Source organism: Ruegeria sp. CDSC081 (genome assembly GCF_059610485.1).
This window is the reverse complement of record NZ_JBXWNS010000004.1, coordinates 1-56,662: the sequence shown is the minus strand read 5'-3', so window position 1 is coordinate 56,662 and position 56,662 is coordinate 1. Positions and strand designations below refer to the sequence as shown.

Sequence of the window (56,662 nt, the reverse complement as noted above, 5' to 3'; positions counted from 1 at the left end):
ACTGGGCGCGCCCTATATCGTAACAACTGGTCGTCGCATCCGGGACGAAGGATGGCCGGAAACCGCAGAAAACGTGGCGGTGATGCTGGATGGCGAATGTTCCTTCCAAAACCTGAACATGGAAGAATTGGACATTTGGTGGGGCTCATATGTCGGCATGAAAGAGGAAATCCTGATCAAAGGCCCTTTGGCCGAGGTTGCGCAGCAGATTCTAGACCGCCGCGCCCATGCCCGTGCCGACCATGGTTGGATCATGGATATTTATTTGCTGAAAAAGCGCATAATCTGACACAATACGTCGCAAATGATGATTGCACCGCCACAGCTATAGCGGCTAAATGGGGGTGTCTGGTCCTGCCGGAGAAATCCGGATGCTAAGAGGGAATTTGGTGCGACTGCCTCGGTGGTCAACTCCAAAGCCGCCCCCGCGACTGTAAGCGGAGAGCCCCTGTTCAACCAGCCACTCCCGGTTCTCCGGGGGGAAGGCGAACAGAGGCATCGACCCGCAAGCCAGGAGACCTGCCAGGCGCAAAAACGAAACACCGGCCGTCGGGTGCGGCGGCAGAGGAGAATACAAAATGGCAACACAAACGAAAACAGCATCCGCCGCGCGTACAGGCTTTGTTCCGGTCATGTTTGCAGTGGTTCTGGGTCTGGGCCTCATCACGCTGACCGGTCACGTTCAGGCAGCGGCCCTGCATGATGCAGCGCATGACGTGCGTCACGCGACCGGCTTCCCCTGCCACTAAGACCGTGTTCAGTCGTATATTGACCAGCGCGTTGTTCGCTGGTGCTGCAGCGGGGCTGATTGCCGCCTTGCTGCAGTTGGTATTTGTGCAACCAGTATTGTTGCATGCCGAGCTTTATGAATCCGGAGAGCTGGTGCATTTCGGGGGCGAGACCGTATCGGCTCATCCCGAGCTGCCGCGCATGTTCTCTGAACTGACGCGTGATGCGCTGAGTGTCATCTTTACCATGCTGACCTATACCGGCTATGCGTTGGTGATGGTTGCGCTGATGTCGGTAGCCGAAGGTCAAGGACATCAGATTGATGGCCGGACCGGCGTCCTTTGGGGGTTGGCCGGATTTATCGCCTTCCACCTTGCACCAGGTTTCACCCTGGCGCCTGAAGTGCCGGGTGTCGCAGCAGCCGATGTCTATGCACGTCAGGTCTGGTGGTTCGCAACGGTTGCAGCAGCCCTTGTCGCCATGTGGTTGATCGCCTTTGGAGGTAACCTGATCAGCTATGTGATCGCTGCGGTACTTCTGTTGGTGCCACATCTTATCGGTGCACCCGAGCCCGATGTTTTCACCGGCCCTGTGCCGACTGAAATTGGCGCATTGTTCGCCGCACGAGCTTTTGGAATCGGTCTGGTTGCATGGGTTCTGGTTGGCGCGTTCGCTGGCTATTTCTGGCAGAAAGAAGCGCAACCTTCCGAAGCAACGGCCTGATCGCACTTCGATTGAACGCGCCGGGTGTAAACTTGGCGCGTTTCCCTATGTTTTCAAGGAAATACAATGACCCGTTCACTTGCTCTATTCGTGATCGGTCTGGTCTTTGGCGGCGGTGCAGGATTTGTAATTGCTGCTGCAAATGGCGTCACATTTGATGGCCACGACCATTCTGATCCGTCTATTCACGGAGCCTCACACACTGAGACCATGGCCCACGATCATTCCACGGCCCTGAACCTACCGGCAGGCACAGATGCACCTACACTGGACATCGCTCTGACACAGGATCCTATGTCTGGCTGGAACCTGCATGTCATGCCAAAAAACTTTACCTTCGCACCGCAGAACGCATCGACCGCAGACATGGCGGGCGAAGGGCACGCGCATGTTTACATCAACGGAGAAAAGCTCGCCCGGCTTTACGGCAGTTGGATGCACATTGATCAGTTGCCCAAAGGCGAGGTCGAGGTTTCGGTTTCGCTGAATTCCAACAGCCATAGCCCGCTTTCGGTCGATAACGTGCCGGTTCGTGCTGCGGTTACGGTTCAGGTCGATTAAAGCGCCGGAATACGCGCACGCAAACACATCCGAAGCCGCCCGCAGGGTCGGGCGTCTTCAATCCAGCCCTGCGGGCTGTTCAGGTAAGTACGGCAAGTTTCAGCGATATCCGCAGCATCCGCCGCCACATCGACTCCCGAAAACACATAAGATGCGCGCCCCTGCGCCTGTATAGCTAGGGCCGTGGGTTCCGCGCAGCCGCTGAAACAGGCGTGTTCGCTCACTTCGACCTGATCCGTCAATCCGGCCCTTTTCAGTGCGTCCTGCACAGCCTGCACCTCGGCCGCCCGATCGCGTGCGGTGCCACAGGTTTTGCAGATCATCAGGCGCATCCGATCCAGACCTTTCCCTTCGTCCTGCGCCCGTTTCTGCGGCTTTAAGCGGCGCGGCGCAATCCCGAATGCGCACAAGATTGTGAGTGCGACGTCCCCGCATTTCTGGCAGGATTCCTGCAGACACCTTAAAAGGAGGCCTCTGGATGAAACTGCTTTGGACTGTCTTCGCCCTGCTGGCTCTGCCCGCCTGGGCCGACGAACCGCTCTCGGGATGGGCCGTGTATCCAACAGGCAAAAGCTATGATGAATTGGTCTTGGACACCAAATCGGCGGTTAAGGCAAACGGTCTGATCGTGGTCACGCAGGCCGGCCCCACCAAAGCCGCCGCCGCGCGCGGGATCACAATCCCAGGCAATCTGGTGATCGGCGCCTTCAACAATGACTATGCGGTGCGCGTGCTGGAAACCTCGGTGCGCGCAATGATCGAAGCACCGATCCGGTTTTACGTGACCGAAAACGAGGACGGCACCGCCACCCTGTCCTATAAAACGCCCAGCTTTGTATTCGCGCCCTATATCTATGAGGGCGGAGACCCCCTGAGGGACATTGCCCAGGAATTGGATGACACCTTTCAGATCGTGGCCGAAGCCGCTGTCAAATAGTCACACTGGCGTGATGCGCCTTGCGTCCGGGTCTGTCCTCCGCAATCTGCGTTGAAACAGTTTTCGGAGCTTTACTGATGCAGGACTCGTCGCCCCGCGCTGCGGACATTCTGGCCCAACGGCTTTATGAGGCTGGCTGCCGTCACGCTTTTGGCATGCCAGGTGGCGAGGTGCTGACCCTAGTGGATGCGTTGGAAAAGGCGGGGATAACCTTTCACCTGACCAAACACGAGAACGCGGCCGGCTTTATGGCCGAGGCGGTGCATCACCGCGACGGCGCCCCGGCCATTCTGGTGGCCACGCTCGGCCCAGGCGCGATGAACGGGATCAATGTGGTCGCCAATGCGTTGCAGGACCGGGTGCCAATGATCGTGCTGACCGGCTGTGTCGACGCAGATGAGGCGCTGACATACACCCATCAGGTCATGGATCACGCACGGGTCTATCGCTCGATCACCAAAGGGACGTTCATGCTGACCGCCAAAGGCGCGGATATTATCGCAGACAAAGCGGTGTCGCTGGCCAATCAGCCGCGCCCAGGACCGGTGCATATCGACGTGCCGATTTCGGTTGCGGATGCGCCTGTGACCGATGTCAAACGCCGCCGTCTTGTCAAACCTGCCGCCGTCGCGCCCGAGGGGGATTGCGTTGAAAAAGCCCGCCGCTGGGTGGCACAGGCCGAACGGCCCATCGCGATTATCGGCCTGGATGTTCTATATGACGACTCGCGCAATGTGGTGCAGGCGTTCCTTGAACATTTTGGCATTCCTTTTGTGACAACCTACAAGGCCAAGGGCGTGGTTCCCGAGGATCATCCACTGTGCCTTGGCGGCGCGGGCCTGTCGCCGCTTGCTGACACCCATCTGGTGCCGCTGGTTGAACAGGCCGATCTGGTGTTGTGTCTGGGCTATGACCCGATCGAAATGCGCCCAGGCTGGCGCGAGATTTGGGACCCCGAAGAAAAGCGCGTCATCGACATTTCAGCGGTTCCAAACGATCACTACATGCATCAGGCCGGGTTGAACCTGGTGGCTGATACCGGCGCGACCCTCGAGGCCATTGCAAAGGGCAACCCTGCCCGCGCCACCTGGCCCGGCGGCGAGCCCGAACAGGTTCGGGCCGCCCTGGCGCGAGCCTTCCCTACTGATGACGTATGGGGTCCCGCCGCGGTAATTGCGGAAACCCGCGCGGCTCTTCCTGCCGAGACATTGGCTACCGCTGACAGTGGCGCACATCGCATCCTTCTCAGCCAGATGTGGGGATGTTCCGAAGAACGCGGGCTGATCCAGTCTTCGGCGCTCTGCACCATGGGCTGCGCTCTGCCAATGGCCGTCGGGCTGAAACTGGCCGAACCCACGCGCCCGGTCATCAGCTTTTCCGGCGATGCCGGGTTCCTGATGGTCGCCGGAGAACTGTCGACCGTTGCCGAGATGGGTGGTAACCCGATTTTCCTGGTGTTCGTCGACGCCAGCCTTGCCCTGATCGAGTTGAAACAGCGTCAGCGGCAAATGGGGAACGTAGGCGTCGATTTCGACCGCCACGACTTTGCAGCTATTGGCCGGGCCTTCGGCGGGAATGGTCACACGGTGCGCACCCGCGCCGAACTGAGGGATGCTCTGGAAGCGGCAACCAAGTCTGATAGGTTCACCGTAATTGCTGCTGAGATTGATCGCGGAGGATATGATGGCCGGATCTGAAGGACCGCTGAAGGGCGTCAAGGTTCTGGACCTGTCTCGCATTCTGGCCGGACCGACCTGCACACAGTTGCTGGGCGATTTGGGTGCCAGCGTTATCAAGATCGAAAACCCTGCTACTAAAGGGGACGACACGCGCCAGTGGGGCCCACCCTATGTCGCAGATGCCGACGGGTTTCCATCAGATCTTAGTGCCTATTTCATGTCAGCCAACCGCAACAAGAAATCGGTCGCCATCGACATCACCACACCCGAAGGTCAGGCGGAAATTCGGCGGCTGGCCTCGTTTGCGGACATCCTGATCGAGAATTTCAAACCCGGCGGGCTTGCGAAATACGGGCTGGATTACAAATCGCTCTCGCAGGAAATCCCTAGCCTCGTCTATTGTTCGATCTCAGGCTATGGGCAGGATGGGCCTAACGCATCAAAGCCCGGATATGATCTGATGGCGCAGGGCTATGGCGGTGTCATGTCTCTGACCGGCGATCCCCAAGGGGCGCCGATGAAAGTTGGCGTTGGTATCGCTGATGTCATGTGCGGTATGTATGCCTGCGTTGGCATTTTGGCAGCATTGCGCCATCGGGACCAGACCGGAGAGGGACAGCAAATTGATCTGGCTCTGGTCGATTCCCAGATTGCGTGGCTGATCAATGAAGGCGTGAATTATCTGACATCCGGCAATGTGCCACAACGCCGTGGGAATGGTCATCCAAATATCGTTCCATATGACGTTTACGAAACCGCTGATGGCCATGTGATCCTTGCTGTAGGTAATGACAGTCAGTTCCGCCGGTTCTGCGAATTCATCGACCAACCTGATCTGGCGGATGACGTCCGCTTTGCGACGAATCCGGCGCGGCTGGAAAACCGGGATGCGTTGAACGCCCTTTTGCGCCCTGCGGTTCAGTCATATGATACCACAACCGTCATCGCAGAACTTGAGGCACGCAAAGTACCAGTTGGGCCGGTCCAGACCCTGGATCAGGTTTTTGACACCGAGCAGGTCGCGGCGCGGCAAATGCAGATCGCAATGCAGGCCGCCCCAGCCGAGGTAAAACTGATCGGAAACCCGCTGAAATTGTCGCGGACACCGGTAACCTATCGGACGGCTCCGCCACAGTTCGGAGCGGACACTGCAGCAGTCTTGAACGCTAAGAACCCATTTGAAGATTGAAACACAATGCCTTACTAGGCGGCATATTGCTGAAACATGCCGTTGAATCGGCGGATTTTTTCACGTTTTCCACACACAGCTTTTCACCAATTCGAGAGCAGGGCCGATACTGATACGACCCCGCCTGACTCTCTGCTAAATCGAATAAAGTAATAAATCGCAAATGGATTGGATCCCGCGCATGAAACAAGATGTTTTCGGACAGATGAACACTCTTTGCCATTCGGCCAGTGTCGAGGCGTGGAATGGTGTTCTGCTTGGTTTCATGGCGCATTCAGCTGTCACACCCCAGCATCTGGGCAAAGTGCTAGAGCTTGAGCCCGATTTCGCGCTTGGTCACGCCATCAAAGGTCTGTTCCTGGTCTTGCTGGGCCGGCGCGAGATGATGCGAGTTGCAGCGGAAGCGTTGAATGCTGCCAACACCGCTATGGATCGCCAACCGGTAACTGAGCGCGAGCGGCTTTATGTCGACGCGTTGGCCCTTTACCTGTCCGACCTGCCCTCACATGCAATCCAGAAGTTTGAAGAAATTCTGCGCCTACACCCACAGGACTCGCTGGCGATGAAACTCAGCCACGCAACACGGTTTGTCTTGGGAGATGCCGCTGGTATGCGACGGTCGATCGAACGTGTCCTGCCCGCTTATGAACCCGACCACGCCGGTCGCGGATATCTTCTGGGGTGCCATTCCTTCGCGCTTGAGGAAACCGGGGCCTATGAAAAAGCCGAAATCGCCGGACGTCAGGCCCTGTGGATGGTGTCGGATGATGCCTGGGGCCTGCACGCAGTGGCCCATGTGCACGAGATGACCGGCAATGCGCAGCAAGGTCTTGATTGGCTGGCCGGACGCGAGGATGCCTGGGCGCATTGCAACAACTTTCGCTATCATGTCTGGTGGCACAAGGCGCTGATGCATCTGGACCTGGGCCAGGTCGATCAGGTTATGGAACTGTATGACCAGTATGTCCGGCAGGACAAAACCGACGATTACCGAGACATATCGAATGCCACGTCGCTTTTGTCCCGGCTCGAGCTTGAGGGCGTCAAAGTTGGAAACCGCTGGGAGGAACTGGCCGACCTCAGCGCCGCCCGGACCGAAGATGGCTGCCTGATCTTCGCCGATCTTCACTATCTGCTGGCCCTGACCGGCGACAACCGGACCGAAGCGACCGGCAAAATGCTGCAGCGCATCCAGAAAGATGCCCAGCGCAATCAGGGCGACACTCCGATCCGGATGTCGGATCCCGGTATTGCCGCAGCCAAAGGGCTTGAAGCTTTTGGCGACGGCCTTTACGGCGAAGCATTTGATTTCCTGTCGAATGCACGGGACGGAATGCAACTGGCCGGTGGTAGCCACGCCCAACGTGATGTATTCGAGCGCATCACTATTGATTCCGGCCTGCGTGCCGGCCGTTTGGATGCTGTCGAGCGCATTCTAGACGACCGCCGTGCCAAGCGGGCCGGGGGTGAGGACAATTATGCTATGGCGCGCCGCGCATTGATCGATGCGGCCCGCGATAACCAAGACGCACAAAGCGTTCCGGCAGAATAACAAAACAAAAAGACTGAAGAAGGACAGAACTCGTATGGCGACTCTATCGCCCGCTTCTGATTTTGCACCTGTGGCAGCCACCTCGGCCGCCCCTGTTAGTACGCGCGACCCGCGTCTGGATTTCTATCGCGGAATTGCGATGTTCATCATCCTGATTGCGCATATTCCCAACGACCCCTGGGCCAAGTGGATCCCTGCCCGGTTTGGTTTTTCGGATGCAACCGAGATTTTTGTTTTTTGTTCGGGCATGGCCTCGGCAATCGCCTTTGGCGGCGCGTTCCTGCGCAAGGGCTGGTGGATGGGCACTGCGCGGGTATCATACCGGATCTGGCAGGTTTACTGGGCGCATATCGGCCTGTTCTTCTTTGTCGCGATGACGATGGCTGCGCTGAATCAAACAGGCCTGTTTGAGAAGAACTACATCTCGTCCCTGAACCTGCAGCATTTCTTCAATGATCCTGCGCCGCAGATCGTCGGCCTGTTCACCCTGACCTACGTGCCGAATTATTTCGACATTCTACCCATGTATCTGGTGGTACTTGCAATGATGCCGCTGTTCATGGGCCTGTCCCGCATCGGATTCTGGGCGGTTGCAGCCACATCCGTTGCTATCTGGCTCGTGGCGCAGACCGACGTTCTGGACCTGCCTGCCGAGCCCTGGTCGGATCGTCAGTGGTTCTTTAACCCTTTTGGCTGGCAGTTGCTGTTCTTTACAGGCTTTGCATTCATGCGCGGCTGGATCCCGGCCCCTCCGGTGTCAAAAACGTTGATCTGGGCAGCGGCGCTGTTCCTGATCTTTTCAATGCCTTTCGGGTCGTGGAAAGTGTTCACATGGGTGAATGCCGCAGCCCCGGACTTGGCCGATGAAATCCGCAAAGTCTGGCCCATCACGAAGGAATTCCGCGACAAAACCGATTTCGGTCTGTTTCGCTACATACATTTCCTGTCGCTGGCCTATCTGGGCTGGGTCGCTGCTGGCGAGCATGGACACCGCCTGATCGCAACCGGTCAGAGCGCAGGCGCCAAAGCTTGGCAAATCGTGCTAACCCTGGTCACCAAAGTGGGTCAGCAATCACTTGCCGTATTCGTATTTTCCATGGCAGCAGCACGACTTATCGGCGTTGGGCTCGATATGTTTGGGCGGGATTTTGCCACTGTCTTTGTCGCTAATATGATTGGCTTTGCCATGATCATCAGCGTGGCCTATTTGGCCGCGTGGTTTAAGTCACAACCCTGGAAATCAAAGAAATGAAATTCACACGTCGCGCATTTCTGGCCACGACTTCGGCGCTTGCCTTCGCCCCGGCCACCTTTGCCGTGGGCGGAAAGGTCCCGTTTGACCGCAGTGACGTGATCTCGCTGGCCCGCGAGTTGGCCGCAAAGCCCTTTGCCGAGCGCGAGATGGTCCCGCAGGAATGGCAGGACCTGACCTATGAGCAATACCGCTCGATCCGGTTCCGCCTGGATCGCGCGATGTGGTACGAGACCGAGACGCCGTTCAACGTCGATTTCTTCACCCCTGGGCTTTATTTCCCCCGCACGGTTCAGGTGTCGACTGTGGAAGACGGCATGGCCAAACCCGTAGCCTTCGATCTGTCGATGTTTGACAAGTCGACCGAGGTCCCTCAGTTGCCCGTCGACGACACGCTGGGTTTTTCGGGCCTGCGCCTGCGGACTGAAATGCACCGCCCTGGCAAAACGGATGAGTTCTGCGTCTTCCAAGGCGCCAGCTATTTCCGCGCCATCGGCTTGCACGAGGTCTACGGCCTGTCGGCCCGGGGGTTGGCGCTGAAAACCGGCGATCCGGATGGCGAAGAATTTCCCGAATTCATTCGTTTCTGGCTGGAACGTCCCAAGCCCGGTCAGCGCAACATGGTCGTTCACGCCCTGATGGACAGCCCGAGCGTGACAGGGGCCTATCGGTTCAATGTCACGGCAGGCGCGGATTGCGTGATGGAGGTCGAGGCCACTCTGTTCCCGCGTACGGAACTGACCCATGTCGGCATTGCACCCGGCACGTCGATGTTCCTGTTTGACCAGACCAATCACAGCCGTTTCGACGATTTCCGCCCTGCTGTGCATGACAGCGACGGGCTGCTGATCCGCAACGGCGCTGGCGAGGTCCTGTGGCGGCCTCTGGCAAACCCGACCCGCCTGCAGTTCTCGTCCTTTGTCGACATGAACCCGCGCGGGTTTGGCCTGATGCAGCGCAAACGGGCGTTCTCGGATTATGCCGATCTTGAGGCGAGTTACCACAAACGCCCCGGCCTCTGGGTCGAGCCAACTGGCGATTGGGGCAAAGGCGCGGTCACTCTGGTCGAAATTCCGGCCGATCAGGAAATCTACGACAATATCGTCGCCTATTGGCGTCCGATGGAGCCCTATGCGGCCGGAAGCCAGGTGGACCTGTCCTACCGCCTGATCTGGGGTGAAGAACCACAGCGCACCCCGATGCCGCGTGTGATCAACACCGCGATGGGTGACAATACATTTGGCGAGGGCCGTCTGGCTGTGATCGACTTTGAGGCTAGCGAGCTATTCGACGAACCTGAGGCGATGACGATCTTTGTGGACTCGCCCCATGCACCGACCTCGGAAGGCGTCCTACAGCGCAACCCCGATACTGGCGGCCTGCGGTTGGCCTTTTCCTTCGAGCCGGGAGACCGGAACCATGTGGAACTGCGGGCACAGTTGCTGAAAGACAAGCAGCCTGCCTCCGAAGTCTGGCTGTATCGTTGGACATCATGAGCAACGATCTGCATATCATGCCGCCTGAGGCACCCCTGGCAATGCCTGAGCAGAATTTCAGCGCAGGGTTCCGTGACGCTCAGGCGCCCGGCAGTAGGCAGGCATCTGCAGGATTCTGGCGTGCGCTGGCGTTCTCGCCTGCGATGGCGGCTACGCTGGGCATGCTTTGGGTCATGACCGACTGGTTCGGAGCCGAAGGGATCAATCTGATCGAAGCGATTCTGTTGGCTCTGATCTCATTCAACTTTTTCTGGATCTCTTTCACGGTCTGCACCGTGTTGTTGGGTATGATTTCCCTGTCGCGGCAGGAACAGCCCAAACGTCAGGGCCGCCCACAGGCGCTGCGCGTCGCGCTTCTTATGCCGGTCTATAATGAAGTACCCTGGAACGTGCTGGGCAACGCCCGCACGATGCTGGAAGACCTGCGCGCGCGGGATGGTCAGCACCACTATGCGATGTTCATCCTCTCTGACACCCGCGACCCCGAGATCGCGGCACAGGAACAAGCCAGCGTCGAAGCGTTGCGCACCACCCTCGCGCCGGGACTGGAACTGTATTACCGTCGGCGAGAACAGAACACAGACCGCAAGGTCGGAAATATCGCAGATTGGGTCAGCCGTTGGGGTGCGGATTGGGATGCGATGCTCGTGCTGGATGCCGACAGCCTGATGACCGGCCGCGCCATCCTGCGCCTGACGGATTCTCTGGCGCGCGACCCCGGTGCGGGCCTGATCCAGAGTTACCCTCAGTTAATTGGCGCTCAGTCGGTTTTTGCCCGGATGCAGCAATTTGCCAATGGTGTTTATGGTATCGCCTTCGCCGAAGGTCTGGCCCGCTGGTGTGGTCAGGAAGGTAACTATTGGGGCCATAACGCGATCATTCGCACCAAGGCTTTTGCCAACTGCGCGGGGCTGCCAAGACTGCGCGCAATGAATGGTCAGGAAAAACTGATCATGAGCCACGATTTCGTCGAGGCCGGCCTCATGCGTCGCGCCGGATGGGGCGTGCGGTTCCTACCGCGCATCCGAGGATCCTATGAAGAAACCCCACCAACGCTGATCGACCACGCGTTGCGTGACCGGCGCTGGTGTCAGGGCAATTTGCAACACCTGAAGTTGCTGGGCTCAACCGGATTCCGCGCTGTGTCGCGGTTCCACATGTTCCATGGAGCAGTCGGATATCTGATGTCGCCGCTGTGGTTTGCCTTGCTGGTGATGTGGGCGCTGATCGGTCAGGGCGAGGATGCCTCGGTCCTGCACTATTTCAGCCCCGACAATCCGCTGTTCCCGCAATGGCCCGAGATGTCGGAAACCCGCCACGTGCTGATCATTCTGGTCATGTATGCCATGTTGCTGGCCCCCAAGGTACTTGGCGTGCTTGCCCTGCCTCTTAGCGGTGTGCGCTATGCGGATTTCGGTGGCGCAGGTAAATTCATGACCTCATTCATCTCGGAAGTCATCCTGTCGATCCTCTATGCGCCGATCCTTATGGTGCAACAGATGATCGCCGTCTTCCGGACAATTCTTGGTATTCAAAAAGGCTGGTCTCCCCAGGCGCGGGATGGTGGCAGCTATGGACTGCGGACGCTGATCTTATGTCACACGTTGGAAACTATCAGCGGTACAGCCTTGGGCGCCGGCATCCTATCGGGTCTGGTGTCAATCTGGCTGGCTCCGATTGCCATAAGCCTGGCCTTTGCCATCCCGCTTTCCGCACTCAGCGGCGTTTCAACCTCACCGGCGCGGCGCATGGTCGGAATGAAAGAAGATGTTCAGGAACCGGCAATCACCCGGTCCGCCCGTCTCCACAGGGATGAATTGAAGCGCCTGGTCGAAGGTAAAACTGTCATGACTCCTGCCGAGTGATCAACCACCCGGCAGGCCCTCGTACCACTCTATCATCATATCCGACCACCCCTGCGGCACATTGTGACCACCGGGGAAAAGTGCGAATTCCAACATCGCCCCATCGGCGCATCCGGTCCATCTGCGGCGCATGAATTGCCCGGTCGTGGAAAATCCGCTGGGTTTGGTATCGGCGCATTCGTTTGCGACCCGCCAGATTTCCAGACCGGCAAAGATATCGCCCTGATGGAATCGACCACCGCCCAAAAGGCGCCCTTCCAGCGGGACTACATTGTCGGTCCAGCCATGGGTGTGAAACATACGCACCGGGCCATCGCAGGCCTCGGGATGCGGTCGCCAAAACCCACCTGAAACCGGAGCATAGGCCGAAAACGTATCCGGCGCCGCGCAAGCGAGGTAGTAGACCATGAAGGCCCCCGCAGAAAACCCGCCCAACACGACGCGGTCATCATCGACCCCGAACCGGTCCGACGCATCCTGAACCACCTCGCGCAGAAAAGCCGTTTCGTCACGCCCTTCCCAACCCGGGAAGAAATTCCAGCTTTGGCGGCCGTTACGCTCGGACCCCTCCGGTGCCATAACCGCATATCCGCGCGCAAGCAGAGGATCAACCAAGCTGCGGTTCTTCAGCGTTCCGGTCGCAGTCCCGCCATAACCGTGCAGAAACACCACCAGCGGTGGGTTTTCGGTTTCGGGAAGTTCGATATGGTACCCACCCGACGGCGTTTCGCACATGTCTTCCTGATCGACACAGGCGGCCATTCCTGCATTCGCGATCACGGCCATCCCAACCGACAGAAACAAGCTTCGGATCATTCTGCTTTCCCATCATAGTGTTGAACCGGCAGGCCTGCCCGGACCCAGCCCGGCCCTGCTGCTGAGCCTAACATACCCTCGGGCACGTCGATGATATTTTCGAATCCCGCCTCGGACAGCCGGTTGCTCAGCCGGGCCGAGCGCACACCGCGCGCGCAGATCAGGGCGATTGGGGCATCGAGGTCTCCGCCGACAATCTGCAGCAGCGCCTCATCAAAATCATCGCGACGCATGTCTAGGGGATGCGCGCCTTCGCCCACGCCCGAGGCATCCCATTCGCGTGGGGTACGGATGTCCACCAAAAATATATCTCCAAGCCTAGCTCGCTGATGCGCATCCCTGACACTGATCCGACCGCCCGCATAGCTCTGTGGGATCAGGCGGTATTCGCGGATCGCAAAACCGCCCAGAACAGCAGCCGCACCAAACAGCAGAACCTTTCGCCGTGTCCGGTTTGCCCCAGCAGCCACTGTAATCCCTCCTGATCCGATGCGGTCCTATGTATCACAGCAGCTTATCCAGTTCCGCGTCGAAATTAACCTGCCTGTTCAAGTTCGTGTCATCGCCGCTTTACCTGTACCATCCTCTGCCTTGGGGCCCCTGAACAGGCAGAATGGCTTGCAATCGCTGGACACTCCGCGAATTATCCTTACAAAATCAATAGCACTTTTGACCGCCCAGACCGGAGTATCGCAGTTGTCCCTATTCCTCATCGCGGCCCTTCCCTTCCTCGGAGCTGTATTCCCAGCCCTTTTGATCCGGGCTGGACGAAACGCAGCAGCCTCGGCCGCTGGGTTGACCACTTTTCTGGCGCTGATGGGGCTGTTGATTCACATCCCAACCGTGATGCGCGGCGAGGTCGTTACCGCCCGGTTCGACTGGATTCCGGCACTGGGCCTAAACGCCAATTTCATGTTGGACGGCCTTGGGTTTCTGTTCGCGCTGCTGATCCTTGGCATCGGTTTGCTGATCATCCTCTACGCCCGGTTCTACCTGTCGCGCGAAGACCCGATGGGGCAGTTTTACACCTATTTGCTGCTGTTTCAGGGCGCGATGGTGGGAATTGTTCTGTCGGACAATATTCTGCTTTTGCTGATATTCTGGGAACTTACCTCGCTTAGTTCATTCCTTTTGATCGGATATTGGAAACACCTCCCCGAGGGACGACAGGGCGCACGTATGGCGCTGGCTGTGACCGGCTCTGGCGGCTTGGCGATGATTGCGGGGATGCTGATCCTGGGCAATATCGTTGGCTCTTATGACCTAAGCGTCATTCTCCAGAACAAAGAGCTGATCCAGTCTTCACCCTATTACATGCCAGCGCTGATCCTGATTTTGCTGGGGTGTTTCACCAAATCGGCACAGTTCCCCTTCCATTTCTGGCTGCCACACGCGATGGCCGCCCCTACGCCAGTATCAGCCTATCTGCACTCGGCCACGATGGTGAAGGCAGGGTTGTTCCTGATGGCCCGCATGTGGCCCGTTCTGGCGGGTACTGATGCGTGGTTCTACATTGTGGCCACAACCGGCCTGGTAACCATGCTGATCGGGGCCTGCATCGCCCTGTTCAAAGACGATCTCAAGGCGCTGCTGGCGTTTTCGACCGTGTCGCATCTGGGCCTGATAACCATGCTGCTGGGGTTTGGAACCAAGATCGCCGCCGTTGCTGCCATCTTCCACATCATCAACCATGCGACGTTCAAAGCAGCCCTGTTCATGACCGCCGGGATCGTGGATCACGAGGCCGGGACCCGCGACATCAAGCGACTGGGCGGATTGCGCCATTTGATGCCCATCACCTTCACCATCGGGACGATTGCCGCACTTTCCATGGCCGGTCTACCTCCGCTGAACGGGTTTCTGTCCAAGGAGATGATGCTGGAGGAAACGGTCCACACAACCTGGCTGCATTCGCATTATCTTGTGCCCGGACTGGCGCTGCTGGCGGCCTTGTTCTCTGCAGCCTATTCGTTCCGCTTTGTTGGTCACGTGTTCCTTGGTCCAGTACGCGACGATTACCCAACCCATCCACATGACCCGCCGGCCGGGCTTTGGCTTGCACCCGCTTTCCTGGTCGTGCTTGTCGTCCTGATCGGTCTTTATTCCAACGCCATCGTAGGTCCGCTGGTGGCGGTTGTTTCAAGTGCGGTAATCGGGGGCGAGAAACTGCCCTATTATTCGCTGAAACTCTGGCACGGGTTTACGCCTGCCTTGTATATGTCCGCGTTCGCCACACTGGGTGGCCTGGCCTTGCTGGCACAGCATCGGCGTGGTGAGTTCATCTGGAATGCCCTGCCCAGACCCGAGGCGAAAACCATTTTTGACGCAGTAATCGCTGCGCTTACGGCGACCAGCCGCTGGGTCACAGATACTCTGCACAACGGGGTTCTCAGCCGGTATGCGGCCATCCTGATCGTCTTTACGGTTGGGCTGGGATATTATGCATTCGCCACCGGATCTATTGGCGTTGAAACACGCGCGCCCCTACCCGTTCAGATCATTCCGTTCATTGGCTGGATCTGCCTGATCGCCGCGACACTGGCCATCATGTGGTTTCACCGCAACCGGCTGTTATCCTTGGTGCTGATCGGGGTCGTGGGCCTGATCGTCTCGATGGCCTTCAACTATCTGTCCGCACCCGACCTTGCCCTGACACAGATTTCTGTCGAGGTAGTGACGATGATCCTGCTGTTGTTGTCACTTAACTTCCTGCCCACGGACACACCCTGGGACAGCAGCGCGGCGCGGCGTTGGCGGGATGCGGCAATTTCGGTCGTGGCAGGCATAGGATCAGGTGCGTTGATCTACGCGTTGATGCTGCGGGATTTCGGTTTCCCGAGCATTTCCGAATTCCATCTGGCCAACTCGTATAAGGGCGGCGGAGGCACCAATGTGGTCAACGTGATCCTGGTGGATTTCCGTGGCTTTGATACCTTCGGCGAAATCATCGTTCTGGGCATTGCCGCCCTGATCATCTTTGCCCTGACCGAGGCGGTTCTGGAAACCAATGTCCGGGGGTATTTGCTGAACCGTAAACCGCACTGGCCGCAATCGGGTGACTCTCATCCGTTGATGATGGTCGTGGCGACAAGAGTGATGATGCCGATCGCGCTGATGGTCGGGGCCTATATCTTTTTCCGCGGCCATAACCAACCAGGAGGAGGGTTCATCGCCGGTCTGGTCGTCGCCATCGCCTATCTGATGCAATATATGGCCAGCGGCTATACCTGGGCCATCGAACGGCAACGGTTCTATTATCACGGCACAATCGGCTGGGGCGTTCTGATCGCCGCAGCAACTGGAATTGGCGCATGGTTCAATGAACGTCCCTTCCTGACCAGCGATTTCGGATATCTGAACTGGCCGCCGCTGGAAGAGTTCGAATGGGCAACCGCCATGCTGTTCGATACCGGCGTGTTCCTTGCGGTTTTGGGCGCGGTGATGCTGGCACTGGATAGCCTGTCCCGCTTGGCCTGGCAGCCCGGCATGGCGCAGGAATTCCCAATGGATATCAACCCGCTGCGGGACGATCCGCCCGAAGAAGAACAAGAAGAAAAGGAGCAGGTCTGATGGAAGCGCTCGTAGCCTCTGCGGTTGGCGTGATGACCGCCGCCGGGATTTTCCTGATCCTGCGTCGCCGGACTTTTCCAGTCATTCTGGGACTGTCTCTACTGACCTATGCGGTGAACGTCTTTTTGTTTGCCACCGGGCGGCTGGCTTTGGACGCGCCGCCGGTTCTGAACAAATATGAAGAGGTCGCCTATACCGATCCCTTGCCGCAGGCCCTGGTGCTGACCGCCATCGTGATTTCATTCGGGATGACTGCGGTGATCGTGATGATCTCGCTTTCGGCTTACCTGTCGGCCAAGGATGACCACATCGACATGGCCGCTCATGACAATACGGACGCGCCGGGAGAAGACGCATGAACCATTGGATCGTTGCGCCAGTCGTCCTGCCCGCGATTCTGGCTCCGTTCATCATCATGGTCCTACGATACCACCTTGATTTGCAGCGCATATTCTCGGTCGCCGGTGTCGTGGCACTGCTTGGCATCGCCCTGACAATCACCGCACAGGCCGCAGGTGGAGACATTCTGGTCTATGAGTTGGGCAACTGGCCAGCGCCCTTTGGAATCGTGCTGGTGCTGGATCGGTTATCTGCCATGATGGTCTTGCTGACCGCGCTTTTAGCCCTTCCGATAGTGCTTTATTCGATTGCCTCCGGATGGGATGCACGCGGCAAGCACTTTCATCCCTTATTCCACTTTCAGCTTATGGGCGTATGCGGTGCCTTTCTGACAGGTGACGCCTTTAACCTGTTCGTGTTCTTCGAGGTATTGCTGATCGCGTCCTACGGTTTGATGACGCACGGCGGTGGAGCCGTTCGGCTCAAGGCAGGCGTGCAATATGTCGCCTACAACCTTTTGGGCTCAACGCTGTTTTTGTTTGCCCTTGGCACGCTCTATTCAGTGACCGGCACGCTGAACATGGCGGATATGGCTGTACGGATTGCCGAGCTTCCGCTCGAAGACACCGCTCTGATAAGAGTGGGTGCTGCCCTGTTGCTGCTGGTATTCTGCATTAAGGCTGCAGTTCTGCCGCTGCATTTCTGGCTACCGGCCAGCTATGCGAATGCTCCTATGCCAGTTGCCGCGCTGTTTGCGATCATGACAAAGGTCGGGGCGTACTCGATCTTGCGCATGTACACGCTTGGCTTTGGCCCCGAGGTTTTGGTTGCGCATGATCTTGTGATCAACTGGCTGCAACCTGCCGCTTTGGTAACTTTGGCGGTTGGTACAATCGGCATATTGGGCTCACGACACTTCGCGCGCCTTGTGGCTTTTTGCGCCATCGCGTCAATGGGTACCCTGCTGATCGCAATTTCCCTGTTCACCGAAACGGCCACTGCTGCCGCTTTGTTCTATATTTATCATTCGACACTGGCGACGGCACTGTTGTTCCTGATTGCTGATCTGGTGATCGAGCGGCGCGGAGGCGCAATTGCCCCAAAGCACCCAATGGCACAGACCGGACTGATTTCCGCACTGTTCTTTATTGGTGCGATTGCTTTGGCCGGGATGCCGCCCCTTTCCGGGTTCATTGGCAAACTGCTGGTCCTGGACGCCGCGCGAGATGCACCAGACGCAAATACGGTCTGGGCTGTGGTATTGATCGGCTCATTCGTAACCATAGTAGGGTTGGCCCGCGCCGGAACTTTGATCTTTTGGAAAAGCCATGACGCCAGCTTGACCACCGACCAAGCCGATACAACTGACGGCGAGACCGCCTTTCAGGCAGCCCCGGAACCTTCGCCCGGGTTGGCCTTTACGTCGGTATTTGCTTTGATCATCGGTCTGGTCATGCTGACATTGTTTGCCGGGCCTGCAATGAACTACGCTACCAGCACAGCGGAACAGTTGTTTGCACCCGAAAATTACATCTCGGCCGTGTTAGGGGTGGAAGAATGAAAAAACTGCTTCACCGGATATTCCCGCACCCGCATCTGACTTTCCTGCTGACGGTTGTGTGGATTTTGCTGGCAAACACACCATCGCTGAATTCACTGGTGTTTGGCCTTGTGCTGGGGATTATCATCCCCTTCGTCACACAGCCGTACTGGCCAGACCGGCCCGTTCTTCGGAATTGGCCGATGATCACCGAATACATATTGGTGGTTCTATGGGACATTGTTGTCGCCAATATGACAGTTGCCAGGATCATCCTGTTCAAACGGGATTCCGACCGTGAACCGAACTGGGTCTGCATTCCGCTGGAACTGCGCACACCCGAAGCGATTACGGTTCTGGCCGGGACAATCACCATGACCCCCGGCACCGTCAGTTGCGATCTGTCAGCGCAGGGTCACAACTTACTGGTACACTGCCTCGATGCGCCAAACCCGGACGAAGTACGCGATCAAATCAAGCAACGATACGAGCGCAGGCTAAAGGAGATTTTCGAATGATCGAGCTAGCAATCTACTTTGCCTTTGCCTGTTTCGGCGCAGCCATCATGATGTGCCTGTGGCGGATCATTACGGCCGATGGAGTGGGCACCCGGGTTCTGGCGCTGGACACGATGGTGATCAACACAATCGCCCTTATGGTGCTTTACGGGCTATTTCTGGGGACCGAGATTTTCTTCGAGGCCGCCATGATCATCGCAATGCTCGGCTTTGTCTCAACCGTTGCCTACGCGCGCTTTATGCTGCGCGGCAATATCATCGAGTGAGGGCGACATGTCGGTAATTTTTGAGTTTCTGGTCGCCTTCTTCCTGGTTGTTTCAGGCATATTTGGTTTTGTCGGATCGTACGGGATGATCAAGCTAAAGGACCCGATGTCCAGGCTTCACGCCCCCACCAAAGCGACAACGCTTGGGGTGGGTGGCGTTCTGATCGCCTCAATCATCCATTCCGTATTGATCGAACATCACCTGTCTCTGCACGAGCTGCTGATCACGCTGTTTCTGTTCCTGACTGCTCCGATCACGGCCCTGTTTATTGCCAAATGGCATATTCACCGCCATGAAAAGCCCCAGGATCTGCCGGACGCGGGTGAGGACAAAATCTGGGCCACACATGCGGTCGAACAGGTCGAAGACGTTCCTGATCACAGAAACACCTGATACCTATGTATAGACCTCCGCTGCCCCTGACCCGCGATCTGGTTCTTATCGGCGGCGGTCATACGCACGCGCTGGTGTTGCGAAAATGGGGGATGAACCCTCTGCCTGGCGCGCGCCTGACGGTCATCAACCCCGCGCCTTCAGCCCCCTATTCAGGGATGCTGCCCGGTTTCGTTGCCGGTCACTACCGCCGGGATGACCTGGATATTGATCTGGTGCGCTTGGCTCGCTTTGCCGGGGCACGGGTGATATTGGGTGCCGTCGAAGGGTTAGACCCTGACCGGCAAGAGGTACATGTACCCGGCCGACCGCCCGTCGCCTATGATGTAGCCTCGGTTAATGTTGGCATTACATCCGACATGCCGGCCCTGCCTGGATTTTCCGACCATGCGGTCCCCGCAAAACCGTTAGGGTCTTTTGCCGCCAGGTGGGCCGAGTACCAATCTGGCGCAGGCGCCGCCTCGGTTGCCGTGATCGGTGGTGGTGTTGCCGGGGTCGAGTTGATCATGGCGATGGCGCACGCTCTGCGTTCCGCAAACCGCAGCGCCCGATTGACCCTGATCGACAATGCTCGGGCCCTGACCGCGATTGGCGCAAAGGCGGCCTCGATCATTCGCAATGCGATGGCTGACCTTGGCATCGACGTGATCGAACAGGCCGCCATCGTCGAAATTCATGCGGATCACATCCGGTTGGAGGACGGGCGCCAGATTGCGGCTGAATTCGTGACGGGGGCGGCGGGGGCCAAACCCTATGGTTGGATGGCGCAGTCCGGGCTGGATCTTCACGATGGCTATATCACGGTGAATAGCAGGCTGCAGTCCAGCAATCCTTTTGTGTTCGCAGCCGGCGATTGTGCCCATCTGTCAGGAAACCCCAGACCAAAAGCAGGTGTCTATGCCGTCCGAGAAGCCCCGATTCTTTATGACAATCTTCGGGCCTCACTGGGTGTCGGAAAGATGCGCCCCTATCATCCGCAAAAAGATTACCTCAAGCTGATATCGCTGGGTGGGAAATCCGCATTGGCCGAGCGATTGGGAACCTCGCTCAGTGGTCCGTTGATGTGGAAATGGAAGAACCATATCGACCAGAATTTCATGAATAAGTTCCGGAATCTGCCGCAGATGAAAGCAGCAGAGTTGCCCCGCGACCACGCTTTGGGCGTGCCCGAAGTCCTGGGTGAAAAGCCCATGTGCGGTGGGTGCGGCGCAAAGATTGGGCGTCGCGCTTTGCGCAGTGTTCTGTCTGATTTACCGCCCCCCGATCGGCAAGACGTAATACCGCTTTCAGGTGACGATGCAGCTTTGCTTCTCACCGGCGGCGCGCGACAGGTGATGACCTCGGACCATTTGCGCAGCTTTACCAATGATCCGGTTTTGATGACACGGATCACGGCCATTCACGCATTAGGTGATATCTGGGCGATGGGTGCGGCACCGCAGGCCGCCACCGCGACGATTATTCTGCCTCGGATGTCACCCGCGCTGCAACAACGTACCATGTCAGAAATCATGGCCACCGCCAGTGACGTCATCCGCGCAACCGGGGCCGAAATCGTCGGAGGCCACAGTTCGATGGGGGATGAGATGACCATCGGGTTCACTCTGACCGGCCTGTGCGAAAACGACCCGATCATCTTGTCCGGGGCCCGCAAGGGCGACGCTTTGATCCTGACCAAGCCGATTGGCAGCGGCGTGATCATGGCCGCTGAAATGGCCGGTTTGGCCAATGGCATCTGGGTCGCAGAGGCGTTCCGCCACATGGTTCAGCCGCAAGGCGAAGCCGCGCGCATTCTGTTCAGCGCCCATGCGATGACCGATGTGACCGGGTTTGGTCTGGCAGGGCATCTGCAGGGTATTTGCGGTGCCTCGGGCTGCGGTGCGGTAATTGCTCTGGATGCGGTTCCCGTGATGGCCGGGGCTGTGGAGCTCAGTGCAAGCGGTGTTCGGTCCACGATCTTCGAGGACAACCGCGCCATCGCGCCTGAACTCGCCAACGAACCCACGGCTGATCTTCTTTTCGATCCTCAAACCGCCGGAGGGCTATTGGCCGCTGTCCAAGCCGATGACGCGCCAGGCCTGTGTGCAGACCTACGTGCTGCTGGATATCCAGCAGCAATCATCGGCATGATCGACGATACGCCGGGTTTAAAACTTCAGAGCTGATCCAGGACCTGTTCGACCCGCACAGCGACCTCTTTCAGACCGGTACTTGCCAGCGAGGGCACCTGGATCGAGGCTACAATTTCGGCGCTGTGTACGCGCGCCGACTTGGCATAAGCCGGGTCGTAATGCTGTTCCATAAGTGACCGTGTAAGGGCCAACTTGTTATCCCCGTCAATCAGCCCAAACCACCCATCCACCACCTCATGCCCACGGTGAGACCTCAGCGGCGACAGGAGATCTTTCAACCGCTCGGCATCGCTGAGGACATCGTCATATGCCGAGACCAGATATTCCGCGCGCGCTTCTATCGGGGCATCAATCTCAATGCGCACGGCCGCACACATGGCGGACCAAAGCCTCGGCGGCAGGATCAAAGAGCCGATTTTGGACGATTCCGCTTCGACTACGACGGGACGGGTGGGATCAAAACCACAAAGTTCTGCGGCCAGCGCAGATTCGAATGCCTTTTGGCTGGGTTGTCCGCCCGGCATTGCCCCAAGCAACGACCCCCGGTGATTGGCAAGCCCTTCGAGATCCAGAACCTGGACACCACGTTCCTGAAGGTGTGTAAGCAGCTCGGTCTTTGCTGTGCCCGTATACCCATCCAGAAGGACGAATTGAAACGGCAACGGATCGTCATACAGATACCGGCTCACCAAGCGGCGATAAGCCCGATAGCCGCCCTCGACAACCTCGGCCCGCCAGCCAATCTGTTGTAGCATCCAGGTAAACGAACCAGATCTCTGCCCACCGCGCCAGCAATATACAAGGGGTTTCCACCCCCCTTCGTGATGGGACAGGCTGTGTTCAATGTGGTTGGCCGCATTCCTGAAAACCAGAGCCGCCCCCAGCTTGCGGGCCAGAAACGGGCTTTCCTGGACATAGATCGTCCCGACGCGCGCCCGTTCGTCGTTATCCAGAACTGGCAGGTTGATAGACCCGGGCAAATGATCCTCCGCAAATTCAGCCGGGCTGCGCACGTCTATGGTTGTGTCGAACTCATGCGCGTATAACTGCTGAAGGCTGGTGATTTTCAGAACCATGTCAACGATCTAACCCGCGTTGAACCGGATGGAAAGGCACGGTGTCAACCTGCGATGGGATCGACAAGCGTCGGTCCACTGGCCCGATTGGAATTGACGCTCGGATCGACACGATGAAAGCCAAGAATATCTTCCTGCCCCGGAGACAGCAGCCGCGCAGCCCCTTTGCCCACTTCACCCAACCATAAAGGCCAGTTTTCGGGTTCAACAATCAGGGGCATGCGGTGATGAATTCTGCCCAGATTGCGGTTTGCTGGTGTCGTAACGATAGCGCATGTTCCCTTCTGGTCGCCCTCGGGGCCCCAATCTTGCCATACCCCGCCAAAAGCAATCGGGGCCCCGTCTTTTCTGAAAATATACCAGGGCAGCCGGTCTCCGCTCTCGGTTTTGGTCCATTCATAAAACCCGCTGGCAACGATCAGACATCTGCGTTCTCTGCAGGCCGCCCTGAAAGCCGGTTTTTCAGCTAGCGTTTCGGCGCGGGCATTGATCAACAATGGCCCAGCGGTTTTGGACTTGTACCAGTGTGGTAAAAACCCCCAACGCAAGGCATCCAACTGACGCCCGGTTTCGCCTGCCCTGACCACATGCACCTGACATGTCGGACAAACGTTGAAATTCGGGACAACAGGCAGAGCATTGGCCGGGCGCGCAGAAAACAACTGGGCCATGGCATCATTTGGAAGGGTTATTGCAAACCGTCCGCACATAGGTAATGAACTTTCAACAATCGTTTTCTACAGGCACAGGTTCTCACGGGGTCACATGCAAAATCAAACGGCGAAAACCTTAAAAGTCAAAGCTGTCGCAGCGCTGGAAGAAGGCAAATTCCAGGCTGCGCTGAAAAAGGCTCAACTTGGCGTAAAAAAGTTTCCGACCGACTCGGATTTTCATGCCATTTCCGGTTTTGTTCTGACCGAGTTGAAACAGTATAAAAGGTCGATCCCGCATTTTGTCGAAGCCGCGCGGATGAAACCTGACGATCCGCAATTCGTCGAAAACCTCGCCAATGCTCTTATGCAAACCGGCCAGATGGCCAAAGCCTTGGAATATGCCGAACTCAAGGCCGAAAAATTCCCAGCCAGCAAGGAACTGAACCGGGTCATTGATGAGATTACGCTGAAAGGACAGAACTGGCGTCTGATCATTGATCACGTGACCAAAAAACTTCAAAGCGACCCTGAAAATGTCAGCCTTTTGTCGACTCGTGCCCGCGCCTATGGCCGCATCGGTTATATCGAGCACAACTCACGCGATATAACCAAGGCGTATGAATTGGCACCGGACAACGAAAAGATAGCCTTTCAAAAAGCCGTAAATCTGCACCAGAGTGGCGACAAAAAGGGATGCGCCAATATTCTGCAGGGCATCTACGCCAAAGAACCCTTCCATGTTGCCACCCTTCTTCAGCTTTCGACAATGTCCAGCAAAGAGGACGCCCCGAAACTGATGGAGGCGGTAGAAGCAGCGATATCCGAAAGCGTACACGAGCTGTCGGAACTGGAATTTGCCAAGGCCCACCTGATCCAAAAAGCCGATAGCCTTGGCGCAGCACTGCCGCAATTTGCACGTGCCAATGCCATCCAACATAATGTCAAACCCTATGATTTAGAGGCGGAAGAACAGAAGTTCGAACGTATCACTGGCCTGTTCCCTGTAGGGGGAAGAGTTCCTTGGTCCGAACAAACCGATCAGCCGGTTCCGATCTTCGTTCTGGGCCAGCCGCGCTCTGGCACAACGCTCATGGAAATGATGCTGAGCTCCGCGCCAGACATTGCTGGCTGCGGCGAACTGACGGTTGGGGCCGATCTTTCGCGCGACTACGCACAACATCGCAAGACCTTCGATTCCACTGCCGCAGCGAAATATGCCAAAGAGTTCCGAGAGTTGATGCCGCCGATCCCCGATGGCTCGACCACTTTTGTTGACAAGATGCCCCACAATTTTCAGCGGGTCGGCTTCCTGTTGTCGGCATTCCCAAACGCCAAGATAATAAACATGCTGCGTGATCCGCGCGATGTCGGTCTTTCGAAATGGATCCGCCGGTTCCCTGCGGGGGGCATGAACTATGCCTCGAATCTTAAAACCATCGCCCATTCTGCCAACCTGTATCGTCGCTATATGGCGCATTGGGATGCTGTTTTTGGCGACAAGATCCTGACCGTTCCATATGAAAAGCTTGTCGCGGACCCCGAAACCTATAGCAAGCAGGTCGCCGCTTTCTGCGACCTCGAATGGACCGAGACGATGATGCATCCGGAAGAGAATACCAAACAGGTCCGGACTGCCAGTATCGACCAGGTTCGCAACAAAATCTCAACCAAATCCATTGGGGGATGGCGATCTGTGTCGGAACATATCCAGCCCATGCTTGCGGGTTTTGATACAGGGCTTTGGCCGGAATACGACATTGATCAAGGCTGAAGGTTAGCTGAATGAAATAGGGCCGCATCCCAAAGTGCGGCCCTTTTCGTTTCGCTCTGGTCGCCTTACTTTTGCTTGATGCGACCGTCCAGATAAGGCTGGTAAGGCGCGTTTTCGGCTAGGTATTCCGCCGTGACATCCGCCAGATCCGGGCCAAAGTCATAGGCATTTTTATCGTCGCCTTCGAACATACTGTACCCGTCACCGCCATTTCTGACGTAGTTATTGGTAACGACAAGGTAAGTCGCCGCCGGATCAATCGGGGTAAGCCCATCGCCGTTGGATACCATGACCTCTGATACGCGCCCTTCGTTTGGTGCCACCGATGCGTCCCAAACAAAGGTCAGACCGGCAACCTGCGGAAAGCGGCCCTTGACCTCTTCTACCTGGCTCACGCCGTTTTCAAGCGCGTCAACGATGCCTTGTCCGCTGATCTCAAAGGTTGAAAGCGTATTCTGGAACGGCAGCACGGTCAGAACTTCACCCATGGTCACATCGCCAGGGTCAATCGAAGCGCGCAGGCCGCCAGAGTTCGCAATCGCGATATGAACGCCCTGATCAGCAACCCGCGCAAGCATGGCATCAGCGACCAAATTGCCCATCTGACATTCCTGAACACGACAGATCGAACGGTCACCCTCAATCGCCTCAGACGTGCTGGCCACGACCTTATTGCGGATTTCGTCCAAAGGAGCGGCCAGTTCCGCGATACGGTCCAGCGAGGCCTGATCTTCGGCCACGTTGTTGTCCATGATCAGCGGCTCACCAGCCGCCGCGACAACATTTCCGTCGTCATCAAAAGTGACATTCAGCTCGCCCAGGAATTTGCCATAGGCATAGGCCTGAATGATCTGCACGCCATCGACCACTGTCGGATAGGGGCCAACAGCCTTGTCAGAAACGTTGGACAAATATGTATTGGAATGCCCACCTACGATTACGTCAACGCCGGTCGTTTCCTGTGCAACACGCTGGTCGACAGCATATCCCGAATGGCTGAGAACGATGATCTTGTTCACGCCTTCCGCGGTTAGCTTGTCCACTTCGGCCTGAACCGCGGGAACCGGGTCCGAGAATGTGATGTTCGGGCCAGGAGAGGCCAGTTCATGCGTGTCTTCCGGCGTCAGGCCAACAAGGCCGACTTTTTCTCCGCCGACTTCAATCACTGTAGACTTTTTGATCTTGCCGTTCAGCAATTCTTCGCCGGAAAAATCCGCGTTCGACATCAGCACCGGGAAATCAACCGTGTCGATAAACCCGCGCAGGACTTCCGGGCCATCATCGAATTCGTGGTTGCCCACGGTCATAGCGTTATAGCCCAGTTTGTTCATGAACTCGGCCGCGACCTTGCCCTTGTAATAGGTATAGAACAACGAGCCCTGAAACTGATCGCCGCCATCTACCAGGATCGAGTTTTCGGCACGCCCGCGGGCTTCTTCCACTGCTGTTACGAGACGGGCAGATCCGCCAAAACACTTACCTTCGGCGTTGTCATCTGAACTACAGCCGCTGTCATATTTGTTGATCGGCTCGATACGCGAATGAAAGTCGTTGGTGTGCAGAATGGTCAGTTTATATTCGGCGGCGGCCATTCCTGCAGTCAAACCCAGCACAGCAGCCGAGGCTAGGAAACGGGTGAACATATTTTAACTCCCTTTGTTAATTGCCAAGATGTTGCGCCGCCTTCAGCAAAGAGTCAAAGGGGGAAATCCGGCTTGAATCTAGCCGCAGCGCGGGGCATGACCGTTCTATGCTGATTTACAAGATTTTCCGCGCCAACGAATGGACGGCGCTGCAGACCGATGGCGCCACGGATGGTGCTCCGATTGATGTTTCGGACGGTTTTGTCCACTTTTCGACAGCTGAACAAGCTGCGGAAACCGCTGCCAAGCATTTTGCCGGCGCCGAAGGTTTGACGCTGTTGGTCTGCGATGCTGACGCGATGGGCGAGGAACTGAAGTGGGAGGTTTCGCGCGGGGGCGCTCTGTTTCCGCATCTCTACCGTCAGATCCGCATGACCGACATAGCTTGGTCCTGCCCCCTGCCCTTTGACGGCAACGCGCATCGCTTCCCGGACGACATGAAATGACGGAATATATCGACCCGGATCGCGCCCAGTTCGAAGCCTTCAAGGTGCTGGATCGTGACCACCCGATCGAGATGCTGAACCTGTTACGGTTTCGTGACCGTGCCGAATATCCATCGGGCCACAACCTGGCCAATAGCGGGCTGAGCGGAGCGCAAGCCTATCGGAACTATGGGGCCGAAACCGCACCGATCATCGCCCGCCTCGGGGCGTCAATCCTCTGGCGTGGCGCATTTCAGACCACGTTGATCGGCCCGCGCGATGAGGCATGGGACGCGGTATTTATCGCGCGTTACCCATCGGCCCATGCCTTTCTGGAAATGATATCCGACCCTGATTACAAACAGGCGGTCGTGCATCGTCAGGCTGCGGTGAAGACCTCTCGCCTGATCCGATGCGCGCCGACCGAAGGCGGAGAAATGTTTGGATGAAACTGACTGAAAAGCTGGGGCTGGCTGCCCTGCACCGCTTGGATCCGGAAACCGCACATGCCCTGTCGATCAAAGCCCTGAAGGCAGGGCTTGCGCCTGCACCAGGGCCGGTCACGTCACAGCGTTTGCGGACCAAATTCGCAGGGCTGGATCTGCCCAATCCGGTTGGTCTGGCAGCTGGGTTCGACAAGAACGGAGAGGTTCTTGGCCCCCTGTCTCGCGCCGGGTTTGGGTTCATCGAAGTCGGTGCCGTTACCCCACGCCCGCAGCCCGGCAATCCCAGGCCGCGCCTGTTCCGCCTGACCGAAGACCAGGCTGCCATCAACCGCTTTGGCTTTAACAACGAAGGGATGGAGGCCATGGCCCGTCGTCTGGCGGCGCGCCCCAGGGATGCGGTGATCGGACTGAACCTTGGTGCGAACAAAGACAGCGATGATCGACCCGGTGACTTTGCCAAGGTACTGGCCCATTGTGGGGCGCATCTGGATTTCGCTACGGTCAACGTGTCATCTCCGAACACTGAAAAGCTGCGGGATTTGCAAGGCAAAGCGGCGTTGAGCGCTCTGTTGAGCGGCGTGATCGAAACCCGAAACACCCTAATGCGCCCTCTACCAGTATTCCTCAAGATCGCCCCCGATCTGACCGAGGATGAGCTGCGGGATATCGCCGAAGTGGCCCATGCATCGGGCGTTGATGCGGTCATCGCCTCGAACACCACTTTGTCGCGCGATGGGTTGCGCAGCGCACACAGAGACGAAGCAGGCGGCCTGTCCGGCGCACCTTTGTTCGAAAAATCCACCCGCGTTCTTGCCCGGTTTAGCCATTTGACCGACGGTCAGATTCCGTTGATCGGTGTTGGTGGCATCAGCACAGCAGAACAGGCCTATGCCAAGATATGCGCCGGTGCTTCGACCGTGCAATTCTACACCGCGATGGTTTTCGGTGGTATCTCACTTGCGGCGGAAATCGCGCGAGGTTTGGATGACTTGCTGGCGCGCGACGGGTTTGAAACAGTTGCGCAGGCCGTTGGAAGCAAAAGACAGGACTGGATATGATCGAATACTGGCACAATCCCAGATGCTCTAAGTCTCGCGCAGGGCTCGCTTTGCTTGAGGAAAACGGAGCGCAGGTCGAAATTCGCAAATACCTTGAGGATACGCCCTCGGCAGACGAAATCCGGGCCGTACTTACACGCCTTGATATCCCCGCCATAGACCTGATGCGGACTAGCGAAAAGCTGTTCAAGGAACTGGGCCTAACCAAGAATACCGCTCAGGATGACCTGATCACAGCAATGGCGGCCCATCCGATTTTGATCGAGCGTCCGCTTGCAATCAAAGGAGACAACGCAGCCATTGGTCGCCCTACGGAATCCCTTCTGGACCTTCTTTAGGCGACCAAAGCCTCAAGCTTGGGGTACCGCCATCCCAGCGTGCAGGCACGCGCGATGTTCAAGATCATCAGCGCGGCCCAAAGGCCGTGATTGCCGAGCGCAGGCACCAATATGAACAGGGCCAAAACATAAATCGCAACCGAATGGATCATCGCATTGCGCATTGCGCGCGTCCAGGTCGCGCCTATGTAGATGCCGTCAAACATCCAGCTTGCCACACCGATCACCGGCGCCAGGGCCGCCCAGACCAGATACTCGCGTGCGGCTAGTCGCACCTCAGGTGCAGTTGACATCAGGTCGATCAACGCTGGCCCGGCCAGATAGAAAACCGCACCAAGTACAAATGCACCCCCTACCCCCCATTGCGAAGCCATGGCCGCGGCTCGGCGCACCTGATGCCGATCCCGCGCGCCAATGGCGCCGCCGACCAGTGCTTCGGCGGAAAAGGCGAACCCATCCAGTGCAAAGGCGGTAATTTCGAGAAACTGCAGCAAGACCTGATTGGCTGCCAGATTAACATCCCCCAGATCCGACCCGACGAAGAGGAATGTGGTAAAGGCGCCGGTCAGCAATACCGAACGGACCATGATGTCACCATTCACCTGCATCATCCGACGCAGACGCGTGGGATCAAAAATTCGCGGCCAGTCACGCCATTGATTCCCGGTAAAAGCACTGCGGCACAGCCAGAGACCCAGTGCCAGCCCGCTCCACTCGGCGATGAGCGTCGCGATGGCCACCCCCTCGACGCCCCAACCCAGACCAAGCACAAACCACAGATCCAGCAGAATATTCAGCCCGTTCATCCAGACCTGCAGGACAAAGACCCCACGCGTACGTTCAATCGCAATCAACCAGCCAGTGATGGCGAACAGCGCAATCGTTGCCGGCGCACCCCAGATGCGTATCCGCAGATAGTCGCGGGTCAGCGCCTCAACCTCGGGGCTGGCGGGGGAAAGGGCAAAAGCCCCTTTGAACAAAAGGACCTGGGCCAATATGAAAACCATACCTGCCGCACTGCCCAGCAATATGCCCCGCATCAGCAGCGCACCGGTTTCGGCAGTGTCACCCGCCCCGCGCGCCTGAGCCGCCAGGCCGGTGGTCCCCATCCTCAGAAAGCCGAATATCCAGTAGATCGAGGCCAGAATCACAGCCCCCATCCCAACAGCCCCAATCGGCGCAGCCAGACCCATCTGCCCGACTACGCCAGTATCCACGGCCCCAAGGATCGGAACCGTGGCATTAGACAGCACGATGGGCGCTGCAATTTTAAGCACGCGCCTGTGCGTGATTGGTGCCGAGGCGTCTTGCATGGAAATCTACTCAGCTTTCGATTTGGACTGCGGCATCAGAAAATGCCCGCTGGCCTGTGCGAAAGGACGCTGATGATTGTCCTGCCACGCTTCGACACGAACCGACGCATACCGGCGCCCTAATCGGCGAACAAAGGCACGCGCATAGGCATCCCGTGGCAAGCCCGATCGCAGGTAATCAACGGTAAAATCGACTGTTTTTGGAAACATGATGGTTTCATCTTGAAAGACCGTGCTGGCATCCAATTCGCCGTTTTCGATCCGGGGAAAGAAATACTCCCAACTCAGGGTGATAACCGCGGTTACTTCCAGAAAGGCAGCCGTCACACCACCATGAAGCGCCGGAAGCATCGGGTTTCCGATCAGCTTTTGGTCAAAGTTCAGTACCCCGGTCAACTCATTTCCCCGCCGGTCAAATTCGATTCCGAGAAACTGAATATATGGAACACCATCCACGATTGCCTTCAGTGCTGCATCGCGACGCTGTTCGATAAGCTGCATGGCTTCGGGCCGAGGTCGTGACATCATCGGCTCTCCACTGTGAATGAACCGGTGGCGGTTGCCACGGGCAGGTCCTTGTCCTCATCCATCGCAGTTGCGCGGACAAAGGCCACGTTTCTGGTGATATGATAACAGACAGCATGTGTCGTAATGCTCTGCCCTGGCGTCGCCGGGCGCATGTAGTCTATCCGCAGATCTATTGTCGCGGTGGCGCCGGGCGAAGAAGGATGGCACATGACCGCGGAACCGCAGCAGGTGTCAAGCAGGGCAAAAACCGCCCCGCCATGGATCACACCCGTGCGTGGATCACCGATCAGTTCGGCCTTGTAGGGCATCGAAATCTCGGCCTCGCCATTACCCATTTTGGTGAGTGTCAAACCCAAAGCTTTGGCATGCGGAATGGCCTCAATAAACTGTCGTGCTATAGCAGCTTTGTCGACCATCTACTTGTGTCCTCTCTGTTTCTCCCTTTATGAGCGTCAGGCTAGCAAAAGAGCAAGCCCGCCTGTTGCGCTTGAAGTCGCCACGTCCTACGCTGTTTCGAAGGAGACCAGGAATGCCCGACAACCGTTTGTCATTCAAAGAGATGTGCGCCGAGTTTGACGTGACTCCACGTACCCTGCGCTACTATGAATATATCGAACTTCTGCAGCCTGACCGCGAAGGCCGAACTCGCTTTTACGGGCCTAGGGAATGCGCTCGGATGACGCTGATCATGCGGGGACGGAAATACGGATTTCCACTGGAAGATATCCGCCAGTGGCTGCTGATCTACGAAGATCAGGGGAATCAGGCACAGATGAAGGCCTTCATCGAAATGGCCGAACATCAGCTTGTCGAACTGAACAATCAGAAAAAACAGTTGGATGAAGCCATAGATGCCTTGGAACAAATGCGTGACCAGACCGCGAAATTGTTAGACTAGGCATTGCTGCCCAGTTGATCGCGTTTACTATCGGATTTGCCAAAGCCAAAAACAGACCCTTCCTGGGCTCTTTTACCCTTTCAGCATGCTTTCCCGTGTTTGGAAAATTTCATCTGGAAGGTGATCTGACGTGACGTCCTGAAATTCCCTGCAGTAGAAACCTTGACGCGAACGGAAGTTACGTCAACTTATTTGTGACGCAGCGTTCGCGTTACGTGAACGGCATCTACGTGCTGTAAGACGCGCATCGACTGCGCAAATCAGCTTAACGAAGGCCAGTTACAAGAGTGCAGAAACCATGACCGAAGATCTGATGACCATTCGTGAAATGTGCGAGACCTATGATGTCACGCCGCGCACATTACGTTTTTACGAGGCAAAGGAACTTTTGTTTCCGATCCGCGAAGGGCAGAAACGACTGTTCACCAAAAGCGACCGGGCGCGTCTCAAGCTGATCCTGCGAGGCAAACGCTTTGGCTTCAGCCTGGAAGAAATTCGCCAGCTTCTTGATTTGTATCACGTAGGTGATCAGCAGGTTACACAGATGACCCGCACCTATGAGATCGCGTGCGAGCGGCTTGCCGATATGGAATCCCGGCGTGAAGAGCTGACCCAGGCCATTGACGATCTAAAAGAACAGTTGAGATGGGGCGAGAAAGTGATCGCCTCGATCAAGAGCGACAAAAAGGCCGCAGAATAACCCCGGCGGCACCCACCCACCGGACAAGCGAAACTAAGGAAGTTCCCAATGCCCGTATACAATGCACCAACCAAAGACATGCAGTTCGTATTGCACGAAGTGCTCAATGTATCGGGATCGGACATCCCGGGTTATAGCGAGCTTGAACCTGATTTTACCGGCGCTGTTCTAGAAGAAGCCGGTAAGGTGGCGACAAATGTTCTGCACCCGCTGAATACAATCGGTGATACCGAAGGATGTCGTTTGGAAAACGGTGTGGTATATACCCCTACTGGCTTTAAAGACGCATTCGGTCAGATGAAGGAAGGCGGCTGGACCGGCCTGGACATGCCCGAAGAATTCGGCGGCCAGAACATGCCTTATGTCATCGGCTCTGCCGTGGCCGAGATGTTTTCCGCCTCGAACCAGGCGTTCACCATGTATCAAGGTCTGACCCACGGCGCAGCCTCGGCCATTCTGGCGCACGGCACCCAAGAGCAGAAAGAAACCTATCTGCCGAACATGGTTAGCTGCGATTGGACCGGCACCATGAACCTGACCGAACCGCATTGCGGCACCGACCTGGGTCTGATGCGCACCAAGGCTGAACCGCAGGCGGATGGCTCCTACAAGATTTCCGGTCAGAAGATTTTTATCTCGGCTGGTGAACACGACATGGCCGACAACATCATTCACCTGGTGCTGGCCAAGATCGTGGGCGGCCCCGAAGGCATCAAGGGTGTATCCCTGTTCATCGTTCCTAAATTCATGGTGAACGAAGATGGCAGCCTGGGTGAACGCAACGGCGTATCGGTCGGCAACATCGAAGAAAAGATGGGCATCCACGGCAACTCGACCTGCGTCATGAACTATGACGAGGCAACCGGCTATCTTTTGGGCGAAGAGCATAAAGGCATGCGCGCGATGTTCACCATGATGAACGAAGCCCGTATGGGTGTAGCCATGCAGGGTCTGTCCCAGGCCGACGCGGCCTATCAGAACGCGGTGGAATACGCCAAAGACCGCCTGCAAGGCCGCGATGTGACCGGTGCGAAAAACCCGGACGGTCCAGCCGATCCGCTGATCGTGCATCCCGACATCCGCCGCAGCCTGATGGATCAGAAAAGCTTTACCGAGGGTGCCCGTGCCTTTGTTCTGTGGGGAGCGACCATGATCGACAAGGCCCACCGCTCTGGTGACGATGACGCCGATGGCCTGATCTCACTGCTGACGCCGGTCCTCAAAGGGTTCCTGACCGACGAAGGCTATGACATGACGGTCAAGGCCCAGCAAGTCTATGGCGGCCACGGCTACATCGAAGAATGGGGCATGTCGCAATATACCCGCGACGCCCGGATCGCGATGATCTACGAAGGCGCAAACGGCGTTCAGGCGCTTGACCTTGTGGGCCGTAAACTTGCCCAAGATGGCGGCAAACACGTCATGGCGTTTTTCGAAATGGTCAAAAACTTCTGCAAGGAAAACGCAGGTCAGAACGAAGCCTATGATACGGCGTTTATCGAACCGCTGAAAGCGGCCTCCAAGGATCTGCAGGCCGCTGCCATGTACTTTATGCAAAGCGGCACCAAGAACCCCAACCATGCGCTGGCTGGGTCGAATGACTTCATGCACATGTTCGGTCATGTCTGCCTGGGCCTGATGTGGGCACAGATGGCAAAAGCCTCTTATGCCGCACTTGAAGCCGGGACTTCGGACACCGAGTTCTACGAGACAAAGATTACCACCGGCCAGTTCTACATGGCGCGTCGCTTGCCAGCCACCAGTCTTCATCTGACACGCATCCAGAGCGGTGCGGATACTGTCATGGGCCTGGACGCGGCAAGCTTCTGATCTCTGACCGGCCCCAAACCATCTTGGGGCCGGCCATTCGAAAGGCTCGATATGCCAAAACGATTTCGCCTGACTCGCCGTTTCCCGGTCGCCATGACCGAAGACGGCTATCGCAGACTCAGAGGGTTCGCGCGCGAGGCTGGTCTGGACGAAGGTGAGGCACTGTCATTCCTGTTCGAGAACTTCAACAGCGTCATCGACGAAGAGAGCCTGACGCACCGTTTGCGTATCTTCAATTCCGAACTTGAAGAGCGCAAACGATAAGAAACCAGACCCGCCCGAAAAAGGGCGGGCTACATGATACAGCACATCGCACTGACTCATGTGCCAAGGGAGGCAAATGATGACCATCAAACTGCATTGTTTCGGCGTCAGCGGAAACTCGTACAAGGCGGCGCTGGCTCTGGAGTTATCAGGGTTAGAATGGGAAGCCGTCGAAGTCGACTTCTTCAAAGGAGTGACACGCACTCCCGAATTTCGTGCCACTATCAACGAAATGGGTGAAGCGCCCGTCATGATTGATGGCGACTTTCGCACCAGTCAGTCCGGGGCCATTCAGACTTATATAACTGAAAAAACAGGCATGTTCGGAGGAAAGACGCAGGAAGAGAAATACGAGGTACTGCGCTGGGTGCTGTGGGACAATCACAAACTCAGCTCGATGGCAGGCCTGACCCGTTTTTTGATCAACTTTCTGCCGGAAGAACATCGCAACCCAGATGTGATCGCATTCAACCAGGGTCGCCTGAAGGCTGCGTATCAAGTCCTGGATGCACATCTGAACGGTCGCGACTGGATCGTTGGGGACGGCGTAACCAATGCTGATCTCAGCTGCTGTGGCTATCTCTACTATCCTGAACCCTTCGGCTTTGACCGCACCGAATGGCCAAATATCGACGCCTGGCTGACACGCTTGTCCCAGCAGCCTGGCTGGAAACACCCCTACGACCTGATGCCCGGCTCTGTGCCGGATCGAGCTTAAGGAGAAAACTATGACCGACGCATATATCTATGACGCCCTGCGTACTCCGCGCGGCAAAGGCCGCAAGGATGGCAGCCTGCACGAGCTGACCTCGGCGCGCCTGTCCTCGCTGACATTGAACGCCGTAAAAGAGCGGAACAATCTAGAGGGCCACGCCGTAGAGGACGTCATCTGGGGCAACGTAACCCAGGTTATGGAACAGGGCGGCTGTCTGGCACGAACCGCAGTGCTGGGTTCTGATCTGGATGAATCGATCCCCGGGCTGGCGATCAACCGGTTCTGCGCGTCCGGCATGGAAGCCGTGAACCTGGCTGCTAACCAGGTCAAGGGCGGCGCAGGCGACGCATACATTGCAGGCGGTGTCGAGATGATGGGCCGCGTGCCTATGGGCAGCGATGGTGCCGCGATTGCGGTTGATCCCTCGCTGGCGATGAACACCTACTTTGTGCCGCAGGGTATTTCGGCTGACATCATTGCCACTGAATACGGTTTCTCTCGGGATCAGGCCGACCAATTGGCGATGGAATCGCAGCGCCGTGCAAAAGCTGCGTGGGACGACAACCGGTTCTCGAAATCGGTCATCACCGTTAAGGATCAGAACGGCCTGACCATTCTGGACCATGATGAATACATGCGCCCCGGCACGGACATGCAAAGCCTGGGTGGCTTGAACCCCGCATTCCAGATGATGGGCGAGCAAATGCCCGGCTTCGACAACGTCGCAAAGCTGAAATACCCGCATCTGGAAAAGATCAATCATATCCACCACGCGGGTAACAGCTCGGGCATCGTGGATGGTGCAGCGGCAGTTCTGATCGGCAACAAGGAATTCGGCGAGAAGTACGGCCTGAAGCCGCGCGCACGCATCAAGGCCACGGCCAAGATCGGCACCGACCCCACCATTATGCTGACCGGTCCGGTTCCGGTGACCGAGAAAATCCTCGCCGACAACGGCATGAAAATCAGCGATCTCGACCTGTTCGAAGTGAACGAAGCCTTTGCCTCGGTTGTTCTGCGCTTCCAGCAGGCATTCGATGTCGATCCGGCTTTGGTCAACGTCAATGGCGGCTCGATCGCAATGGGCCACCCGCTGGGCGCGACCGGCGCGATGATCATCGGCACCCTGCTGGATGAGCTTGAACGTCAGGACAAGGAAACCGGGCTGGCCACGCTTTGCATCGCATCCGGCATGGGTGCAGCAACGATCATCGAGCGCGTCTGATGCCAAAGCTGGATCTCTCTCAGATTCCGTTTCAGGGCGGCTCGGCCTATCCGGGCAAGCTGGCCGAGGCGACCGCAGGCCGTTTTGTTCAGCGCCTCGGTGATGCGGGCGGGCTGACCCAGTACGGGGTCAACATCGTACGGCTTGAACCGCAAGGCATGTCCTCGCTGCGCCACTACCATATGGAGCAGGACGAGTTTGCAATCATGCTAAGCGGCACCTGTACGCTGATCGACGACGATGGCGAGCATGAAATGCAGCCCGGCGATTGCGCCGTATGGCCCGCAGGTGAAGCCAACGGCCATCACCTTGTGAACAACACCGATGCGCCTGCGACCTTTCTGGTGGTGGGCACACGGACCCCGAACGAGACCGGCTATTACAGCGACTTAGACATGATGGTGAAGGATGATGAGAACGGATTCTCCTTCACCCGGAAAGATGGCAGCCCGCTAACGGCTGACCAGATTGGAGATGACAATGACTGATTTCACTCTGAGCAAAGACGCGGACGGCGTCGCCATTATCACCTGGGACGTCCTAGGAAAGTCCATGAACGTGATGTCTTTTGACGGCTTCGCACAGTTGAGCGATTGCATCGATCAGGCACTTGCCGATGACGAGATCAAAGGCATCGTTATCACCAGCGGGAAAGAAGGTTCGTTCGCCGGTGGCATGGACCTGAACCTGCTTGCGGTGATGAAAGAACAGGCGGGCGACAACCCCGCCAAGGGCCTGTTCGAAGGCACCATGAATATGCACGGCGTGCTGCGCAAGATCGAGCTGGCGGGCATGGACCCCAAGACCAAGAAAGGCGGCAAGCCGATTGCAACCGCCCTGCCCGGTACAGCCGCAGGCATTGGCATGGAACTACCGCTGTCGACGCACCGCATCTTTGCAGCCGAGAACCCAAAGGCGAAATACGGCCTGCCTGAAATCATGGTTGGCATCTTCCCCGGCGCTGGTGGCACCACCCGTATGGTCCGCAAGGTCGGTGCGATTGCAGCCGCTCCGCTGTTGCTGGAAGGCAAGATGCTGGACGTCAAAAAGGCGAAAAGTGCAGGCTACATCGATGAGATCGCCGAGGATCCAGTTGCCGCAGCAAAAGATTGGGTGCTGAACGCCAAAGATGCGGACATTGTGAAGCCTTGGGATGCCAAGGGTTACAAAATGCCCGGTGGCGCGCCTTACCACCCTGCCGGTTTCATGAATTTCGTCGGCGCCTCGGCTATGGTGAATAGCAAAACCCAGGGTGCGTTCCCTGCCGCCAAGGCGTTGCTAAGCGCTGTTTACGAAGGTGCACTGGTCGATTTCGACACCGCGCTAAAGATCGAAGCACGCTGGTTCACCTCGGTCCTGCTGAACCCGTCATCGGGTGCGATGATCCGCTCGCTGTTCCTGAACAAGGAAGCGCTGGAAAAAGGCGCTGTACGTCCTGCGGGCGTACCGGATCAATCGGTCAAGAAGATCGGTGTTCTGGGCGCAGGCATGATGGGTGCGGGTATCGCGCTGGTATCGGCGCAGGCCGGTATGGAAGTGGTTCTGGTCGACCGCGATCAGGAAGCCGCAGACAAAGGCAAAGCCTATACCGAAACATATCTGGACAAGGGTATGAAGCGCGGCAAGGTTACGGCTGAAAAGAAAGAGGCCATGCTGGGCCGCATCACCGCGACCCCTGACCTTGATCATCTGAAGGGCTGTGACCTGATCATCGAAGCCGTCTTCGAAGACATGGGCGTCAAGGCCGAGATGACCAAAAAGGTCGAGGCGATCATCCCCGAGGACTGCATCTTTGCCTCGAACACCTCGACCCTGCCGATCAGCGACCTGGCCAAAGCGTCTGTGCGCGCGGATCAGTTCATCGGCATCCACTTCTTCTCGCCCGTCGAAAAGATGTTCCTGGTCGAGATCATCAAAGGCAAGGAAACCGGTGATCGCGCGGTGGCCAAGGCGCTGGACTATGTGCGCCAGATCCGCAAGACGCCGATCGTGGTCAACGATGCCCGCTTCTTCTACGCCAACCGCTGCATCATTCCCTACATCAATGAAGGTGCCCGGATGGTGACCGAAGGCGTCAGCCCGGTTCTGATCGACAACGCGGCACGCCAGTTGGGCTTCCCTGTCGGGCCTATCCAGCTGACTGATGAGACCTCGATTGATCTGGGTGCCAAGATCGCACGCGCGACCAAGGCCGCGATGGGCAACGAATATCCTGAAAGCCCGTCCGATAATCTGATCTTCTGGATGGAAGAACAGGGCCGTCTGGGCCGCAAGGCAAACGCGGGCTTCTTCGACTATGACGAAAAAGGCAAGCGCGTCGAATATTGGAAGGGTCTGCAGGACAAGTATCCGCTGGCAGAGGATCAGCCCGACCTGATCGAAGTGCAGGAACGCCTGATGTTCGCTCAGGTTCTGGAGGCCGTCCGCGCATTGGAAGAAGGCGTTCTGGAAGACATCCGCGAGGGTGACGTCGGCGCAATCTTGGGCTGGGGCTTTGCACCTTGGTCAGGTGGCCCACTGAGCTGGCTGGACATCATCGGCACCCCTTATGCGGCCGAGCGCTGCGATCAGTTGACCGCACAATATGGGGAACGGTTTACCTGCCCGCCGCTGCTGCGTGAGATGGCAGATAAAGGCCAAAGCTTCTACGGGCGTTTCAACCCCGAAGCCAAGGCTGCCTAAACAGTTGGTGCTGGCGTAAGATACCTTACGCCAGCACCCTGCTTATCGTGTTTGGTTGGTCTGCCGTTCAGATCACTGGGAGAGGCCGGCCCGGACGACCCGGGCGACGCGCACCCCTGCTGGGTCTCAAAGGGACAACTTGTTCCAGTGAGATGGGTGCAGGCAGCGCACCCAACGGGTTGGCAAGGGCTGCCACGCGGCCCTCGGTTCGTATATTTTCGACCAATTCCGCCGCTGTTTCGCTTTCGGCAATTTGATAGCCCGCACTTGTGCCGCTGTGGCCGCCGAAACGCCCTGACGGGCAGAAGGCGCGCATGCCGCCTTCCATATAGACCACTTCATCCTCGTCAAAGAACAGTGCGCTGACATCGAATGATGATGCCGGGACGTCCGACTTGATGCGGAACAAACCGCTCAACTTTCGTGCTGCCACAACAGTCAGATCTGCGGTGCCATGCTCCAATGCTATACCCTGTTCAGGCATGATCCAAATCGTACCTGGGCTGTCGACGGCACTTGGGGGTACGCGGACTGGCAAATAGTCGATCCGACTTTCTTCAGTAGGAACCGAAATCGTATCGACAGAAATGCGCCTTACTACCTTAAAGCCGTTCTCGACTGTCCGGATCAGATCACCAGGCTGAATGTCTTCAATCGGCGTCCAGCCGTCGACAGTTGCAACCCTGGTCCCGTGGATCAAGCCGCCACGGCGCGCGTTCAGTTCTACTCTGGTTTCGAATTGTGTCCGGCTTTCCGGAACATCTGAAATACCCATGTCACTCACTACTTCAAACACGTGCCTCCCCCCCTGCTGGCACCAAAAAACAATAGATATTCATTAGCATCCAAACCGATCACGCGTCCAAATTTTGACACATTTGAGCCTGATTTGGGTCCCAAACCCCGTTGGATAACGCTAAAAACGGAACAACGATCTGTAATCGCCCGGTATTAAGTCCGGCAGGGAAACGATATTTCTGTCATCTAATCAAAAGAGTATCCGAATCTGTCTATATCTTCAGCGCAAGCCTCGGCGATGGCCTCCTGTGATGCGGCTGAATAATAGCTGCGGTAGTCTTGTGACCGCTCTGATCGGTTCAAATGCGGCAGCGTGATCCGAAACCCCAAATGGTCGAACAGAGGCTCTGCCCCCTGATCAAAGGCTTCGAGCCTGATGAAATGCTGGCATTGTTCAATACCATCGGCTCGCGTCACGTAGTGCCGCGCCGGATGCTGACGGAGCGACTGTTGCGTCGCGGGATGGCAGACAAATCCTTCAAACGAATGGGCGCGGGCCAGCGCGATTGCGGGATGATCAAAGCCTTGCACCTTGAGCCAGTGATAATAGCTGACAAGCCGATCCCAAGGATTTCGGACCAGAGTAAAGACTGTCATCCCCGAAAAGTCATCCGGTGAAAGAACACCTTCGATATCGGCGAGGGTTGAATGTTTCCAAAGGCGGCCGCGCGCCGATAGCTGTTTGATCCGCCTATTGCGTTTCTTTGCCTTGGGCGTATCTCCCAGCAAAATATCATCCTTCATCGCGCGCTGTTCCAAAGCCAGCGACAAAGATGTCCCTCCAGTTTTGGGAATGTGGACGAAGATATAAGAGCGACCGCGCGAAATGATCACGATGCGGACTCTGTAGCGGCGGGACGCGTGGACCGCCAGGCCAGCAGAACTCCGGCCGTTGCGATCAGGCATATGCCGAGGATCTGCAGAACACCGATATTCTGCCCAAAGACCCTCCAGGCGAACAAGGGTCCAAATATCATCACCGAATATTCAAACACCGCCACATAAGAGGTCTCACCGATCTGATAGGATTTGATCAGCATGAATACCGCAATCGTCGACCCTATTGCCTGAACTATAATCCAAGGAATTGCCGGTCCCATTTGCCAGACCCAGCCACGGGTGACGAAGCCCTCCGGCCCAGCGACCGGAACCCCCGGAAACAAGGATAACACGATCAGCCCTACCGCTCCGGCCACTCCCAAGGTTGTCACCATAGCCGCCAGCAATGCCGTTGTGCTTTCCTGCGCGCAGTGGCTTCGGGTGATGACTGAACTGAACGCGTAGAACAGCCCTCCGGCGACCGGCAACAGCGTTTTTGCATCAAACTCGCCGGGATTCGGCTGCAACACGCACAAAATCCCGGCAAACCCTACTGCAACGGCCAGAATACGCCATGGGCCTATCCGTTGCTTCATGGCGACGGTTGTAATCAACAGCACAAAGATCGGCGACGTGAACAAACCCGCCAACGCCTGAGCAATCGGCATCAGCGCAAGCGAGGCAAAATAGAACAACATGGCCAATGTGATGAGAACACTACGCAGGATCACGGGGCCAAGCCTAATCGGGCGCAAGCGGCCCAGCCCAAGCAGTGACAGGCCCATTATCAGCGGTAGCATGAGCAGAGCCCGGCTGAAATGGAACTGCCACAGACCGATCGTTTCGGCCACCAAGATGACCACATTATCAATCACGCCGATGATTGCCATTGCACTGACCATCAGCACCGAGGCCAAAACCGGTGAAGTCTGGGTGTCCGCCTGCATCATTTTCCCCGCGGCATGATGGAGAGCGGTAACAGAATATTCCGCTCGTCTAGGTATCCAGCACATTTCCTGAACATCGCGCAACAGGTTTGCGCCGGTTGAATTTAGCGTGTTAAGCTGGCTCCAATTAAGAACGAGCAGACATCACCCCGATGACGGCACTGAAACAGTTCCAGCGGATCGAAGCCACCGGTCTGTGGCGCCCCTCGCCCGATGTTCAGCGGCGCGAGGTTGTTGTGTCGATTGGCGAAGCGACTCTGACGATATCAGATTTCAACGACCGGGCACTGACGCATTGGTCGCTGGCTGCGTTAGAGCGCCAGAACCCCGGTGTTTTCCCTGCGATTTACCACCCGGATGGCGACCCGCAAGAGACGTTGGAACTGGCCCAATCCGAAACCACGATGATCGAAGCCATTGACCGTCTACAGCGTGCCATCGACTGGTCACGCCCCCACCCCGGGCGTTTGCGGTGGTTCAGCGTGGCCGGGGTTGTGGCTGCTGTGGCCGCGCTCATGCTGTTGTGGTTACCGTCAGCGTTACAAAACCATGTCGTATCCGTCGTTCCCGAAATCAAACGTATCGACATCGGTGACACAATCCTGAGGCGCATCGAAAGAGTGTCAGGCCGCGCCTGCGTGTCCGAGGGCACTCAGGAAGCACTGGATCATCTGGCGGCAAGAACGGGCGTGCGCGCAATCGTTATCCTACCCGCCGGAGTACAGACCAGCCTGACCCTGCCGGGTGGAATTGTCCTGTTGAACCGATCTCTGGTCGAAGATCACGAGGACCCCTCGGTCGTGGCCGGGTACATCCTTGCGGAACGTGCACGTGTGCAGGCACAGGACCCACTGGATGATCTGCTGGACCGTACTGGCATCAGATCTGCGTTCCGCCTGCTGACAACCGGTGAGCTGACACCTCAGATTGTCGACAGTTATACCGAAGAAGTTCTATCAGAACCCCGTCCGGCTGTACCCGACGAGAACCTGCTGGAAATTTTTGCCGAGGCAGCTTTGCCCTCAGTCCCCTTTGCTTATGCGACGGACGTCACAGGTGAAACCGTGCTGGGCCTGATCGAGGCCGACCCGATGGCGGGCCAGCCCCTGCAACAGATACTGCCAGATCGCGAATGGGTCCGGCTGCAGAATATCTGCGGCGGATAAGCCCGCTTACTTGGTCCCGAACATCCTGTCACCCGCATCGCCCAGACCTGGCATGATATAGCCCTTCGAATTCAGCTCGCGGTCCAGTGCCGCGGTGACAATGTGAACATCCGGGTGCGCCTCTTTCATGCGGGCAACACCTTCGGGGGCGGCCAACAGGCAGAGGAAACGGATATCCGTCGCACCAGCCTCTTTCAGCAAATCAATCGCAGCGGCCGAACTGTTGCCGGTTGCCAGCATCGGGTCGACAGCAATGACCAAACGGTCCTTCAGCCCCTCGGGCGCTTTGAAGTAATATTGGACGGGCTTCAAAGTCTCTTCATCGCGGTACAGGCCAACAAAGCCAACACGGGCCGAGGGGATCAGTTCCAAAACGCCGTCCAGCATTCCGTTACCGGCGCGCAGGATAGAAACCAGCGCTAGTTTCTTACCTGCCAGGATGGGGGCGTCCATCTCTTCCATCGGGGTTTCAATGTGCCGGGTGGTCAATGGCATTTCGCGCGTGATCTCATAGGCCAGAAGCAAGGTGATCTCACGCAGCAACTGACGGAATTCGGCGGTCGAAGTGCCCTTGTCCCGCATGAGCGTCAATTTGTGCTGCACCAACGGGTGGTCGACGACGGTCAGGTGTTCGCTCATGATATCTCCAGTCTTTTCTTGACCCGCGCACGGGTCGCTTCATCGCAAAAAGCCGCATTCAGGGCAGTTTCGTTCACAGCGGCAAAATCCTCGACCTCCCATCCAAAGGCCTTGGCCAACATCTCATATTCACGCCGCATTGTGGTATGGAAAAACGGCGGATCGTCGGTGGACACGGTGACCTGGACACCTGCCTCGCGCAACTTGGAAATCGGATGGCTGGCAAAGTCGGGAAACAGGCCCAGAACCACGTTCGAGCCCGGGCAAACCTCGAGCGTCACACCACGATCAACGATCTCATGCACAAGGTCGGGATCTTCGATCGCACGCACGCCATGGCCGATGCGTTCAACTCCCAGATCACGGATCGCATCGCGGACACTATCCGGCCCGCCGAACTCTCCGGCATGGGTGGTCAGGCGTAGTCCAGCCTCGCGCGCGCAGTCAAACGCCCACTTATAGTCGCCCTGAACCCCCATGGATTCATTGCCCCCCATACCGAACCCAGTAATCCAGTCGCCCGCTGTTTCAGCGGCACAATATGCACTGAGCTTGGCCTGATCGGGTCCGAAATGCCGGACACAGGTCACCACGCCGCGCAGAGTGATATCGTATTTCCGCTCGGCTTCATCAGCGGCATCCTGAATGGCACTTAGATAGTCGCGCCAGGCCACCAAATCGCCACCGCCACAGAAATCGGGGCTCAGAAAGCTTTCCGAATACACCACCCCGTTCGCCGCGCTTTCTTCAAGAATAGCCAACGTCAGACGGCGGAAATCCTCGGGCGATTTCAGCACTTCACAGGCGGCCTCATATACGCTGAGGAAATGGGCGAAATCCCGGAAATCATATGACCCATCAGGTTTGAAAATCCCGCTGAGGTCGATGCGCTTTTCATGCGCCAGCTGACGGATGAAGGCAGGCGGCGCGGCACCTTCGTGATGCAAGTGCAGTTCGATCTTGGGTAGGTCAGCGACAGTCATAGAAAGCTCCGCCCCGGCCCTTGTGCCGGGATATTCAGGTGATGTGCGATACTGGCGGCAATGTCGGCGAATTTGACCTGACCGATCTGCCCCGCCCCCAGCCCTGCAATCAGGACAGGTACTTGCTCACGCGTGTGGTCGGTGCCGATCCAGCTTGGGTCGTTGCCGTGATCAGCGGTCAACAACATCAGGTCATCGGGGCGCAACCGGGTCAGAATTGCACCTATCTCTTGGTCAAACCATTCCAGCGCGCGGGCATAGCCGCTGATGTCGCGCCGATGGCCATAGAGACTGTCGAACTCGACAAAATTAGCGAATGTCAGGCTGCCCTCTTCGGCCTCATCGACCAGATCGGACAGATGACCCATCAAGTCAGCATCCGACCCTTTGCGCAGTGTGTCGATCCCCTGCATGGAAAAGATATCGCCGATCTTGCCCACTGCATGAACACGGCGGCCCACATCCTGACACCAATTCGTCAGCACCGGAGCGGGCGGCACGATGGCAAAATCCTTGCGGTTGGTCGTGCGGGTGAACCCCTGTTCGGGCGAGCCGACAAAGGGCCGTGCGATCACACGCCCCACTTTCATCTGGTGCAAACGTGGGGCCAGCGCGCGGCAGAGGTCAAGCAGACGGTCTAGGCCGAAACTTTCTTCATGAGCGGCGATCTGAAAGACACTGTCGGCCGAGGTATAGCAGATCGGCCAACCGGTTCGCATATGCTCGGCCCCCAATTCGGCGATGATCGTGGTGCCCGAGGCGTGGCAATCCCCTAAAATCCCTTCGGTTCCGGCGGCCTTGGCTGCGGCCTTGCTCAGATCAGCCGGAAATGATGGTGTTGTATTGGGAAAGTAATGCCAGTCCCACGGCACAGGCAGCCCTGCTAGCTCCCAATGCCCCGATGGCGTGTCCTTGCCCGGTGAATCCTCACAGGCGCAGCCCCACAGACCTGTCGGCTGGGCCAGCAAACCCGGCGTTTCCGCACCCGAGGCCAGCCGTGCCGCAGCACCCAACCCCAGCGCATCCAAATGCGGTAGATGCAAAGGCCCGGATCGCCCCTCTTCCGCCTGGCCTTGTGCACAAGCCTGCGCGATATGGGCCAGAGTGTTTGCCCCAGTATCCGGCATGTCGCCATTAAAGAACTGATCAGCATCGGGCGCGCCGCCGATACCCACAGAATCCATCACCACAAGGAAGGCGCGGCTCATGGCGTGATCCTCTCGTGGACAAGGGATGGCACCACTGGTTTACCCGTTCCAAGCGTGATCGCCTTTTGAACAGCATCAGCCGCACGTCGCGCGGCATCCTCGCGGGCGGCATGGACGACAGCCAATGGAACGCCTTTTTCGACCCGGTCGCCCAGTCGCACCAGATCTGACAGCCCGACCGCAGGGTCGATCACATCGCTTTCAACCTGACGTCCGCCACCCAATTCGACAACCGCAAGGCCCAGAGCCTCTCCGTCTATCGTGGTTACATAGCCCGCAGCGGGAGCGGACACTTCGAGGATCACGCTGGCTTCGGGCAAATAGCGCGACCAATCGTCGACAAAGTGAATGGGTGCCCCAACTGCGGCCATCATGCGGCCAAACCGTTCTGCGGCACGGCCATCGCGGATGACCTTGGCGATTTTGTCCCGGCCTTCTTCCGAAGTGGCAAACATACCGGCGTCAGCCAACAGAACCCCACCCAGTTCGGCAGAGATCACAGCCAACGGCGCGTCAGGCGCTTGGGTCAATACCTTCATGACCTCATCCACCTCAAGTGCATTGCCCAGCGCAGAGGCAAGCGGCTGGTTCATATCGGTTATGACTGCCGAGGTCCGACACCCTGCAGCGTTGGCGGTTTCCGTCAGCGCCCGTGCCAGATTGCGCCCGTCATCAAGGGTTTTCATAAAGGCCCCACTGCCAACCTTAACGTCCAGCACCAGCGCATCCGGGCTGGCCGCAAGCTTTTTCGACAGGATCGACGCGGTGATCAGGTCGAGGCTTTCAACTGTCGCCGTGACATCCCGAATGGCGTAAAGCCGTTTGTCCGCCGGCGCTATTTGCCCGGTGGCCCCGACGATGGCTGCTCCCGTTTCGTTCAGCACCTGCACCAGCCGGTCCTGGCTGATCTGGGTGGTCACACCGGGGATGGATTCGAGCTTGTCCAGCGTGCCGCCCGTATGTCCCAGTCCCCGGCCAGAAATCATTGGCACATAGGCCCCAAGCTCGGCCAGTGCGGGGGCCAGTACCAGGCTGACGCTGTCGCCCACACCCCCGGTCGAGTGTTTGTCGATTACCGGACCTTCCACATCCCAGTTCAGGACATCGCCGCTGTCGCGCATCGCAATGGTCAGATCGGCACGGCCCTGCGCACCCAACCCACCCATGCAAACCGCCATCGCAAAGGCCCCTGCCTGCGCGTCACTGACCCCACCATCGGCAAGCCTCTGGGCAAACCAGTGCAGTTCCTCGGCGGAGGGTATATCCTTGCGGCGCAACTTTGCGATGATCGAGCGGGCGTCCATGGGGTCAGACATCCTCCATATGCGAGGCGTCAAATGCGCCTGGCAGCAGATCCCCGATAGTGGTTTTCAACTCCGCCCCGTCCAAGCTGGCCAATACCACCTTGACGTCACGCTTGCCGAACTCGGCCAGTTTCTGGCGGCACCCCCCGCACGGCGGTACTGGCTGAGGAGACGACGCGACCACGTAAACCTCGGTCAGTTCCTGCTCGCCAGCAGCGACCATGGCGGCAATGGCTCCGGCCTCGGCGCAAGTGCCTTCGGGATAGGCCACGTTTTCCACATTGCAACCGGAGTAGATCTGCCCCGACAGGGACCGGATCGCCGCGCCGACCTTGAAATTGGAATAAGGCGCATAGGCGTTTTCCCGCACGGACAAGGCTGCGTCTTTCAAGCTCATGGCGATTCCCCATTTTTTGATCATCTGGTCAGAAAGTCATACCCTAAATGAAAGCCCCCGGGGAATTGAAGCCCCGAGCGCAGAATTCCTGAGCCAAAATGCTTAATCCAGAACCGTATTGAACACGCCAGGCAGCGTGACCTCAAGCAGTTCAACATCATCGGTCGGATCAGACAGGCGTGTCCGCATGCCCGGTGGAATGACAAAGGCATCACCTTGTTCCAGCCGATACGGGTCGCGCCCCTCGCCTTCGAGCGTCAACTCACCGTTCATAACGAAGGTGAAATGAATATCGGTATCATGTGTAGCCCAGGCGGTGTCACCCTGCCCCCGACGCACCACCTGAACGCCTGCGACACCCATCGTGTTCTGGGCAATCGTGGTGTCGCGACAGATGTAGCCCGGCAAACGGAACGGCCCCCATTCTGCCCCCTCGGCCCGGTTGTAGACAAAGCGCTGGCCCTGCCATTCGCGATCCGGGCGGTATTGCGGGGTCGGCAACTGCATTTCGTGGTCGATTTCGGTGACATGTTCGGCAGGAACACCAATTTCGATCACCTGCACATTGTCCGATGCTTCCAACACACGATGACGGATTTCGGGCGGCTGGATAAAGCAATCACCGGCGGTCAGGCGCATCTTGTCGCCCTGATCCTCGTAAACCACATCGACCCAGCCATGGATGCAGAAAATCAACTGAAACCCGACCTTGTGGAAATGCACCATGTCCGGAACCGGACCGCCATCGGGAATGCGGATATGGCTGGCAATGATCGACCCGCCCAAGCGATCGGGTACCAGATCGCGATAATGCATTCCGGCGCGCCCGATGACCCACGGGGCCTGATCCTTGAGTCTGCGCACGACAAAGGAATGCACGGTATCCGGCATCACCATCGGCGGGTTCAGTTCATCAATTTCGACACGCGTCCCGTTCGGCGCGACCAAACTGCGCTGGCCAGCCGCAAACTCATCCGGATTTTCGGTCAGAATGCGCAACATTCCGGGCGCCTCGGGTGCATCCTGTTCGATCCGCAATCGCAATCCATGCCCGGAGAACACGGCGACCCGAGGGTCATCAGCAGGATAGATCATATCCATCCGCATCCCCAGTACCTTGGTAAAAAACGGGATGTCGTCACGTAATTCCTGCGTCGGCAGACGAATCTCAGCTTTGGTCTGATTGCTGGTCATTCAAGTTCTCTTCGGTCGTGGCTTTGGGCCATCCGATCAGAACAGAAGCCAAAATGCCAATCGAAAAGAACATCTCAAGCGTTTCTTCCAACACAAACAAACGCATGATCATCTGGTCCGACAGGTCGTCTTTCAGTGCACCACTGACTTCTTCCAACCCCTGCGCAACCACCGCACACATACCGGCCAGAAAGAACACCATTAGAAACGGGACCCGTTGCTTGAACGCACGCCACCCGTTTGGCACCCCGTGCCAGAGCAAGCCTCCCAGAACCAAAACAGCCAGGATGACGCGAACCGCGTTCATATCAAGCAGCGTGTCCAGCCCATTCAGAATCCCATATGGCAGGCTATCTACGGCATAGATATCCGCAGCAAGTTCGCGCTCTGCCAGCAGCAAACAGACGAGACCGATATAGAGACGGGAAATCCCGCGATACCGGAAAAGCGCAATACCCCCGGCCAGAACAAGTGCCGCGGCCGAAATGGATTCGAACGGGCCGCCCTCATGGCTGAGGGACATCGCCTGCACCGGCCAGATACAGAGGACCACCAAGATCAGCAACGCAACACCAATCGCTGCACGAAACAGCGGCTGGTCCAGCCCAAAGGACCGCTTGGTATCGGTTGTGACGGGTATCGACTGAGATTGTTTTTCCGGGGTCATCTTGGGCCTTCGATCTCCTGTGGAAGCGGTGCCGAATATGAAGATGCGAGACCGTAACCATATTGGAACAAAATTCAACCTACGGCCGTGTTTGGCAAAAATCCATTTATGAAGTGACGTCACGTAGCCAAGGCGCCAGAAATAGTTTAACCCTTCAACCAAATTCGGAACGGAGATGAATTGCCTATGTCTGACACTCCCAACCTGCGACAGGCCGCGCTTGATTATCACGCTCACCCAAAGCCTGGAAAGCTCGAAATCAGGGCTACGAAACCCATGGCCAACGGTCGGGATCTGGCGCGCGCATACTCGCCTGGCGTCGCCGAGGCCAGCCTGGAAATCAAGGCCGACCCATCCAACGCCGAGCTTTACACTGCGCGGGGCAATCTTGTTGGCGTGGTCTCGAACGGAACAGCAGTGCTGGGCCTGGGCAATATAGGCGCTCTGGCTTCCAAGCCGGTGATGGAAGGCAAAGCGGTTCTGTTCAAGAAATTCGCAGGGATCGACTGTTTCGACATCGAGGTTGACCAATCCGACCCCGAAAAGCTGGCCGATATCGTTTGCGCGCTGGAACCCACGTTCGGTGCGATCAACCTTGAAGACATCAAGGCACCCGATTGTTTTATTGTCGAAAAACTGTGCCGCGAGCGGATGAACATCCCCGTTTTTCACGATGACCAGCACGGCACCGCAATCGTCGTGGGCGCCGCTGCCAAGAACGCGCTGTACGTTGCCGGGAAAAAGTTCGAAGATATCAAAATCGTCTCGACCGGCGGAGGCGCGGCTGGGATCGCCTGCCTGAATATGCTGGTGAAGCTGGGTGTGAAACGCGAAAACATCTGGCTGTGTGACATTCACGGGCTTGTCTATGAAGGGCGAGCCGAGGACATGAACCCGCACAAGAGCCAATTCGCGCAAAAGACTGATCTGCGCACGCTGGATGACGTGATCGGGGATGCCGATCTGTTTCTGGGGCTTAGCGGACCGAATGTCCTGAAACCCGAAATGGTCGCGAAAATGGCCAACAGACCAATCATCTTCGCGCTGGCCAACCCGACGCCCGAGATTCTGCCGGACGCAGCTCGCGAAGTGGCCCCCGATGCGATAATCGCAACGGGTCGCAGTGATTTTCCCAATCAGGTGAACAACGTTCTGTGCTTTCCTTTCATCTTCCGGGGCGCCCTGGATGTTGGTGCGACCGAAATTAACGACGCTATGCAGATCGCCTGCGTAGATGGTATCGCTGATATGGCCCGGGCAACGACCAGTGCAGAAGCCGCCGCCGCCTATAAGGGCGAGCAACTGACATTCGGACCTGACTATCTGATCCCAAAACCTTTTGACCCGCGCCTCGTCGCTGTTGTGTCCTCGTCAGTGGCCCGGGCGGCTATGGACAGTGGCGTTGCCAGGCGTCCGATTCCAGATATGGAGGCCTATAAAGAGCGCCTGAACCAGACGGTTTTCAAATCCGCCCTGATCATGCGCCCGGTTTTCGAGGCCGCAGCAGCTGCGTCGCGCCGAATAGTATTTGCCGAGGGCGAGGACGAACGTGTGCTGCGCGCCGCTCAGGCCATTCTGGAAGAAACCACGGAAACACCGATCCTGATCGGACGTCCCGAAGTCATCGAAGCGCGATGCGAGCGCCTGGGCCTGACAGTGCGTCCCGGCGAGGATTTTCAGATCGTGAACCCGGAACATGACAGTCGCTACTATGATTACTGGACCTCATATCACCAGATCATGCAGCGCCGCGGTGTCACCCCTGATCTGGCCAAGGCCATTATGCGCACAAACAGCACAGCCATTGGGGCGATCATGGTCCAACGTGGCGAGGCCGACAGCCTGATCTGCGGAACCTTTGGCGAATACCGCTGGCACCTAAGCTATGTCGAACAGGTGTTGGCCAATGGCGACCTGCGCGCGCATGGCGCTTTGTCTCTGATGGTTCTTGAGGACGGCCCCTTGTTCATTGCCGATACACATGTGCGGCAATTACCAACGCCTGCAGAGCTTGCCGAAACCACCCTGGGCGCGGCCCGTCATGTCCGGCGTTTCGGGTTGGAGCCAAAAATCGCGTTCTGTTCGCAATCTCAATTCGGCAATCAGGCCGAAGGCTCGGGCAAGCGCCTGCGGGCCGCTTTGGAGATTCTGGACTCGGAGCCACGCGATTTCACATATGAGGGTGAGATGAATCTGGACGTAGCGCTTGACCCGGAACTGCGGTCGCGCATTTTCCCGCATTCACGTCTAGAAGGTGTCGCCAACGTCCTGATATTTGCCCACGCAGATGCCGCCAGCGGTGTGCGCAACATCCTGAAGATGAAGGCCAACGCGCTGGAAGTTGGCCCGATCCTGATGGGTATGGGCAACAAGGCACATATCGTGACCCCCTCGATCACCGCACGCGGGTTACTGAACATGGCGGCGATCGCAGGAACGCCTGTCGCTCATTACGGGTAGAAGGTCACGGATCCCCTCCGGGCACCGAAACAGGTGCCCGGAGTGATTCCTTCATATTTGCACCAATACATTTGCAGTTTTGCAAAACTGTGAATTCGGCGCGCAAAATCCATAAATTGCCGACAGATTTGCAAAAATTTGCAGGGAAATTCTTATACATCTGCAAATATTTTGCGATAAAGTGACGCCCCGTCACTTCGACCGCTTGTCTGCCCCCTATACCCCGCCCTAGACACGGTGCAGGGATTTTTCGGAGGAGACCAAAGTGGCATATCAGGACGTTTACCAGAGCTGGAAATCCGATCCAGAGGCATTCTGGATGGAAGCTGCAAAAGGAATTGATTGGGTTCGGCCACCCAGCAAGGCTTTGTTTGACGACAATGCTCCTCTTTATGAATGGTTCTGTGATGCCAGGGTCAACACCTGCTGGAATGCAGTTGATCGCCATGTCGAGAATGGTCGCGGTGAACAGACGGCCATCATCTATGACAGCCCAATCACCCACACCAAGCGCGAGATCTCATATGTCGAACTGCGCAATCGGGTCGCTACTTTGGCCGGGGCATTGCGGGCAAAAGGTGTCGAAAAGGGCGACAGGGTTATCATCTATATGCCGATGATCCCCGAAGCGCTTGAGGCGATGTTGGCCTGTGCCCGGCTGGGTGCGGTGCACTCGGTTGTGTTTGGTGGCTTTGCAAGCAACGAATTGGCGGTCCGTATTGATGACGCCAAACCAAAAGCAATCATCGCCGCTTCTTGCGGGATGGAGCCGGGCCGTGTGGTGCATTATAAACCGCTGCTTGACGGTGCCATCGAACTTGCCAGCCACAAGCCCGATTTCTGCGTGATATTCCAGCGCGAACAAGAGGTTGCGCATTTGATCGAGGGGCGTGATTTCAACTGGCACGGGTTCCAGTACGGTGTTGAGCCTGCGGAATGTGTTCCTGTCGATGGCAATGATCCAGCTTATATCCTGTATACATCGGGCACGACCGGAGCGCCCAAAGGGGTCGTACGGCCGACGGCCGGCCATCTGGTCGCCCTGAACTGGACGATGAAGAACATCTATAACGTGGATCCCGGCGACGTGTTCTGGGCGGCTTCTGATGTCGGCTGGGTCGTTGGCCACTCATATATCTGCTACGCGCCGCTGATCCACGGCAACACCACGATAGTGTTCGAGGGCAAGCCGGTTGGAACCCCGGACGCGGGCACCTTCTGGCGGGTGATATCCGAGCATAATGTTCGCAGTTTCTTCACTGCTCCCACCGCAATCCGCGCGGTCAAACGTGAAGATCCCAAGGGGGAATTAATCCCTGAATACGACCTCTCCTGCCTGCGAGCCCTGTTTCTGGCCGGAGAGCGGGCAGATCCCGACACGATCGAATGGGCCAAAGACGCGCTGAACGTTCCGGTCATCGACCATTGGTGGCAAACCGAAACCGGTTGGACCATCGCGGGCAATCCGCTGGGGATTGAAGAGCTGCCAACCAAGCTGGGCTCACCTGCCAAGCCGATGCCCGGCTACGACGTGCAGATTCTGGACGAAGGCGGCCACCCGATGAGACCCGGAGAGCTGGGCGCGATTGCGGTAAAGCTGCCCCTGCCCCCCGGCACTCTGCCAACGCTGTGGAACGCCGAAGACCGGTTCAAAAGCTCGTACCTGAATCACTTTCCCGGATATTATGAAACCGGTGATGCGGGCATGGTTGATGAGGACGGGTACCTCTACATCATGGCGCGCACCGATGACGTGATCAACGTCGCCGGCCACCGCCTGTCCACCGGCGGAATGGAAGAGGTTCTGGCCGCGCACCCTGACGTTGCCGAATGCGCCGTGATCGGCGTGTCGGACCAGTTGAAAGGCCAGATGCCGGTTGGTTTCCTGTGTCTGAACGCGGGCTGTGATCGTGACCACGGTGACGTCGTTCAGGATGTCGTCAAGCTGGTGCGCGAAAAGATCGGACCGGTCGCTGCTTTCAAACTGGCCGTGGTTGTGGACCGGCTGCCCAAAACGCGGTCGGGCAAAATATTGCGCGGGACCATGGTCTCGATTGCGGATGGCAAGGAATACAAGATGCCCGCCACTATCGACGATCCGGTGATTCTGGACGAAATCACCGAAGCCCTGAAATCCATAGGCTACGCCCAGTAGAATATCGGCACAGTTGCCGCCTCTTGCAACCTGACACTGGGCCTCTACTGTCTGACCAAGACAGTGAGGCCCCATGACAGTGACCGACATCTGGCGTCTGAGCGCCACCGATCTGACCGCGTTGACCCGCAACCGTAAACTCAGCGCGGAAGAGGCCGTAAAAGCCGCAATCGAGCGGATGCATCAGGTCAACCCTTCGTTGAATGCGGTTGTTGAAGATCTGAGCCTGCAGGCGCTGGACCGTGCGCGATATCTGGACAAGGCGGTCGGTGGCGGAGAGCAGCCCGGCCCCCTGCATGGTGTGCCGGTCACCATCAAGATCAACGTCGATCAAAAAGGACATGCGACCTCGAATGGGGTCGTTGCCCTGAAAGACGTGATCGCCCCGGATGATGCGCCGGTTGTTTCCAACCTGCAAAAGGCGGGCGCCATCGTCATCGGTCGCACCAACACGCCCGAATTTTCATTCCGTGCTGACACAGATAACGAACTGCATGGCCGCACGTATAACCCCTGGGGGCGTCATATCTCGCCCGGGGGATCTTCTGGTGGCGCGGGCGCGGCTGTGATGGCTGGGATCGGTGCGCTGGCCCATGGCAACGATATAGGGGGCAGTCTGCGATTTCCAGCCGCCGCCAATGGGGCGGTCACCGTCAAACCGGGTCTGGGTCGTGTTCCGGCGTGGAATCCCAGCCAATCGGCAGAACGGGGCATATTGGCACAATCGATGTCGGTGCAGGGTCTGATCACGCGCTCCGCAGCGGACCTGCACCTGTCCATGCCCAGCTTGATCGCGCCCGATCCGCGCGATCCGTTTCACGTGCCGATGCCGTGGCGGGGTGAGGACCAAACCGGCCCGATCAAGGTCGCCTTCACCAAGCAGACCTTTGGATACGATTTGCATCCCGAAGTCGACAAGGCTCTGGATACTGCATGCGATGCATTGATCGATGCAGGCTATGTAGTGGAAGAGGTCGCACCACCCGATATCTTTGAAGCTGGTCGTGGTGGGTACCGCGCCCTGATGGGTGAAGTTCTGACCTTGTTGAAAGCCGATATCGAGGCTGCGGGATCAAAAACAATCCGCGACATATTCGAGGTCTACTTTCAGGAATTCCCACCCATAGTTGGCACAGACCTTATCGAAATGCTGGCCAAGCGCAGCCACTATGCGCGCGAGTGGTCTCTGTTCATGCAAAACTATCCTCTGGTCCTGTCACCATTCCTGCCACAGCCGTTCTTCAAACCGGACCGAGACACCGAGGGCGCCGAGGGCGTGCATGAAGTATTGGGCTGTGCGGTCTATTCCTATGCGATGAACTTCATCGGCCTGCCCGCGGCATGTGTTCCGGCGCGGCTGGCCGAGCTGCCGCATGGGCCGCAGCCGATCAACATCCAGATCGCAGCCCGCAGATGGCGCGAGGATATGGTCGTAGACGCCGCCGCGGCAATAGAAGACCGGGTAGGGCAAATGTGCCTGCCATTGTGGAAGAAAATGGGACGTCCTTCTAAATAGACGTTGTCCAAAAAAATTGACCCCGGGGTTTTGTACCCGGGGTCCGCTTTCTAAAATATGCCTAGAAATCCGATAACGAGCGTAGCACCACCTACCCTCGCCCGCACATAAACTGCACGTTCATTTCGAAACCGCCGTTGATGGCCACTCACTTCCACCATGGCGTGTTCTCCAGGCAAATTCACAGTACCTTAATGTTAATCGGATTAGTGTGAACTGGTTCACACAAGCGCGATTAATTCATACTTGGCCTTTCATTTAGGTGAACTGCTCCGAAATCAGACGCTCTTCCAGGCCGTGGCCCGGGTCGAACAGGATACGGTGCCGTATCGCCGGTTCAGATCGAATTTCGACCCAATCAATATCCGGAAATGAATTTGAATCCGCATCCGCCATGACCGGCCGCTTATCCGCATCCAACACATCGAAGCGCACCTGGGCGATTTTGGGCAGCAGCGCCCCCCGCCAGCGTCGCGGACGAAAGGCAGCAATCGCTGTCAGGGCTAGAACATCCGATCCAATCGGCAGGATTGGCCCATGCGCGGAATAGTTATAAGCCGTCGATCCTGCTGGCGTTGACAGCAAAGCGCCATCGCAAACCAATTCATCCATGCGCACGCGACCGTCCACACTGATCCTCAGCCGCGCCGCCTGAGGGCCTGCCCTTAGCAAAGAGACCTCATTGATGGCTAGCGCCTCATGAATCTTGCCGGACTGATCCATCGCGCGCATTGCCAGCGGGTTGATGACCTCTTCTTCAGCGGCGGAAAGACGGTCCATCAGGTCTTCTTCGTGGAACTCGTTCATCAGGAACCCGATTGTTCCACGATTCATGCCATATACGGGCGTATCGAGGTGCTGCATGTTGTGCAAAGTGTGCAGCATAAAGCCGTCCCCACCCAGCGCGACAATTACACCGGCATCACGCGGCGCCGCATTGCCATAGCGCCTGACCAATTTGTCGCGTGCGGTTTGAGCCACCTTGGCGTCGCTGGCAAGAAAAGCGATTCTTTGAATCATCTATTGTGGTTTCCAGTGCTGCACATTTGGTTCCGAAACAATCATACCTTTCCCCTATAGACCAGACTTGACGCCACCGCTGGCCAAATCGTCGCTTTAAGCCTTTTGCCGATGTCCCGTTTCCGATAGGAAATCCGCAAGAAATCCCAGCATTGTGGAGCCCCCATGAACGCCAATCTACGTGATACCGGTTTTTTCACCCAGTCTCTCTCAGCGCGCGACCCAGAGCTGTTCGGCTCGATCACGTCCGAGCTGGGCCGTCAGCG

The 56,662-nt window shown here is 57.4% G+C and carries 55 protein-coding genes and 1 riboswitch (1 of these 56 cut by a window edge); of the genes, 35 read left to right on the top strand and 20 right to left on the bottom strand.

The window, feature by feature from the left end:
* From cobF to AC2FH9_RS07980, 4 genes are all read left to right on the top strand, one after another.
* Window positions 1-289, top strand: partial view of a precorrin-6A synthase (deacetylating) gene (cobF, locus tag AC2FH9_RS07995; RefSeq protein WP_496751633.1) — the 3' portion only. The gene continues 455 nt to the left of window position 1, outside the view; only the last 289 of its 744 coding nucleotides appear in the window; its start codon lies off the left edge, out of view; the stop codon is at window positions 287-289.
* Window positions 290-332: 43 nt separating this feature from the next.
* Window positions 333-541: riboswitch (cobalamin riboswitch) on the top strand.
* 37 nt (window positions 542-578) lie between these two features.
* Complete coding sequence (locus AC2FH9_RS07990) at window positions 579-749, top strand: CbtB domain-containing protein (RefSeq protein ID WP_142632876.1); 171 nt, start codon at window positions 579-581, stop codon at window positions 747-749.
* A 4-nt stretch (window positions 750-753) separates the two neighbouring features.
* A complete protein-coding gene (locus AC2FH9_RS07985; protein WP_142632874.1) occupies window positions 754-1,452 on the top strand; it encodes a CbtA family protein in 699 nt (232 codons plus the stop codon).
* A 66-nt stretch (window positions 1,453-1,518) separates the two neighbouring features.
* The gene (locus tag AC2FH9_RS07980; protein ID WP_142632872.1) at window positions 1,519-2,013 is read left to right on the top strand and encodes a hypothetical protein; all 495 of its coding nucleotides are present in this window, start codon (window positions 1,519-1,521) and stop codon (window positions 2,011-2,013) included.
* On the opposite strand, the gene AC2FH9_RS07975 is transcribed toward AC2FH9_RS07980, so the two are convergent.
* A complete protein-coding gene (locus AC2FH9_RS07975; RefSeq protein ID WP_246097114.1) occupies window positions 2,010-2,423 on the bottom strand; it encodes a DUF1636 family protein in 414 nt (137 codons plus the stop codon). The two genes, AC2FH9_RS07980 and AC2FH9_RS07975, sit on opposite strands and share 4 nt — an antisense overlap.
* 68 nt (window positions 2,424-2,491) lie before the next feature.
* Between AC2FH9_RS07975 and AC2FH9_RS07970 the strand changes: the two genes are divergently transcribed.
* From AC2FH9_RS07970 to mdoH, 7 genes are all read left to right on the top strand, one after another.
* Complete coding sequence (locus tag AC2FH9_RS07970; RefSeq protein WP_496871194.1) at window positions 2,492-2,950, top strand: DUF302 domain-containing protein; 459 nt, start codon at window positions 2,492-2,494, stop codon at window positions 2,948-2,950.
* Window positions 2,951-3,027: 77 nt separating this feature from the next.
* Window positions 3,028-4,647 (top strand): thiamine pyrophosphate-binding protein, encoded by a 1,620-nt coding sequence (locus AC2FH9_RS07965; protein ID WP_496749453.1) that lies wholly within the window; start codon window positions 3,028-3,030, stop codon window positions 4,645-4,647.
* Window positions 4,634-5,818, top strand: coding sequence for a CaiB/BaiF CoA transferase family protein (locus AC2FH9_RS07960; RefSeq protein ID WP_496749452.1), 1,185 nt, complete (start codon window positions 4,634-4,636; stop codon window positions 5,816-5,818). Before AC2FH9_RS07965 ends, AC2FH9_RS07960 begins: the two co-directional genes overlap by 14 nt.
* 181 nt (window positions 5,819-5,999) lie before the next feature.
* Window positions 6,000-7,370: a tetratricopeptide repeat protein gene (locus AC2FH9_RS07955; protein WP_496871193.1), complete on the top strand. Its 1,371-nt coding sequence runs from the start codon at window positions 6,000-6,002 to the stop codon at window positions 7,368-7,370.
* 34 nt (window positions 7,371-7,404) lie between these two features.
* The gene (locus tag AC2FH9_RS07950) at window positions 7,405-8,622 is read left to right on the top strand and encodes an OpgC family protein (protein ID WP_496871192.1); all 1,218 of its coding nucleotides are present in this window, start codon (window positions 7,405-7,407) and stop codon (window positions 8,620-8,622) included.
* Entirely contained in the window at window positions 8,619-10,118 is a 1,500-nt protein-coding gene (locus tag AC2FH9_RS07945) for an OpgD/OpgG family glucan biosynthesis protein (protein WP_496871191.1), read from the top strand. The genes AC2FH9_RS07950 and AC2FH9_RS07945 overlap by 4 nt, the downstream gene beginning before the upstream one ends.
* Window positions 10,115-11,983 carry a glucans biosynthesis glucosyltransferase MdoH gene (gene mdoH / locus AC2FH9_RS07940; protein ID WP_496871190.1) on the top strand — a complete coding sequence of 623 codons (1,869 nt, stop codon included), beginning with the start codon at window positions 10,115-10,117 and terminating at the stop codon, window positions 11,981-11,983. Before AC2FH9_RS07945 ends, mdoH begins: the two co-directional genes overlap by 4 nt.
* Here the strand turns inward: mdoH and AC2FH9_RS07935 are convergent, their stop codons facing one another.
* Window positions 11,984-12,799 carry a CE1 family esterase gene (locus AC2FH9_RS07935; protein ID WP_496784722.1) on the bottom strand — a complete coding sequence of 272 codons (816 nt, stop codon included), beginning with the start codon at window positions 12,797-12,799 and terminating at the stop codon, window positions 11,984-11,986.
* Window positions 12,796-13,269: a rhodanese-like domain-containing protein gene (locus AC2FH9_RS07930; RefSeq protein ID WP_496749447.1), complete on the bottom strand. Its 474-nt coding sequence runs from the start codon at window positions 13,267-13,269 to the stop codon at window positions 12,796-12,798. The genes AC2FH9_RS07935 and AC2FH9_RS07930 overlap by 4 nt, the downstream gene beginning before the upstream one ends.
* Window positions 13,270-13,495: 226 nt before the next feature.
* On the opposite strand from AC2FH9_RS07930, the gene AC2FH9_RS07925 reads away from it, so the two are divergent.
* Genes AC2FH9_RS07925 through selD form a run of 7 tightly spaced genes read left to right on the top strand, consistent with a single transcriptional unit; the run spans window position 13,496 to window position 21,591 of the window.
* Window positions 13,496-16,369, top strand: a complete 2,874-nt coding sequence (locus AC2FH9_RS07925; RefSeq protein WP_496692463.1) for a monovalent cation/H+ antiporter subunit A — start codon at window positions 13,496-13,498, stop codon at window positions 16,367-16,369.
* Window positions 16,369-16,728, top strand: a complete 360-nt coding sequence (locus AC2FH9_RS07920; protein ID WP_142632852.1) for a Na+/H+ antiporter subunit C — start codon at window positions 16,369-16,371, stop codon at window positions 16,726-16,728. Before AC2FH9_RS07925 ends, AC2FH9_RS07920 begins: the two co-directional genes overlap by 1 nt.
* On the top strand, window positions 16,725-18,269 hold the full coding sequence (locus AC2FH9_RS07915; RefSeq protein WP_496871189.1) for a monovalent cation/H+ antiporter subunit D: 1,545 nt from the start codon (window positions 16,725-16,727) through the stop codon (window positions 18,267-18,269). Before AC2FH9_RS07920 ends, AC2FH9_RS07915 begins: the two co-directional genes overlap by 4 nt.
* A complete protein-coding gene (locus AC2FH9_RS07910; protein WP_496692434.1) occupies window positions 18,266-18,766 on the top strand; it encodes a Na+/H+ antiporter subunit E in 501 nt (166 codons plus the stop codon). The genes AC2FH9_RS07915 and AC2FH9_RS07910 overlap by 4 nt, the downstream gene beginning before the upstream one ends.
* Window positions 18,763-19,032: a K+/H+ antiporter subunit F gene (locus AC2FH9_RS07905; RefSeq protein ID WP_142632846.1), complete on the top strand. Its 270-nt coding sequence runs from the start codon at window positions 18,763-18,765 to the stop codon at window positions 19,030-19,032. The genes AC2FH9_RS07910 and AC2FH9_RS07905 overlap by 4 nt, the downstream gene beginning before the upstream one ends.
* A gap of 7 nt (window positions 19,033-19,039) precedes the next feature.
* Window positions 19,040-19,426: a Na+/H+ antiporter subunit G gene (locus AC2FH9_RS07900; RefSeq protein WP_142632844.1), complete on the top strand. Its 387-nt coding sequence runs from the start codon at window positions 19,040-19,042 to the stop codon at window positions 19,424-19,426.
* 5 nt (window positions 19,427-19,431) lie between these two features.
* Window positions 19,432-21,591, top strand: a complete 2,160-nt coding sequence (selD, locus tag AC2FH9_RS07895) for a selenide, water dikinase SelD (RefSeq protein ID WP_496871188.1) — start codon at window positions 19,432-19,434, stop codon at window positions 21,589-21,591.
* Here the strand turns inward: selD and mnmH are convergent.
* Window positions 21,582-22,634 carry a tRNA 2-selenouridine(34) synthase MnmH gene (gene mnmH / locus AC2FH9_RS07890; protein ID WP_496871187.1) on the bottom strand — a complete coding sequence of 351 codons (1,053 nt, stop codon included), beginning with the start codon at window positions 22,632-22,634 and terminating at the stop codon, window positions 21,582-21,584. The genes selD and mnmH overlap by 10 nt on opposite strands.
* Window positions 22,635-22,678: 44 nt before the next feature.
* Window positions 22,679-23,344: an SOS response-associated peptidase gene (locus AC2FH9_RS07885; RefSeq protein WP_496871186.1), complete on the bottom strand. Its 666-nt coding sequence runs from the start codon at window positions 23,342-23,344 to the stop codon at window positions 22,679-22,681.
* Window positions 23,345-23,399: 55 nt separating this feature from the next.
* Between AC2FH9_RS07885 and AC2FH9_RS07880 the strand changes: the two genes are divergently transcribed.
* Complete coding sequence (locus AC2FH9_RS07880; RefSeq protein WP_496871185.1) at window positions 23,400-25,058, top strand: tetratricopeptide repeat-containing sulfotransferase family protein; 1,659 nt, start codon at window positions 23,400-23,402, stop codon at window positions 25,056-25,058.
* A gap of 65 nt (window positions 25,059-25,123) precedes the next feature.
* On the opposite strand, the gene AC2FH9_RS07875 is transcribed toward AC2FH9_RS07880, so the two are convergent.
* Complete coding sequence (locus AC2FH9_RS07875) at window positions 25,124-26,701, bottom strand: bifunctional metallophosphatase/5'-nucleotidase (protein ID WP_142632834.1); 1,578 nt, start codon at window positions 26,699-26,701, stop codon at window positions 25,124-25,126.
* Between the two features lie 107 nt (window positions 26,702-26,808).
* On the opposite strand from AC2FH9_RS07875, the gene AC2FH9_RS07870 reads away from it, so the two are divergent.
* Genes AC2FH9_RS07870 through arsC form a run of 4 tightly spaced genes read left to right on the top strand, consistent with a single transcriptional unit; the run spans window position 26,809 to window position 28,968 of the window.
* A complete protein-coding gene (locus AC2FH9_RS07870; RefSeq protein ID WP_496749441.1) occupies window positions 26,809-27,147 on the top strand; it encodes a DUF952 domain-containing protein in 339 nt (112 codons plus the stop codon).
* Complete coding sequence (locus AC2FH9_RS07865; RefSeq protein ID WP_496749440.1) at window positions 27,144-27,575, top strand: DUF1330 domain-containing protein; 432 nt, start codon at window positions 27,144-27,146, stop codon at window positions 27,573-27,575. Before AC2FH9_RS07870 ends, AC2FH9_RS07865 begins: the two co-directional genes overlap by 4 nt.
* On the top strand, window positions 27,572-28,630 hold the full coding sequence (locus AC2FH9_RS07860; RefSeq protein WP_496871184.1) for a quinone-dependent dihydroorotate dehydrogenase: 1,059 nt from the start codon (window positions 27,572-27,574) through the stop codon (window positions 28,628-28,630). The genes AC2FH9_RS07865 and AC2FH9_RS07860 overlap by 4 nt, the downstream gene beginning before the upstream one ends.
* Window positions 28,627-28,968, top strand: a complete 342-nt coding sequence (gene arsC / locus AC2FH9_RS07855) for an arsenate reductase (glutaredoxin) (protein WP_142632827.1) — start codon at window positions 28,627-28,629, stop codon at window positions 28,966-28,968. Before AC2FH9_RS07860 ends, arsC begins: the two co-directional genes overlap by 4 nt.
* Here the strand turns inward: arsC and AC2FH9_RS07850 are convergent.
* Genes AC2FH9_RS07850 through AC2FH9_RS07840 form a run of 3 tightly spaced genes read right to left on the bottom strand, consistent with a single transcriptional unit; the run spans window position 28,965 to window position 31,225 of the window.
* On the bottom strand, window positions 28,965-30,281 hold the full coding sequence (locus AC2FH9_RS07850) for an MATE family efflux transporter (protein WP_142632825.1): 1,317 nt from the start codon (window positions 30,279-30,281) through the stop codon (window positions 28,965-28,967). The two genes, arsC and AC2FH9_RS07850, sit on opposite strands and share 4 nt — an antisense overlap.
* Window positions 30,282-30,287: 6 nt before the next feature.
* Entirely contained in the window at window positions 30,288-30,806 is a 519-nt protein-coding gene (locus tag AC2FH9_RS07845) for a PaaI family thioesterase (RefSeq protein ID WP_271948008.1), read from the bottom strand.
* Window positions 30,806-31,225 (bottom strand): PaaI family thioesterase, encoded by a 420-nt coding sequence (locus AC2FH9_RS07840; protein WP_142632821.1) that lies wholly within the window; start codon window positions 31,223-31,225, stop codon window positions 30,806-30,808. The genes AC2FH9_RS07845 and AC2FH9_RS07840 overlap by 1 nt, the downstream gene beginning before the upstream one ends.
* A 113-nt stretch (window positions 31,226-31,338) precedes the next feature.
* Here AC2FH9_RS07840 and AC2FH9_RS07835 point away from each other — a divergent pair, with 113 nt between their 5' ends.
* From AC2FH9_RS07835 to AC2FH9_RS07800, 8 genes are all read left to right on the top strand, one after another.
* Window positions 31,339-31,707 (top strand): MerR family transcriptional regulator, encoded by a 369-nt coding sequence (locus AC2FH9_RS07835; RefSeq protein ID WP_142632819.1) that lies wholly within the window; start codon window positions 31,339-31,341, stop codon window positions 31,705-31,707.
* Window positions 31,708-32,005: 298 nt separating this feature from the next.
* The gene (locus AC2FH9_RS07830) at window positions 32,006-32,407 is read left to right on the top strand and encodes a MerR family transcriptional regulator (RefSeq protein WP_142632817.1); all 402 of its coding nucleotides are present in this window, start codon (window positions 32,006-32,008) and stop codon (window positions 32,405-32,407) included.
* A 48-nt stretch (window positions 32,408-32,455) separates the two neighbouring features.
* Window positions 32,456-34,237 carry an acyl-CoA dehydrogenase C-terminal domain-containing protein gene (locus AC2FH9_RS07825; protein ID WP_142632815.1) on the top strand — a complete coding sequence of 594 codons (1,782 nt, stop codon included), beginning with the start codon at window positions 32,456-32,458 and terminating at the stop codon, window positions 34,235-34,237.
* A 51-nt stretch (window positions 34,238-34,288) separates the two neighbouring features.
* Window positions 34,289-34,501, top strand: coding sequence for a hypothetical protein (locus AC2FH9_RS07820; RefSeq protein ID WP_496700623.1), 213 nt, complete (start codon window positions 34,289-34,291; stop codon window positions 34,499-34,501).
* A 79-nt stretch (window positions 34,502-34,580) separates the two neighbouring features.
* Window positions 34,581-35,219 carry a glutathione S-transferase family protein gene (locus AC2FH9_RS07815; protein WP_281971801.1) on the top strand — a complete coding sequence of 213 codons (639 nt, stop codon included), beginning with the start codon at window positions 34,581-34,583 and terminating at the stop codon, window positions 35,217-35,219.
* Window positions 35,220-35,229: 10 nt separating this feature from the next.
* Window positions 35,230-36,441 carry an acetyl-CoA C-acetyltransferase gene (locus AC2FH9_RS07810; RefSeq protein ID WP_281971800.1) on the top strand — a complete coding sequence of 404 codons (1,212 nt, stop codon included), beginning with the start codon at window positions 35,230-35,232 and terminating at the stop codon, window positions 36,439-36,441.
* Window positions 36,441-36,929 carry a cupin domain-containing protein gene (locus AC2FH9_RS07805; RefSeq protein ID WP_281971799.1) on the top strand — a complete coding sequence of 163 codons (489 nt, stop codon included), beginning with the start codon at window positions 36,441-36,443 and terminating at the stop codon, window positions 36,927-36,929. The genes AC2FH9_RS07810 and AC2FH9_RS07805 overlap by 1 nt, the downstream gene beginning before the upstream one ends.
* Window positions 36,922-39,123, top strand: coding sequence for a 3-hydroxyacyl-CoA dehydrogenase NAD-binding domain-containing protein (locus AC2FH9_RS07800; RefSeq protein WP_496871183.1), 2,202 nt, complete (start codon window positions 36,922-36,924; stop codon window positions 39,121-39,123). Before AC2FH9_RS07805 ends, AC2FH9_RS07800 begins: the two co-directional genes overlap by 8 nt.
* A gap of 67 nt (window positions 39,124-39,190) precedes the next feature.
* Here AC2FH9_RS07800 and AC2FH9_RS07795 read toward each other — a convergent pair whose 3' ends face one another.
* The 3 genes from AC2FH9_RS07795 to AC2FH9_RS07785 form a co-directional block, all read right to left on the bottom strand.
* The gene (locus tag AC2FH9_RS07795) at window positions 39,191-39,919 is read right to left on the bottom strand and encodes a Hint domain-containing protein (protein WP_496871182.1); all 729 of its coding nucleotides are present in this window, start codon (window positions 39,917-39,919) and stop codon (window positions 39,191-39,193) included.
* A 188-nt stretch (window positions 39,920-40,107) separates the two neighbouring features.
* Window positions 40,108-40,755 (bottom strand): sulfotransferase family 2 domain-containing protein, encoded by a 648-nt coding sequence (locus AC2FH9_RS07790; protein ID WP_496696042.1) that lies wholly within the window; start codon window positions 40,753-40,755, stop codon window positions 40,108-40,110.
* On the bottom strand, window positions 40,752-41,687 hold the full coding sequence (locus AC2FH9_RS07785) for a DMT family transporter (protein WP_496871181.1): 936 nt from the start codon (window positions 41,685-41,687) through the stop codon (window positions 40,752-40,754). The genes AC2FH9_RS07790 and AC2FH9_RS07785 overlap by 4 nt, the downstream gene beginning before the upstream one ends.
* A gap of 152 nt (window positions 41,688-41,839) precedes the next feature.
* Here AC2FH9_RS07785 and AC2FH9_RS07780 point away from each other — a divergent pair, with 152 nt between their 5' ends.
* Window positions 41,840-42,853, top strand: a complete 1,014-nt coding sequence (locus AC2FH9_RS07780; RefSeq protein WP_496692449.1) for a hypothetical protein — start codon at window positions 41,840-41,842, stop codon at window positions 42,851-42,853.
* 6 nt (window positions 42,854-42,859) lie between these two features.
* Here AC2FH9_RS07780 and upp read toward each other — a convergent pair whose 3' ends face one another.
* The 7 genes from upp to AC2FH9_RS07745 form a co-directional block, all read right to left on the bottom strand.
* Window positions 42,860-43,492, bottom strand: coding sequence for a uracil phosphoribosyltransferase (gene upp, locus AC2FH9_RS07775; RefSeq protein WP_142632797.1), 633 nt, complete (start codon window positions 43,490-43,492; stop codon window positions 42,860-42,862).
* Entirely contained in the window at window positions 43,489-44,475 is a 987-nt protein-coding gene (locus tag AC2FH9_RS07770) for an adenosine deaminase (RefSeq protein ID WP_496749432.1), read from the bottom strand. Before AC2FH9_RS07770 ends, upp begins: the two co-directional genes overlap by 4 nt.
* Window positions 44,472-45,683, bottom strand: a complete 1,212-nt coding sequence (locus tag AC2FH9_RS07765; RefSeq protein WP_496871180.1) for a phosphopentomutase — start codon at window positions 45,681-45,683, stop codon at window positions 44,472-44,474. The genes AC2FH9_RS07770 and AC2FH9_RS07765 overlap by 4 nt, the downstream gene beginning before the upstream one ends.
* On the bottom strand, window positions 45,680-46,987 hold the full coding sequence (locus AC2FH9_RS07760; protein ID WP_496749688.1) for a thymidine phosphorylase: 1,308 nt from the start codon (window positions 46,985-46,987) through the stop codon (window positions 45,680-45,682). The genes AC2FH9_RS07765 and AC2FH9_RS07760 overlap by 4 nt, the downstream gene beginning before the upstream one ends.
* 4 nt (window positions 46,988-46,991) lie before the next feature.
* Window positions 46,992-47,384 carry a cytidine deaminase gene (locus AC2FH9_RS07755; RefSeq protein WP_142632791.1) on the bottom strand — a complete coding sequence of 131 codons (393 nt, stop codon included), beginning with the start codon at window positions 47,382-47,384 and terminating at the stop codon, window positions 46,992-46,994.
* A 102-nt stretch (window positions 47,385-47,486) separates the two neighbouring features.
* Window positions 47,487-48,578 (bottom strand): cupin domain-containing protein, encoded by a 1,092-nt coding sequence (locus AC2FH9_RS07750; protein ID WP_142632789.1) that lies wholly within the window; start codon window positions 48,576-48,578, stop codon window positions 47,487-47,489.
* Entirely contained in the window at window positions 48,553-49,245 is a 693-nt protein-coding gene (locus AC2FH9_RS07745; RefSeq protein WP_496692455.1) for a hypothetical protein, read from the bottom strand. The genes AC2FH9_RS07750 and AC2FH9_RS07745 overlap by 26 nt, the downstream gene beginning before the upstream one ends.
* Window positions 49,246-49,431: 186 nt before the next feature.
* On the opposite strand from AC2FH9_RS07745, the gene AC2FH9_RS07740 reads away from it, so the two are divergent.
* From AC2FH9_RS07740 to AC2FH9_RS07730, 3 genes are all read left to right on the top strand, one after another.
* Entirely contained in the window at window positions 49,432-51,705 is a 2,274-nt protein-coding gene (locus AC2FH9_RS07740) for an NADP-dependent malic enzyme (protein ID WP_496871179.1), read from the top strand.
* A 265-nt stretch (window positions 51,706-51,970) separates the two neighbouring features.
* Entirely contained in the window at window positions 51,971-53,860 is a 1,890-nt protein-coding gene (gene prpE, locus AC2FH9_RS07735) for a propionate-CoA ligase PrpE (RefSeq protein ID WP_496749428.1), read from the top strand.
* A 73-nt stretch (window positions 53,861-53,933) separates the two neighbouring features.
* Complete coding sequence (locus tag AC2FH9_RS07730; RefSeq protein WP_496749427.1) at window positions 53,934-55,376, top strand: amidase family protein; 1,443 nt, start codon at window positions 53,934-53,936, stop codon at window positions 55,374-55,376.
* Window positions 55,377-55,634: 258 nt separating this feature from the next.
* On the opposite strand, the gene AC2FH9_RS07725 is transcribed toward AC2FH9_RS07730, so the two are convergent.
* The gene (locus AC2FH9_RS07725) at window positions 55,635-56,396 is read right to left on the bottom strand and encodes an NAD kinase (RefSeq protein ID WP_142632779.1); all 762 of its coding nucleotides are present in this window, start codon (window positions 56,394-56,396) and stop codon (window positions 55,635-55,637) included.
* Between the last annotated feature and the right edge of the window lie 266 nt (window positions 56,397-56,662).

Excerpts from the sequence above, each read along its gene's own strand:
- AC2FH9_RS07990 (WP_142632876.1), top strand. The coding sequence starts at position 579 with ATGGCAACACAAACGAAAACAGCATCCGCCGCGCGTACAGGCTTTGTT.
- AC2FH9_RS07980 (WP_142632872.1), top strand. The coding sequence starts at position 1,519 with ATGACCCGTTCACTTGCTCTATTCGTGATCGGTCTGGTCTTTGGCGGC.
- AC2FH9_RS07970 (WP_496871194.1), top strand. The coding sequence starts at position 2,492 with ATGAAACTGCTTTGGACTGTCTTCGCCCTGCTGGCTCTGCCCGCCTGG.
- AC2FH9_RS07965 (WP_496749453.1), top strand. The coding sequence starts at position 3,028 with ATGCAGGACTCGTCGCCCCGCGCTGCGGACATTCTGGCCCAACGGCTT.
- AC2FH9_RS07960 (WP_496749452.1), top strand. The coding sequence starts at position 4,634 with ATGGCCGGATCTGAAGGACCGCTGAAGGGCGTCAAGGTTCTGGACCTG.
- AC2FH9_RS07955 (WP_496871193.1), top strand. The coding sequence starts at position 6,000 with ATGAAACAAGATGTTTTCGGACAGATGAACACTCTTTGCCATTCGGCC.
- AC2FH9_RS07950 (WP_496871192.1), top strand. The coding sequence starts at position 7,405 with ATGGCGACTCTATCGCCCGCTTCTGATTTTGCACCTGTGGCAGCCACC.
- AC2FH9_RS07945 (WP_496871191.1), top strand. The coding sequence starts at position 8,619 with ATGAAATTCACACGTCGCGCATTTCTGGCCACGACTTCGGCGCTTGCC.
- mdoH (WP_496871190.1), top strand. The coding sequence starts at position 10,115 with ATGAGCAACGATCTGCATATCATGCCGCCTGAGGCACCCCTGGCAATG.
- AC2FH9_RS07935 (WP_496784722.1), bottom strand. The coding sequence starts at position 12,799 with ATGATCCGAAGCTTGTTTCTGTCGGTTGGGATGGCCGTGATCGCGAAT.
- AC2FH9_RS07920 (WP_142632852.1), top strand. The coding sequence starts at position 16,369 with ATGGAAGCGCTCGTAGCCTCTGCGGTTGGCGTGATGACCGCCGCCGGG.
- AC2FH9_RS07915 (WP_496871189.1), top strand. The coding sequence starts at position 16,725 with ATGAACCATTGGATCGTTGCGCCAGTCGTCCTGCCCGCGATTCTGGCT.
- AC2FH9_RS07910 (WP_496692434.1), top strand. The coding sequence starts at position 18,266 with ATGAAAAAACTGCTTCACCGGATATTCCCGCACCCGCATCTGACTTTC.
- AC2FH9_RS07905 (WP_142632846.1), top strand. The coding sequence starts at position 18,763 with ATGATCGAGCTAGCAATCTACTTTGCCTTTGCCTGTTTCGGCGCAGCC.
- AC2FH9_RS07900 (WP_142632844.1), top strand. The coding sequence starts at position 19,040 with ATGTCGGTAATTTTTGAGTTTCTGGTCGCCTTCTTCCTGGTTGTTTCA.
- selD (WP_496871188.1), top strand. The coding sequence starts at position 19,432 with ATGTATAGACCTCCGCTGCCCCTGACCCGCGATCTGGTTCTTATCGGC.
- mnmH (WP_496871187.1), bottom strand. The coding sequence starts at position 22,634 with ATGGTTCTGAAAATCACCAGCCTTCAGCAGTTATACGCGCATGAGTTC.
- AC2FH9_RS07885 (WP_496871186.1), bottom strand. The coding sequence starts at position 23,344 with ATGTGCGGACGGTTTGCAATAACCCTTCCAAATGATGCCATGGCCCAG.
- AC2FH9_RS07880 (WP_496871185.1), top strand. The coding sequence starts at position 23,400 with ATGCAAAATCAAACGGCGAAAACCTTAAAAGTCAAAGCTGTCGCAGCG.
- AC2FH9_RS07875 (WP_142632834.1), bottom strand. The coding sequence starts at position 26,701 with ATGTTCACCCGTTTCCTAGCCTCGGCTGCTGTGCTGGGTTTGACTGCA.
- AC2FH9_RS07870 (WP_496749441.1), top strand. The coding sequence starts at position 26,809 with ATGCTGATTTACAAGATTTTCCGCGCCAACGAATGGACGGCGCTGCAG.
- AC2FH9_RS07865 (WP_496749440.1), top strand. The coding sequence starts at position 27,144 with ATGACGGAATATATCGACCCGGATCGCGCCCAGTTCGAAGCCTTCAAG.
- AC2FH9_RS07860 (WP_496871184.1), top strand. The coding sequence starts at position 27,572 with ATGAAACTGACTGAAAAGCTGGGGCTGGCTGCCCTGCACCGCTTGGAT.
- arsC (WP_142632827.1), top strand. The coding sequence starts at position 28,627 with ATGATCGAATACTGGCACAATCCCAGATGCTCTAAGTCTCGCGCAGGG.
- AC2FH9_RS07850 (WP_142632825.1), bottom strand. The coding sequence starts at position 30,281 with ATGCAAGACGCCTCGGCACCAATCACGCACAGGCGCGTGCTTAAAATT.
- AC2FH9_RS07845 (WP_271948008.1), bottom strand. The coding sequence starts at position 30,806 with ATGTCACGACCTCGGCCCGAAGCCATGCAGCTTATCGAACAGCGTCGC.
- AC2FH9_RS07840 (WP_142632821.1), bottom strand. The coding sequence starts at position 31,225 with ATGGTCGACAAAGCTGCTATAGCACGACAGTTTATTGAGGCCATTCCG.
- AC2FH9_RS07835 (WP_142632819.1), top strand. The coding sequence starts at position 31,339 with ATGCCCGACAACCGTTTGTCATTCAAAGAGATGTGCGCCGAGTTTGAC.
- AC2FH9_RS07830 (WP_142632817.1), top strand. The coding sequence starts at position 32,006 with ATGACCGAAGATCTGATGACCATTCGTGAAATGTGCGAGACCTATGAT.
- AC2FH9_RS07825 (WP_142632815.1), top strand. The coding sequence starts at position 32,456 with ATGCCCGTATACAATGCACCAACCAAAGACATGCAGTTCGTATTGCAC.
- AC2FH9_RS07820 (WP_496700623.1), top strand. The coding sequence starts at position 34,289 with ATGCCAAAACGATTTCGCCTGACTCGCCGTTTCCCGGTCGCCATGACC.
- AC2FH9_RS07815 (WP_281971801.1), top strand. The coding sequence starts at position 34,581 with ATGACCATCAAACTGCATTGTTTCGGCGTCAGCGGAAACTCGTACAAG.
- AC2FH9_RS07810 (WP_281971800.1), top strand. The coding sequence starts at position 35,230 with ATGACCGACGCATATATCTATGACGCCCTGCGTACTCCGCGCGGCAAA.
- AC2FH9_RS07805 (WP_281971799.1), top strand. The coding sequence starts at position 36,441 with ATGCCAAAGCTGGATCTCTCTCAGATTCCGTTTCAGGGCGGCTCGGCC.
- AC2FH9_RS07800 (WP_496871183.1), top strand. The coding sequence starts at position 36,922 with ATGACTGATTTCACTCTGAGCAAAGACGCGGACGGCGTCGCCATTATC.
- AC2FH9_RS07785 (WP_496871181.1), bottom strand. The coding sequence starts at position 41,687 with ATGCAGGCGGACACCCAGACTTCACCGGTTTTGGCCTCGGTGCTGATG.
- AC2FH9_RS07780 (WP_496692449.1), top strand. The coding sequence starts at position 41,840 with ATGACGGCACTGAAACAGTTCCAGCGGATCGAAGCCACCGGTCTGTGG.
- upp (WP_142632797.1), bottom strand. The coding sequence starts at position 43,492 with ATGAGCGAACACCTGACCGTCGTCGACCACCCGTTGGTGCAGCACAAA.
- AC2FH9_RS07770 (WP_496749432.1), bottom strand. The coding sequence starts at position 44,475 with ATGACTGTCGCTGACCTACCCAAGATCGAACTGCACTTGCATCACGAA.
- AC2FH9_RS07765 (WP_496871180.1), bottom strand. The coding sequence starts at position 45,683 with ATGAGCCGCGCCTTCCTTGTGGTGATGGATTCTGTGGGTATCGGCGGC.
- AC2FH9_RS07760 (WP_496749688.1), bottom strand. The coding sequence starts at position 46,987 with ATGGACGCCCGCTCGATCATCGCAAAGTTGCGCCGCAAGGATATACCC.
- AC2FH9_RS07755 (WP_142632791.1), bottom strand. The coding sequence starts at position 47,384 with ATGAGCTTGAAAGACGCAGCCTTGTCCGTGCGGGAAAACGCCTATGCG.
- AC2FH9_RS07750 (WP_142632789.1), bottom strand. The coding sequence starts at position 48,578 with ATGACCAGCAATCAGACCAAAGCTGAGATTCGTCTGCCGACGCAGGAA.
- AC2FH9_RS07745 (WP_496692455.1), bottom strand. The coding sequence starts at position 49,245 with ATGACCCCGGAAAAACAATCTCAGTCGATACCCGTCACAACCGATACC.
- AC2FH9_RS07740 (WP_496871179.1), top strand. The coding sequence starts at position 49,432 with ATGTCTGACACTCCCAACCTGCGACAGGCCGCGCTTGATTATCACGCT.
- AC2FH9_RS07730 (WP_496749427.1), top strand. The coding sequence starts at position 53,934 with ATGACAGTGACCGACATCTGGCGTCTGAGCGCCACCGATCTGACCGCG.
- AC2FH9_RS07725 (WP_142632779.1), bottom strand. The coding sequence starts at position 56,396 with ATGATTCAAAGAATCGCTTTTCTTGCCAGCGACGCCAAGGTGGCTCAA.